The sequence below is a fragment of the Streptomyces sp. LARHCF249 genome, assembly GCF_052871255.1.
The window spans coordinates 34011-91681 of record NZ_JBIXJQ010000008.1 but is presented as its reverse complement, the minus strand read 5'-3'; the positions used below and the strand labels follow the sequence as shown (position 1 = coordinate 91681).

The 57671-nt window shown below is 69.9% G+C and carries 40 protein-coding genes (1 of these 40 only partly in view); 17 read left to right on the top strand and 23 right to left on the bottom strand.

The window, feature by feature from the left end:
* Positions 1-1461, top strand: the 3' portion of a protein-coding gene (gene scpA, locus ACIPUC_RS23785; RefSeq protein ID WP_446591975.1) for a methylmalonyl-CoA mutase. Its footprint begins 744 nt before the window's first position; the window shows 1461 of its 2205 coding nt (coding positions 745-2205); its start codon lies beyond the left edge, outside the window; the stop codon is at positions 1459-1461.
* A 10-nt stretch (positions 1462-1471) separates the two neighbouring features.
* A complete protein-coding gene (gene meaB, locus ACIPUC_RS23780; RefSeq protein WP_446591974.1) occupies positions 1472-2452 on the top strand; it encodes a methylmalonyl Co-A mutase-associated GTPase MeaB in 981 nt (326 codons plus the stop codon).
* A gap of 98 nt (positions 2453-2550) precedes the next feature.
* On the opposite strand, the gene ACIPUC_RS23775 is transcribed toward meaB, so the two are convergent.
* Positions 2551-3552 carry an asparaginase gene (locus ACIPUC_RS23775; protein WP_446592269.1) on the bottom strand — a complete coding sequence of 334 codons (1002 nt, stop codon included), beginning with the start codon at positions 3550-3552 and terminating at the stop codon, positions 2551-2553.
* A gap of 119 nt (positions 3553-3671) precedes the next feature.
* Here ACIPUC_RS23775 and ACIPUC_RS23770 point away from each other — a divergent pair, with 119 nt between their 5' ends.
* Positions 3672-4130 carry an Lrp/AsnC family transcriptional regulator gene (locus tag ACIPUC_RS23770; RefSeq protein WP_446591973.1) on the top strand — a complete coding sequence of 153 codons (459 nt, stop codon included), beginning with the start codon at positions 3672-3674 and terminating at the stop codon, positions 4128-4130.
* A gap of 1579 nt (positions 4131-5709) precedes the next feature.
* Here the strand turns inward: ACIPUC_RS23770 and ACIPUC_RS23765 are convergent.
* Together ACIPUC_RS23765 and ACIPUC_RS23760 are read right to left on the bottom strand one after the other, a co-directional pair.
* Positions 5710-5958 carry a hypothetical protein gene (locus tag ACIPUC_RS23765; protein WP_446591972.1) on the bottom strand — a complete coding sequence of 83 codons (249 nt, stop codon included), beginning with the start codon at positions 5956-5958 and terminating at the stop codon, positions 5710-5712.
* 50 nt (positions 5959-6008) lie between these two features.
* The gene (locus tag ACIPUC_RS23760; protein WP_446591971.1) at positions 6009-8810 is read right to left on the bottom strand and encodes an AAA domain-containing protein; all 2802 of its coding nucleotides are present in this window, start codon (positions 8808-8810) and stop codon (positions 6009-6011) included.
* An 845-nt stretch (positions 8811-9655) separates the two neighbouring features.
* On the opposite strand from ACIPUC_RS23760, the gene ACIPUC_RS23755 reads away from it, so the two are divergent.
* Genes ACIPUC_RS23755 through ACIPUC_RS23745 form a run of 3 tightly spaced genes read left to right on the top strand, consistent with a single transcriptional unit; the run spans position 9656 to position 23020 of the window.
* The gene (locus ACIPUC_RS23755) at positions 9656-15919 is read left to right on the top strand and encodes a protein kinase domain-containing protein (protein ID WP_446592268.1); all 6264 of its coding nucleotides are present in this window, start codon (positions 9656-9658) and stop codon (positions 15917-15919) included.
* Between the two features lie 28 nt (positions 15920-15947).
* Positions 15948-18860 carry a helicase-related protein gene (locus ACIPUC_RS23750; protein ID WP_446591970.1) on the top strand — a complete coding sequence of 971 codons (2913 nt, stop codon included), beginning with the start codon at positions 15948-15950 and terminating at the stop codon, positions 18858-18860.
* A complete protein-coding gene (locus ACIPUC_RS23745) occupies positions 18860-23020 on the top strand; it encodes an Eco57I restriction-modification methylase domain-containing protein (protein ID WP_446591969.1) in 4161 nt (1386 codons plus the stop codon). Before ACIPUC_RS23750 ends, ACIPUC_RS23745 begins: the two co-directional genes overlap by 1 nt.
* Positions 23021-23050: 30 nt before the next feature.
* Here the strand turns inward: ACIPUC_RS23745 and ACIPUC_RS23740 are convergent, their stop codons facing one another.
* Positions 23051-23236: a DUF397 domain-containing protein gene (locus ACIPUC_RS23740; RefSeq protein WP_446591968.1), complete on the bottom strand. Its 186-nt coding sequence runs from the start codon at positions 23234-23236 to the stop codon at positions 23051-23053.
* On the bottom strand, positions 23233-24087 hold the full coding sequence (locus ACIPUC_RS23735; protein WP_446591967.1) for a helix-turn-helix domain-containing protein: 855 nt from the start codon (positions 24085-24087) through the stop codon (positions 23233-23235). The genes ACIPUC_RS23740 and ACIPUC_RS23735 overlap by 4 nt, the downstream gene beginning before the upstream one ends.
* A gap of 161 nt (positions 24088-24248) precedes the next feature.
* Here ACIPUC_RS23735 and ACIPUC_RS23730 point away from each other — a divergent pair, with 161 nt between their 5' ends.
* A complete protein-coding gene (locus ACIPUC_RS23730; RefSeq protein ID WP_446592267.1) occupies positions 24249-24794 on the top strand; it encodes an ATP-binding protein in 546 nt (181 codons plus the stop codon).
* Here the strand turns inward: ACIPUC_RS23730 and ACIPUC_RS23725 are convergent.
* On the bottom strand, positions 24716-27082 hold the full coding sequence (locus ACIPUC_RS23725) for a DUF2786 domain-containing protein (RefSeq protein WP_446591966.1): 2367 nt from the start codon (positions 27080-27082) through the stop codon (positions 24716-24718). The two genes, ACIPUC_RS23730 and ACIPUC_RS23725, sit on opposite strands and share 79 nt — an antisense overlap.
* Positions 27083-27144: 62 nt before the next feature.
* Between ACIPUC_RS23725 and ACIPUC_RS23720 the strand changes: the two genes are divergently transcribed.
* Genes ACIPUC_RS23720 through ACIPUC_RS23710 form a run of 3 tightly spaced genes read left to right on the top strand, consistent with a single transcriptional unit; the run spans position 27145 to position 32367 of the window.
* Positions 27145-28977 carry a DUF4357 domain-containing protein gene (locus ACIPUC_RS23720; RefSeq protein ID WP_446591965.1) on the top strand — a complete coding sequence of 611 codons (1833 nt, stop codon included), beginning with the start codon at positions 27145-27147 and terminating at the stop codon, positions 28975-28977.
* Positions 28974-30185, top strand: a complete 1212-nt coding sequence (locus ACIPUC_RS23715; RefSeq protein WP_446591963.1) for an McrC family protein — start codon at positions 28974-28976, stop codon at positions 30183-30185. Before ACIPUC_RS23720 ends, ACIPUC_RS23715 begins: the two co-directional genes overlap by 4 nt.
* A 40-nt stretch (positions 30186-30225) precedes the next feature.
* The gene (locus ACIPUC_RS23710) at positions 30226-32367 is read left to right on the top strand and encodes a UvrD-helicase domain-containing protein (protein ID WP_446591962.1); all 2142 of its coding nucleotides are present in this window, start codon (positions 30226-30228) and stop codon (positions 32365-32367) included.
* A 22-nt stretch (positions 32368-32389) separates the two neighbouring features.
* Here ACIPUC_RS23710 and ACIPUC_RS23705 read toward each other — a convergent pair whose 3' ends face one another.
* From ACIPUC_RS23705 to ACIPUC_RS23695, 3 genes are all read right to left on the bottom strand, one after another.
* Positions 32390-34054, bottom strand: a complete 1665-nt coding sequence (locus ACIPUC_RS23705) for an N-6 DNA methylase (RefSeq protein WP_446591960.1) — start codon at positions 34052-34054, stop codon at positions 32390-32392.
* A 260-nt stretch (positions 34055-34314) separates the two neighbouring features.
* Entirely contained in the window at positions 34315-35646 is a 1332-nt protein-coding gene (locus ACIPUC_RS23700) for a class I SAM-dependent RNA methyltransferase (protein ID WP_446591959.1), read from the bottom strand.
* 95 nt (positions 35647-35741) lie between these two features.
* Positions 35742-37796 carry an APC family permease gene (locus ACIPUC_RS23695; RefSeq protein ID WP_446591958.1) on the bottom strand — a complete coding sequence of 685 codons (2055 nt, stop codon included), beginning with the start codon at positions 37794-37796 and terminating at the stop codon, positions 35742-35744.
* 231 nt (positions 37797-38027) lie between these two features.
* Here ACIPUC_RS23695 and ACIPUC_RS23690 point away from each other — a divergent pair, with 231 nt between their 5' ends.
* Together ACIPUC_RS23690 and ACIPUC_RS23685 are read left to right on the top strand one after the other, a co-directional pair.
* Positions 38028-38696: a potassium channel family protein gene (locus tag ACIPUC_RS23690; protein ID WP_446591956.1), complete on the top strand. Its 669-nt coding sequence runs from the start codon at positions 38028-38030 to the stop codon at positions 38694-38696.
* The gene (locus ACIPUC_RS23685) at positions 38693-39355 is read left to right on the top strand and encodes a potassium channel family protein (protein ID WP_446591955.1); all 663 of its coding nucleotides are present in this window, start codon (positions 38693-38695) and stop codon (positions 39353-39355) included. The genes ACIPUC_RS23690 and ACIPUC_RS23685 overlap by 4 nt, the downstream gene beginning before the upstream one ends.
* An 81-nt stretch (positions 39356-39436) precedes the next feature.
* Here ACIPUC_RS23685 and ACIPUC_RS23680 read toward each other — a convergent pair whose 3' ends face one another.
* The 7 genes from ACIPUC_RS23680 to ACIPUC_RS23650 all read right to left on the bottom strand — a co-directional run bounded on the left by ACIPUC_RS23680 (position 39437) and on the right by ACIPUC_RS23650 (position 45994).
* Positions 39437-40171 carry a DUF3159 domain-containing protein gene (locus tag ACIPUC_RS23680; RefSeq protein WP_446591954.1) on the bottom strand — a complete coding sequence of 245 codons (735 nt, stop codon included), beginning with the start codon at positions 40169-40171 and terminating at the stop codon, positions 39437-39439.
* Between the two features lie 3 nt (positions 40172-40174).
* On the bottom strand, positions 40175-40594 hold the full coding sequence (locus ACIPUC_RS23675) for an OB-fold nucleic acid binding domain-containing protein (protein WP_404955645.1): 420 nt from the start codon (positions 40592-40594) through the stop codon (positions 40175-40177).
* A gap of 25 nt (positions 40595-40619) precedes the next feature.
* Entirely contained in the window at positions 40620-41306 is a 687-nt protein-coding gene (locus tag ACIPUC_RS23670) for a response regulator (RefSeq protein ID WP_446591952.1), read from the bottom strand.
* Positions 41303-43876 carry a DUF4118 domain-containing protein gene (locus ACIPUC_RS23665; RefSeq protein WP_446591950.1) on the bottom strand — a complete coding sequence of 858 codons (2574 nt, stop codon included), beginning with the start codon at positions 43874-43876 and terminating at the stop codon, positions 41303-41305. Before ACIPUC_RS23665 ends, ACIPUC_RS23670 begins: the two co-directional genes overlap by 4 nt.
* Positions 43877-44071: 195 nt before the next feature.
* On the bottom strand, positions 44072-44863 hold the full coding sequence (locus ACIPUC_RS23660; protein ID WP_446591948.1) for a DUF3710 domain-containing protein: 792 nt from the start codon (positions 44861-44863) through the stop codon (positions 44072-44074).
* 1 nt (position 44864) lies between these two features.
* Positions 44865-45410, bottom strand: a complete 546-nt coding sequence (gene dut / locus ACIPUC_RS23655; protein ID WP_446591947.1) for a dUTP diphosphatase — start codon at positions 45408-45410, stop codon at positions 44865-44867.
* Positions 45410-45994, bottom strand: coding sequence for a PaaI family thioesterase (locus tag ACIPUC_RS23650; RefSeq protein WP_362590380.1), 585 nt, complete (start codon positions 45992-45994; stop codon positions 45410-45412). Before ACIPUC_RS23650 ends, dut begins: the two co-directional genes overlap by 1 nt.
* A 58-nt stretch (positions 45995-46052) precedes the next feature.
* Here ACIPUC_RS23650 and ACIPUC_RS23645 point away from each other — a divergent pair, with 58 nt between their 5' ends.
* Complete coding sequence (locus ACIPUC_RS23645) at positions 46053-46508, top strand: DUF3093 domain-containing protein (protein WP_446591945.1); 456 nt, start codon at positions 46053-46055, stop codon at positions 46506-46508.
* 19 nt (positions 46509-46527) lie between these two features.
* Here the strand turns inward: ACIPUC_RS23645 and ACIPUC_RS23640 are convergent, their stop codons facing one another.
* From ACIPUC_RS23640 to ACIPUC_RS23625, 4 genes are all read right to left on the bottom strand, one after another.
* Positions 46528-47478, bottom strand: coding sequence for a hypothetical protein (locus ACIPUC_RS23640; protein ID WP_446591944.1), 951 nt, complete (start codon positions 47476-47478; stop codon positions 46528-46530).
* Between the two features lie 12 nt (positions 47479-47490).
* Positions 47491-47787, bottom strand: a complete 297-nt coding sequence (locus ACIPUC_RS23635) for a DUF4193 domain-containing protein (protein WP_030008769.1) — start codon at positions 47785-47787, stop codon at positions 47491-47493.
* A 382-nt stretch (positions 47788-48169) separates the two neighbouring features.
* Positions 48170-49411 (bottom strand): sensor histidine kinase, encoded by a 1242-nt coding sequence (locus tag ACIPUC_RS23630; RefSeq protein ID WP_446591942.1) that lies wholly within the window; start codon positions 49409-49411, stop codon positions 48170-48172.
* 5 nt (positions 49412-49416) lie between these two features.
* Positions 49417-50070 carry a response regulator transcription factor gene (locus ACIPUC_RS23625; protein ID WP_030008767.1) on the bottom strand — a complete coding sequence of 218 codons (654 nt, stop codon included), beginning with the start codon at positions 50068-50070 and terminating at the stop codon, positions 49417-49419.
* Positions 50071-50328: 258 nt separating this feature from the next.
* Here ACIPUC_RS23625 and ACIPUC_RS23620 point away from each other — a divergent pair, with 258 nt between their 5' ends.
* A complete protein-coding gene (locus ACIPUC_RS23620) occupies positions 50329-50508 on the top strand; it encodes a hypothetical protein (protein ID WP_215142523.1) in 180 nt (59 codons plus the stop codon).
* 77 nt (positions 50509-50585) lie between these two features.
* On the opposite strand, the gene ACIPUC_RS23615 is transcribed toward ACIPUC_RS23620, so the two are convergent.
* Together ACIPUC_RS23615 and ACIPUC_RS23610 are read right to left on the bottom strand one after the other, a co-directional pair.
* Positions 50586-51389 carry an inositol monophosphatase family protein gene (locus ACIPUC_RS23615; protein WP_446591940.1) on the bottom strand — a complete coding sequence of 268 codons (804 nt, stop codon included), beginning with the start codon at positions 51387-51389 and terminating at the stop codon, positions 50586-50588.
* Between the two features lie 12 nt (positions 51390-51401).
* Positions 51402-52568 (bottom strand): ferrochelatase, encoded by a 1167-nt coding sequence (locus ACIPUC_RS23610; RefSeq protein WP_446591939.1) that lies wholly within the window; start codon positions 52566-52568, stop codon positions 51402-51404.
* Positions 52569-52739: 171 nt separating this feature from the next.
* Here ACIPUC_RS23610 and ACIPUC_RS23605 point away from each other — a divergent pair, with 171 nt between their 5' ends.
* A complete protein-coding gene (locus ACIPUC_RS23605; protein WP_446591938.1) occupies positions 52740-53993 on the top strand; it encodes an MFS transporter in 1254 nt (417 codons plus the stop codon).
* The gene (locus ACIPUC_RS23600) at positions 53947-55281 is read left to right on the top strand and encodes a D-arabinono-1,4-lactone oxidase (RefSeq protein ID WP_446591936.1); all 1335 of its coding nucleotides are present in this window, start codon (positions 53947-53949) and stop codon (positions 55279-55281) included. Before ACIPUC_RS23605 ends, ACIPUC_RS23600 begins: the two co-directional genes overlap by 47 nt.
* 6 nt (positions 55282-55287) lie before the next feature.
* On the opposite strand, the gene ACIPUC_RS23595 is transcribed toward ACIPUC_RS23600, so the two are convergent.
* On the bottom strand, positions 55288-55890 hold the full coding sequence (locus ACIPUC_RS23595) for a hypothetical protein (RefSeq protein ID WP_446591935.1): 603 nt from the start codon (positions 55888-55890) through the stop codon (positions 55288-55290).
* 646 nt (positions 55891-56536) lie between these two features.
* Here ACIPUC_RS23595 and sepH point away from each other — a divergent pair.
* On the top strand, positions 56537-57586 hold the full coding sequence (gene sepH / locus ACIPUC_RS23590; protein ID WP_446591934.1) for a septation protein SepH: 1050 nt from the start codon (positions 56537-56539) through the stop codon (positions 57584-57586).
* The last annotated feature ends 85 nt before the right edge of the window (positions 57587-57671 follow it).

Below are 57671 nucleotides of genomic sequence, written 5' to 3'. Positions count from 1 at the left end.
CAGGAGGCCGGGGCCACGGCCGACCTGGAGCTCGCGTACACCCTCGCCGACGGCGTGGAGTACCTGCGCGCCGGCCAGGCGGTCGGGCTGAACGTGGACGCGTTCGCGCCGCGCCTGTCCTTCTTCTGGGCGATCGGCATGAACTTCTTCATGGAGGTCGCGAAGCTGCGCGCCGCCCGCCTGCTGTGGGCGCGCCTGGTCAAGCAGTTCGACCCGCAGAACGCCAAGTCGCTGTCGCTGCGCACCCATTCCCAGACCTCGGGCTGGTCGCTGACCGCGCAGGACGTCTTCAACAACGTGACGCGTACGTGCATCGAGGCGATGGCCGCGACCCAGGGCCACACCCAGTCGCTGCACACCAACGCCCTCGACGAGGCGCTCGCGCTGCCGACGGACTTCTCGGCGCGCATCGCCCGCAACACCCAGCTCCTGCTGCAGCAGGAGTCGGGCACCTGCCGGTCCATCGACCCGTGGGGCGGCAGCGCGTACGTCGAGAAGCTGACGTACGACCTGGCGCGGCGGGCCTGGCAGCACATCGAGGAGGTCGAGGCGGCCGGCGGCATGGCCCAGGCCATCGACGCGGGCATCCCGAAGCTCCGTGTCGAGGAGGCCGCGGCGCGCACGCAGGCCCGGATCGACTCGGGCAGGCAGCCCGTCATCGGCGTCAACAAGTACCGCGTGGAGAGCGACGAGGCGATCGAGGTCCTCAAGGTCGACAACTCCTCGGTGCGCACCCAGCAGATCGCCAAGCTGCGGCGGCTGCGCGAGGAGCGCGACGAGGCGGTCACCCAGGACGCGCTGCGGGCGCTGACGAACGCGGCGGAGCGGGGCTCGGCGGGCCAGGGTCTGGAGGGCAACCTCCTCGCGCTGGCGGTGGACGCGGCGCGCGCCAAGGCCACCGTGGGCGAGATCTCGGACGCACTGGAGAAGGTGTACGGACGGCACGCGAGCCAGATCCGTACGATCTCGGGTGTGTACCGCACCGAAGCAGGCGAGTCCCCGTCCGTGGAGCGCACCCGTGCGCTCGTCGACCGGTTCGAGGAGGCGGAAGGCCGCCGTCCGCGCATCCTGGTCGCCAAGATGGGCCAGGACGGGCACGACCGCGGCCAGAAGGTGATCGCGACCGCCTTCGCCGACCTGGGCTTCGACGTGGACGTCGGCCCGCTGTTCCAGACCCCGGCGGAGGTGGCCCGCCAGGCCGTGGAGGCCGACGTCCACGTCGTGGGCGTCTCCTCCCTCGCGGCCGGCCACCTGACCCTCGTACCGGCGCTGCGCGAGCAGTTGGCGGAGGAGGGCCGCGAGGACATCATGATCGTCGTGGGCGGCGTCATCCCGCCGGCCGACGTGCCGACGCTCCTGGAGATGGGTGCGACGGCGGTGTTCCCGCCCGGAACGGTGATCCCCGACGCGGCCCACGACCTGGTGACGCGGCTGGCCGCGGACCTGGGCCACGAGCTGTAGGCGGCCGCCGGTGCCGAAGATCGACATCGAGGCGTACGCGAAGGGCGTGCTCGACGGGAAACGCGCGTTCATCGCACGGGCGATCACCCTCGTCGAGTCCACCCTGCCCGCCCACCGGGCGCTGGCGCAGGCGCTGTTGACGGAGCTCCTCCCCCATGCGGGGAAGGCGCGCCGGATCGGGATCAGCGGGGTGCCAGGGGTCGGCAAGTCCACCTTCATCGATGCGTTCGGCACGATGCTGACCGGGCTGGGCCACCAGGTCGCGGTCCTCGCCGTCGATCCGTCGTCGAAGCGCACGGGCGGCTCCATCCTCGGCGACAAGACGCGGATGGAGCGGCTCGCCGTGGACCCCGCGGCGTTCGTCCGCCCCTCGCCTTCGGCCGGGACCCTGGGCGGTGTCGCGAAGGCCACCCGCGAGTCGATGATCGTCATGGAGGCGGCGGGCTACGACGTGGTCCTCGTCGAGACGGTCGGCGTCGGCCAGTCCGAGACCACGGTCGCGGGCATGGTCGACTCCTTCCTCCTGCTCTCCCTGGCCCGTACGGGCGACCAGCTGCAGGGCATCAAGAAGGGCGTCCTGGAACTGGCCGACGTCCTGGCGGTGAACAAGGCGGACGGCCCGCACGAGCGCGACGCGAAGGCCGCCGCCCGCGAACTGTCGGGCGCGCTGCGCCTGATGCACCCGGCGGACGCGGCGTGGACCCCGCCGGTGCTGACGTGCAGCGCACGGGAGTCGGGGGGCCTCGACGAGATCTGGAACCGCCTCGAACAGCACCGCCGGCTGTTGGACGCGAACGGCCGCCTGTCGGCGAAGCGGGCGGCCCAGCAGGTGGAGTGGACCTGGTCGATGGTCCGCGACGAACTCCTGGACCGCCTGCGTTCGGATCCGGCCGTCCGCGAGCTGGCTCCCACCCTGGAGGCCTCGGTCCGCGCGGGCACGGTGACCCCGACATCGGCGGCGGACCGGATCCTGTCGGCATTCGGCGCCTGAGCGACGTGTGAGGGCTGGAGTGCCGTGCAACGGCACTCCAGCCCTCAATGCGTGAGGCGCGGAGTCTGGGGGCGCAGCCCCGATAACGGCGCCGTAGGCTACGCGCCGACCAGCACCGACCCCGGCGCGCCGAGCACCTCGTGCAGAATCCGCACCCGGCCCGCGGTATCGGCAGCGCCCAGCAACGCCGAAAGCACGGCGATCCGCGCCTGCCCCGCCCGCAACGTCCCCGTCGGCACCGCCCCCGCCGCCACCAGATCCACGGCCCCGCCGTGCGTGTAGATCTCGGTGACCGGCCCGGCCATCACCCGCGTGGTCAGCGCGACCAGCACTCCCCGCCCGACGGCGGCCTTCACCGCGTCCACGATCTCGGGGGTCGCGTTGCCCGCGCCCGTCCCGACGAGCACGACACCGCGCGCACCGGCCGCGACCGCGGCGTTCAGCAGCACGGCGTCGCCGTCGGCGTGGTGCATCACCACGTCCACGCGCGGCGGCAGCTCCGGCATGGCCGGCAGCGCGAGCGGTGCCGGCCGCTGGGGCGTGCGCAGGATGGCGACCTTGCCGAAGCCGATCTTCCCGAGCAGTTCCTTCGAGGGGTCGGCGAACGCGTCCAGCTCCACGGCCTGCGTCTTCACCGTGCCCCGCGCGGCATGCACCCGCCCCGCGAAGGCGATCAGCACGCCCAGCCCCCGCGTGGTGGCGGCCGTGAGCAGCGCGTCGTACAGGTTCTCCGGCCCGTCCCCGTCCGCGGTGCCCATGGGCCGCTGCGATCCGGTGAACACCACGGAGCGCGCGTCGTGGTGGTGCAGGTCGACGAGGAACGCCGACTCCTCCAGGGTGTCCGTGCCGTGGGTGACGACGATGCCGTCGACGCCGGGGTCGGCGAGCACCTCGTGCACGGTGCGCAGCAGGGTGAGCTGGTGGGCGGTGGTGAGCCGCGGGCTGTTCACGCTGAACAGGTCCACCACCTCGACGGTGATGCCCTCGGGCAGCGGCGCGGTGGCCATGACCTCGCTGCCGTCGGCGTCCGCCGCGAACCCGGAGCCCTGCCAACGGCTGGCTATCGTCCCGCCGGTGCTGATGACGACGATCCGCCCCATGGCCGCGGCCACCTTTCCTCGCACGTATGTACTGAAATCGCAATGATAGAGCGATCTACGCGCAACGCGATTGCTTCTTTCACCAGCGCTTACATCTAACGAGGGGTGATAATTGCGCAATGGACGCCATCGACCGGGATATCTTGCGCGAGCTCCAGGCGGACGGCCGCCTGAGCAACCAGGAACTCGCCCAGCGGGTCGGACTGACCCCCTCCCCTTGCATGCGCCGGGTGCGCCAGCTGGAGCAGGACGGGGTGATCCAGGGCTACCGCGCCGTGATCTCCCCCGAGGCGGTCGGCCGCGGCTTCGAGGTGCTCGTCTCGGTGGAGGTCCGCCGCGACCGCGAGGCGGTCGAGGCCTTCGAGGCGGCCCTCCAGGACATCCCCGACGTCATCGAGGCCTACCGCCTCTTCGGCAGCCCCGGCTGCCTGCTGCGGATCGCCGTCGCGGACCTGCGCGCGTACGAACGCCTCTGGATCGAAAAACTGACGGCACTCTCCGGGGTCACCGAGGTCAACTCCCAGATCATCATGAAACGCATCAAGGAACCGACGGGCCTCCCCGTCGCCCACGTATGAGCCGCGCCCCCTCCACATAGCCTGCGGACCAAAGCAGCAGGTCAGGCAGTCTTGGCCTGGGGGGCATGACGAACGCACGACGGGCATGCTTCGAAAGAACATGCAGGTCAGACCGAGTTTTCTCACTCCGGGAGCGATCCGCAGCTGTCAGGAGCGTGCGCCGCCCGTGGTGGACTGCGCAGGCCTAGGCAGGTGTTTCGCCACCAGCCGATACGCCATGCTCAGGCAGTCGAGGGCCCGGGGCGGCGGCAGGCGCCTCGGCCGCGACTACGCCGACCGACGCAGAGGGCCTTCCCCGCGCCCGACGTGGGGCTCCTGGAGGGATGCAGGTCAGCCCCCCTTGGACAGGGGCGCGTAAGAGAACGTGCACTGGGCCTGGCCATCCACCGCCGGGACAAGGCGTACCTGTTTGGCAAGCATCTGTAGCGCGTTGCCCCCGACTCGTCCCACAGCGACACCGTTCCTCTGGCCTCCCCGAACGAAACATATGGCCGCTGGGGACTGAGGATGCCGCCCCGGCTGCTGAGTTTCGCCGCGGCGACGGTCGGCTCCACGTACATCCACTCCGGCTCGATCCCGAAGTACGAGGGCAGTTCTGCCCTCTGTACCGCGGCCGCACGAAGGTCTTTCACCGCGCTCCCTGCCGAGTCCAACGCCCAGGCCCCGCACACCACCACCCGCCGGTACGGAGAGGGTGAAGCTCAACGGACTCAAGAGCTTCACGGCAGAAGCGGCCTGCCAGATCGCGGGAACATCGAGATCATCAGGTGTTACGCCGAGGCTGTCCGCGTACAGCGCGTGCAGCACCGATCCGGAGGCCACAACGCACGACACGACAAGCGCGAAGACCAGCGGCGCCGCCCAGGCGAGCCATTCGCCCCACGTCCACTGCCGGACTAGCAGCCAGATTCCCCAGCCGTCGCCGTGATGGCGAAGACCGACAGCATCTGCACCGGTGTCCAGCCTCTGTCATCGCCCATGTCCGCACCGAAGGCAACGGCAAGGAGGAAGGAAGCTGTCGCACCCCACATGAGGAGGCTCCCCACGCGGCCCCCAGCCACGAACATGCCCTGCGCCGATCGAGCGCCCCGGAGAAGGCGCAACACAGCGGCGCCCACCCACACCCAGGTCCGCACACCACTCTGCTGTTGGGCGACCACTGCACAAAAGATCATGGCAAACGTCCAGGCCCCGACGCTAGACGCACGACGGTGATGGTCCTCCTCTCGCCGCATCACGATGTACCTGTGCTCCCGGCCGTAGCGCGGCCGTACGTCGATGATGGCTTCAGAGGCGGAACCACCGGGCAGGTCCATACGGGAGAGCCGGCGGGCCTCCGAGGCGGTGCCCGTCACGAGCATGCTGATGTCGTGCCAGCCGCGCCTCTCCGTGAATCGGGCACGTGCCACGCGACGGCGCGGCGCAGTCGTCCCGTCAACGACAGCGGTCTCGGAGCGGGTTCCCGGCGCGGCCTGTGGGCCCCCGTATGCCCCCGCCAGCCGGTCAGCTGCTCCCTGTCCCGGTCCATCAGGTCAGCGCGCCTGGCATACATCTCCAGCTTGGCCGCCCGCGCCAGCCTCTATACCCGCCAGGCGGCCGCCTGCTCGGTGCGCCGGTTGCGGGCTCCGAGGAACCGCACCTCCACGGAGTACAGCTGTGCCGAGGCATCCGCCCTCAGGACACCCCGCGACGCGCCTTCGCCCCGGGCGAAGGAAGTGACGACCGGCCAGCCCTGCTGCTCGAACGCCCGCTCCGCCTCGTCCCAGTCGCGTTGCTCACCCCGAACCTCCACCAGCACCAGTACGCGCTGGTCGTAACGCTTCCCCATCAACTCCCCCCTCCACCCCCCGTTACAGGGTCCAGCAGACTGTGCGGCGGCTACGGCAGCCAGCGCGCCGCCTGTTCCCGCGTGACCCGGGCAGCGTCGACCCACCAGTGTCCGGCGGCCTTGTCCCACTGAGCCCTGAGCAGACGCTTCGCATCGTCCTTCTGCTCGTACGGGACCTTGAGGTACAGGCGGCCGTCCCGGACCAAGCCCGGGTACACCTTGTCGGTCGGCTCCGTTCGTTGGGCCGGTACCTCGGAGGCCGGAGCGGCCGATTTGCCCGGCTCGGCAGGGCGCCACGGTGCACGCGCCGGGCGTTCCATGCGGGTGCGCTCCATCAGCCGCCGTACTCGGTCGCACGAGGCCGGGTCGGTGTAGCGCATCATCAGGTCCGTCGGCCCGATGTTCGCGAGTAGGTTCTTCGAACCGTGCCACAGGACCGAACCGTCCAGGATGAGTACCTTCTCGTGCATGCGGTCGCGGAACTCGACCTGACAGCCGACGGCCTCCAACTGCTGCACGAACTCCCGGTGCCGCTCCACTCGGGAAGGGTCCTGCTGCTCTTCGGGCGGGCGGGTGAAGACCGTAACCTGGATCCCGGCAGCCGTCCGCAGGCCGAGCATGCCAGCCCACCGGCGAACCGGGTCCCGGTCCATGAACGCCGAGTAGAGCTCGATGCTGCGCCGGGCCCGTTCCACGTCCCACTCGACCGCGGCCGCGACCTCGCTGTGCTCGAAGAAGGCGGGCCGGGCCAGCTCCTCCTCCGACAAATTGGCCAGCTGGCCGGCGTCGAGGATCGGAATCAATTGGTCGGCGGAAACGGTCTGCGCGTGCGCCTCCAGGTGGTCGACCATCGCCAGGGCCTCGCTGTGCGGGGCCAGGTGCTTGCGTAGGAAGGCGACGTCCGCCACCACGACCAAGTGGTCCTGGGCGCGGCTGAGGGCGACGTTGAGGAGGCGGCAGGTCTGCGAGGACAGCCCTGTTCCGCTGTAGAAGAAGCCGGGGTCCTTGCCGGCGCCCGCTACCGTGTCGAGGAGTACGACGGGGCGCTGGCTGCTCTGGAACCGGTGGACAGTGTCGACCAGGCCGTCGTAGTCCTCCCCGAACCGGTGGGCCAGGCTGCTCTTGAGCGCCTTGACCTGCTCACGGTACGGAGAGATGACGGCGAGCCGGTCGGTCGCCCGTTCCCCTTCGGGGACCTCCTGCCACTTGCGGCCGGGCAGGACGCCCTCGTACTGGAGTCCCCGGACGAGCTCGTGGATGACGGCGGCGTGGACGGCGTTCGTCATATGCGGCTTGCGACCGCCACCGGGAATGCGGCGGCCGGAGGTGTCGACCAGGATCACCGGGGAGTCGATGAGCGGGGAGAACGGCAGGCGGCTGGTGTTGCCGCGCCCTGTCTTGAGCGGTGCGTCCGGGTACGCCACCTCGTTCACCACCGCACAGATCGGCTCCCGCATCCGGTACTGGGTATCGAGCGCCACCAGGCGGCGGTCCTGGCGGACTCGCCCGGAAGAGTCGACCAGACCGGCGGCGTGGAAGGCGTCCCGCGCTGTCCATTCCCGGGAGTGGGCACGCTCCTCTTCGCTCGCCTCCCGGTCTCCGTCGCCCTTCGTCACAGCGGGCAACTGTCGGAAGTCCCCCGCCACGATCACCCGTTTGCGGGCGAGGCCGGCGGCGAACCAGGCCGAAGGCAGGTTGACCATGCCGGCTTCGTCGATCACTACGACGTCGATCTCGTCGAGCAGCTTCCTCGACTGGACGGCCTTGGCCACCGTCGCTCCGAGCACCCGGCAGCGGGACCGGACCTCGTCCTGGATGCGTTTGCGTTTCCGGCCGAGTTCGTCGAGTCGCTCCTGAAGCGAGGCGGTGGACTCGGCGACGGCCTGCCTGGGCGGAATCCCTATGACGGCGGCGCGGGCAGCCGGGAGGGCGCGTCGGGCCTCGGCCGCCTGCTGGTCTGCGGCCTTGTCGCGACGGGCCGCGCTCACAACGGCCTCCTTGGCCCGCCTCGAACGGGTCTCTTCGTCCTCCAGAGCAGAGCGGAGTTCACGCAGCTTCGCAGCTTTGCGGTCCGCGAAGAGTCCGGTCGGCAGCCCGACTTTGTCGATTGCCGACCGCAACTGCGCGGCCACGGCATCCGCGGCCAGCACCGTCCGGGATTCTGCGGCATGGTCTCGACCGGCCTCGTTCAGTTCTGCTGTGGCGGAGGCCAGATCCGACTCCAGGTCCCGGACCCTGTCGTGCAGTGCCAGCGCCGCCCTGGCGCCCTTGAGCTGGTCGGTCGCCGTACTGATCTGCCGGTCGATGCTTTCCACGAGCAGGACGGCAATCCGGCCCGGGTCGACCTGATCTCCGTAGCGGCTGCGCAGTGACGGCAGGACGATGCTCCCGGCCCGCTGGACGATCCCCTCGGCGAAGCCCACCTCGTGCTCCAGCAGTGAACACATCCGCTCCAGCGCCTGGTCCACCGCGACGTTCGTCGGAGCCAGGAAGAGGACCCTGAGTCCCTGGCGGAAACTGCCCTCGACGATATGGCCGACGACATCGGTCTTGCCTGTGCCGGGCGGCCCCCACAGGAACAGCACCTCACTGGCGAGTGCGTGCGCGACGGCGTCGCGCTGGCGCGGGTTGAGCTGGAGCCCTGCCCAGTTCGCCACCCACTGCCCCGGGTTCTCGGCACGGCCGGTACGGGGGGTGCCGCGGCCGACCAGCCAGCCCGCGTGCTCGGCGTCGACGGGACTGTCCTGGTGGCCAGCGGCCTCCAGACGCTCTGCCAGGGCGGCCCAGTTGGCCGAGTCGTCCTTGCGGATCTGGATGTGGGCAGGCGCGGCCCCGAGATCGGCTTCCGTCACGAGCCGTACGGTCCCGTCCGGAGCGCGAGAGGCTTCGGCAGGGTTCCAGGCTTTTTTGGAACGTGACGGCCGCGCGAGCACGGGAACACCGTCCAGGCTGTCGTTCCAAGCACGGCAATCGAAGAGATACTCGTGGGTCCCCCCTGAGTGCGAAAGAAGCCGCCCTTTGGAGAGAGCAACCTTCACTGCACCTTCCGCCTCATTCCGGTGCTCAGCGAGAATCTCGGCACGTACCGCCGCCAGGAACTCCTCTACGGGATAAGGGCGCCCCGCACCGGTCATGTGTACCGCTCCCCCAAGATCGACCCACAGGTCCGAAGACTGTAGGTGAGTCTGCTGTTGTCGGACGGGCACCGGACAACCACCGGCCAGGCAGTGGCCGAAAGTCGACAGCCATGACCAGGACGATGTCGGCAGGTCCACATATCGCTGTTTGTTCGCGTACCTGTCGAGACAGCCCTGGCAGCCGGGATCCGGCCAAGCTCAGATTTCCGGTGCAACCTTTTACCGAGGGCCGATGTCCCCTTGGGCATGTTCCACAACCTGTCGGACCGTCAGCCCCCTGCGGGTCAGGTCGGTCCGCAAGCAGGCCCGCCGCCCTGCGCCGCTCACTCGCATCAACGCTGACGGTAAGTAACCTGAAGTCGATCCGTTGACGTTGTCAACATGCACCGACCCCTGCGCTTAGCAAACGATCTGTGTACGATGACAACCTGGGTGAGCACGGCGGCAGAAGCCACAGGAACGCTCTGCCACCATGTGATGGGCGAGAACGAGGAGCGACAGTGGGCGAACGGGTGATCGGGGGACGGTTCCGGCTGACCGGGGTCATCGGGGCGGGCAACATGGGTGAGGTCCACCGCGCCGAGGACACGCAGGCGACTGAGGGCGGACCGAATCGCACCGTCGCCGTGAAGACGATCCTTCGCCGCCGTTCCGGCACGCTGATCGACACGGGCGCGGACCGGAAGGCCGTTGATCGGTTCGCCCGCGAGGTACGCATCATGCGCCGCCTGGATCACGACAACCTCACCCGGCTCATCGACGGCGGCATCGATACGGCTGACACCGGACAGCCCTTCCTCGCCATGGAGCTCCTGGACGGCGAGACGCTGCGCGATCTGATCGAAGAAGAAAACCAGCTTCCGCTGGATTGGGCGGTCGCCATCGCCGCACAGATCGCCGCGGGCCTGGCAGCCGCGCATGCCGCCGGCATCGTCCACCGAGACCTCAAGCCCGCCAACATCATGCTCACCCGGGGCGGCACGGTGAAGGTCCTCGACTTCGGTATGGGCCGCATCGTCGACGACCCGGACGAGGCTCGCCTGACCAGCACTGGCGTCAGCGTCGGCACCGCCCGCTACATGGCCCCGGAACAGTTCGAGGCGAAGCAGGTCTCCCAGGGTGCCGACCTGTACGCCCTGGGCTGCGTGCTCTACGAAATGCTGGCCGGAGTCCCGCCATTCACCAGCGGCTCCGCGTACGAGCTGGGGCGCAAGCACGTCGAGGATGTACCCAGCTCCGTCACGATCTCCCGGCCCTCGGTCCCCGTCGGCCTCGCCCGCCTTGTGGAGCGACTGCTGGCCAAGGACCCCGCGGAACGTCCGGCCGACGCCGTCGCGGTGCGCGAGACCTTGCTGCCGCTGATCAGCGCCGACGCCGCGAGTACGCCTTCTGCACTGCCCCACTGGAGTGCCCTCGACCCCGTCCGTGCTGTGCTGGCCTCGGCACCCTCACCGGTCGGCGCACTCGCGCCGGTGGCACGCGCCACCACAGCCGAGGAGCAGGAGCGGACCGCGGCTGCCGCTGCTGTCGTCAGCGCCGGCATGAACGTCTTCGGGGTGCACGAGAAACTGATCAACGAGTACCGCTCGTTCACCCAGGGCGGCACCATCATCCGTGACGACCTGATCGCCTCGTTCGTCGAGGACGACCTCGAAGCCAAGTCGCAGTGGCCCGACCCCTGGTTGTCCCTCAACCCGTTCTTCGCCAGCGGCGGCACCGTCCTCGAACTGGCGGGCCAGAACGTCCTCGAAGAGGAGTGCGCGCGGATCTTCCAAGCCCGCAAGACCGAGGGCGGCACCGTTCCCGACGGACGCCCGCTCACCCTCCACCGCCATCAACGCGAAGCGATCGACGCCGCACGCTCCGGAGCCTCGTACGTCCTGACCACCGGCACCGGCTCTGGCAAGTCGCTCTCGTACATCGTGCCGATCGTCAACCAGGTCCTGCGGGAAAGGCAGGCCGAGGGCCCTCAGAGCGCAAAGCGGGTCCGGGCGATCATCGTCTACCCCATGAACGCGCTCGCCAACAGCCAGCTCAAGGAACTGAAGAAGTATCTTCAGGACGGCTACGGTGACGGCCGGGAGCCGGTCACGTTCGCCCGCTACACCGGCCAGGAGGACGAGCAGCGCCGCAAGGAGATCCGCGACAACCCGCCGGACATCCTGCTCACCAACTACGTGATGCTGGAGCTGATGCTGACGCGTCCGGCCGACCGCACCAGCCTCATCACCATGGCCCGGGGCCTGGAGTTCCTGGTCTTCGACGAGCTGCACACCTACCGGGGCCGTCAGGGCGCGGACGTCGCTCTGCTGATCCGCCGGGTCCGCGAGGCCTGCCAGGCCGATCGGCTCCAGTGCGTGGGTACCTCGGCCACGATGTCGACCGAAGGCACCGTCGACGATCAGCGCAAAGTGGTCGCGGACGTGGCAACGACCCTGTTCGGGACCGAGGTCAGCCCGGCACATGTCATCGTCGAAACGCTGGTGCGAGCGACCGACGAAGCCCCCGACACCGTGTCGGCCGAGCGGCTCCGGGCCCCCGCCGCCCCCCGTGCCTACGCCGACCTCGTACGCGACCCACTGGCCCGCTGGATCGAGACACGCTTCGGCCTGGAGAAGGACCCCACGGGCCGGCTGGTGCGCAGCAGGCCCGCGAAGATCGAGGAGGCGGCGGCGGAACTGTCCGAGGCCTCCGGTGTCCCCACCAAGGACTGCACGGCGGCGATCCGCGCCACGCTGGAAGCGGGCTCGCAGGCTCTGCACCCGGTGACGGACCGCCCGTTGTTCGCCTTCCGGCTGCACCAGTTCCTTTCCAAGGGTGACACCGTCTACGTCACCTTGGAGGACAAGCTCTCCCGCTACATGACCCGCTCCTATCAGCTGGAGAAGCCTGACAACAGCGGCAAACTCCTGATCCCCCTCGCCTTTTGCCGGGAGTGCGGTCAGGAGTATCTGACGGTCTGGCGCAACGAGAAGGACGGCGAGGTTCGCTACGAGGCACGACGTGACACCTCGGCGACCGGCGGCAGGCAGGGCGACGGCTACCTCTACATCGACCGCGACCGGCCCTGGCCGGCTAGCGTCCAGTACGCGGTGGACGACCGCAGGCTCCCCGAGTCGTGGCTCGAACTCGACGCCGGCGGCCAGGAGATCGTCAAGCCGTCGTACCGGGGCCGGGTCCCCCAGGTAGTCACCGTGGACCCGCTCGGGTACGAGGGCCGCGGCGAGCTCCAGGCCGCCTTCATCCCCTCCCCCTTCCTGTTCTGCCCGCACTGCGGTGTCTCCTACGAGCAGACACGCGGCCGGGACTTCGCGAAGCTTGCCACCCTCGACCAGGAGGGCCGCTCGTCGGCCACCTCTCTGATCTCTGCCTCGGTGGTGCGTTCCCTGAAGTCGGTTCCCGAGGAACACCTGGACCGGGAAGCGCGCAAGCTCCTCACTTTCGTCGACAACCGGCAGGACGCCTCGCTTCAGGCAGGCCACTTCAACGACTTCGTCCAAATCACCCAGCTGCGCGGAGCGCTGTACAGGGCGGCGCTCGACGCTGGCGAGGAAGGCCTCAACCACGAACGGCTGGCGCCGGCCGTCACCGCGGCGCTCGCGCTCGGACCTTCCGACTACACGGGCGGAAGCGAACTCGCGCCCGCTCTGGCGCGCAACGCCGCCAAGACACTGCGGGACGTGATCGCCTTCCGCCTCTACCTGGATCTGGAGCGGGGGTGGCGCATCACCATGCCCAATCTGGAGCAGACGGGTCTGCTGGAGATCGACTACGAAGACCTGGCCTGGGTGTCGGGCCACGAGGACCGCTGGGGACAGACCCTCCCAGCTCTACGCGACGCCGACCCCGCGTTGCGCGCCGAGATCATCCGGGCGCTGCTGAACGAGATGCGCCGCTCCCTGGCCATCGATGTCTCCTACTTCCGGGACGACTTCGACTCCCTCCAGCGCGCCAGCGAGGAACGGCTGATCGACCCGTGGGTGCTGGCCACCGGGGACAAGCCCAAGGTCGGTACCGCATACCCCCATCCGTCCCGGCCGGGCATGGACCGCTCCAGCCTTTTCCTTTCGGCCCGCGGCAAGTTCGGTAAGTACCTGCGCCGAGCAGACCGGTCGTTCCGGAATCTCGACCCCGTTGACCTGCAGCTGGTCATCGAGCAGCTGCTCCAGGTCCTCTCCCGGGCAGGCCTGGTCAAGGAGGTCGCCGAAGCCCCTCAGCGTTCCGGGCGATTCCGCCGGCAGTCCACCCCAGCGGCCATCGGCTACCGGGTGGCGGCGCAGTCCCTGCTGTGGCGGGCCGGCAGGGGTGAGACCGGTACCCACGACCCTCTGACCCGCACGTACCAGAGCGGCGACGGTCCTCGTGTGAACACCTTCTTCCGCGATCTGTACAAGGACACCGCCGGCACCCTTGCCGGCCTGTTCGCCCGTGAGCACACCGCACAGGTCGCGCCCGAGGAGCGGGAGCAGCGCGAGGAGGCGTTCCGAAAGGCAGAGCTGAAGCTGCTGTACTGCTCGCCGACGATGGAGCTCGGCGTCGACATCTCCTCACTCAACGCCGTGATGATGCGCAACGTGCCGCCCACACCCGCGAACTACGCGCAGCGCTCGGGCCGCGCGGGCCGCAGCGGCCAGCCCGCCCTGGTCACCACGTACTGCGCCACCGGCAACAGCCACGACCAGTACTACTTCCGCCGTTCGGAACGGATGGTGGCGGGCGCCGTGGCTCCGCCGCGCCTCGACCTCGCCAACGAGGACCTGGTCCTCTCCCACCTTCAGGGCATCTGGATCGCGGAGGCGGGGCTCCGGCTGGGCCGCGCCATCCCCGAGGTCCTGGATGTGTCGTATCCCGACACCGGAGAGCGGCCCGCTCCCCTCCTCGCACTCCAGCCTGAGATCCTCGCCGCCTCCCTCGACGACGACGCCCGCAGGCGTACGGTCGAGTCGGCCCAGCGGATCTTCGGCCCGCTGTTGCCCGACTTCGCCGAGACCACCTGGTGGTACGACGAGTGGATCGCGGACCGCGTGCGAACGGTGGCGGAGCGCTTCGACGATGCCTTCGACCGCTGGAGGGATCTGTTCCGGGCAGCCCTCGACGACCAGTTCATCCAAAACCAGCGGCGCCTGAACTTCGGCCTGACCGAGGGCGATCGCAGGCGTGCGAGCTACCGTCGCCTCGAGGCCGAGACGCAGCTGCATCTGCTGATGAACGAAAGCGTGGACAGCAAGTCCGTGCTCTCCGACTTCAACCCCTACCGCTACCTCGCCTCCGAGGGCTTCCTCCCCGGCTACAGCTTCCCGCGCCTACCCCTGGCCGCGTACATTCCCAAGGTCGGCCCGCGCCGCAACGAGGGCGACTACCTGCAGCGCCCCCGCTTCCTCGCGATCCGCGAGTTCGGCCCCGGAGCCCTCATCTACCACGAGGGCTCCCGCTACCAGGTGACCCGCATCCAGCTGCCGCCGGACACCTCAGGTGACGTATCGACGTCGGCAGCCCGTCGGTGTTCCCACTGCGGCTACCACCACGATCCCGAGCTGCGTGCCGATGTCTGCGACATGTGCCGTGAGCCCCTGGGATCGGCGACCTACGGCCTGCTCCAGCTGCACACCGTGTACACGACCCGCCGTGAGCGGATCTCCTCCGACGAAGAGGAGCGGCGTCGCGCGGGCTTCAAACTGGAGACCTCGTACCGCTTCCACGACCACGGCGCCCGCGAGGGGCGTCTGAACGCAGCTGTCACCGACGCCTCCGGCGCACCAGTGGCCGACGTGGCGTACGGCGACTCGGCGACCGTAAGGATCACCAACACCGGTCGGGTCCGCTCCCGTACCGATGAACCGGACGGCTACTGGCTGGACCTTGCCGACGGCCGCTGGATGAACGACCGGGACGCCTCGGCGGCTTCCGGGGACTCCAGTGAACTGCCGGTGATCGACGCCGACGGCAACGAGCAGCGGCGCAAGAAGCGGGTCATCCCCTACGTCGAGGACCGCCGCAACATCCTGGTCGTCACCCTCGACGAGGCGCTGCCCGAACCGGTCGCCCTGTCGCTGATGTACGCACTGGAGCGTGGCATCGAGGCGGCGTTCGAGCTGGAGGACTCAGAGCTCTCCAGCGAGCTGCTGCCGCCCGCCGACGGCCCTCGGCGCCGCATGCTGTTCACGGAGGCCGCCGAGGGTGGTGCCGGGGTACTGCGCCGGCTCCAGGCCGAACCGGACGCGCTGGCCAAGGCGGCGCGCCAGGCGCTGGCCATCTGCCACTTCGACACGGACGGGGAGGACCTGGGCGGGCCGCACCCCGATCGGCCGTGCGCGCTCGGCTGCTACGAGTGCCTCCTCACCTACGGCAACCAGCTGAACCACACACTGATCAACCGGCACTCAGCACGGGACCTACTGGTGAGGTTCGCGTCGGCGTCGGCGCGGCGGGAGGAACGTGGCGAGTCCCGGTCGGAGCAGTTCCGGCGGCTGCTCGACCAAAGCTCCACAGAGCCCACTCGGCTGGAGACCGAGGTCGCCGAGACCATCGCACAGGACGATCTGCTCACCTGGCTGAAGGGCCGGGGGCTGCGACTCCCGGACGACGGCGAGACGCTGATCACCGAGGCCAACGTCCTGGCGGATTTCGTGTACCGCCTGCCCGGCGTCAACCTCGCCGTGTTCGTCGACCTGCCCGACACCGAAGCGACTGCGCTGCGCGACGAGGACGCCGAGGAACGCCTCCTCGACGCCCGTTGGGATTTCGTCCGCTTCCCGCACGACGCCGTATGGGACGAGATCGTCGCACCGCACGCCCGGTACTTCGGCACCCCTTCCACCCGCTGAGCCCGCAACCGAGGACTTGACGACTCACATGGCACTCACGTACTCCGCCGGATCTCTGGTGACGGCCCGCGGCCGGGAATGGGTGGTACTCCCGGAGAGCAAGCCCGATCTGCTCGTCCTGCGCCCCCTCGGCGGATCGGACGACGACATCGCCGCAGTGTTCCCCGCCTTCGAGACGGTGGAGGATGCCGAGTTCGCACCGCCAGAGCCGTCCGACCTGGGTGACCAGCGCGCGGCGGGGCTGCTGCGCACGGCGCTGCGGATCGGTTTCCGCTCCGGTGCCGGCCCGTTCCGCTCCCTCGCCGGGATCGCGGTGGAGCCGCGCGCGTACCAGCTGGTGCCGCTGCTCATGTCCCTGCGCCAGCAGACCGTTCGGATGCTCATCTCCGACGACGTCGGCATCGGCAAGACGGTTGAGGCGGGCTTGATCGCGAGCGAACTCCTCGCCCAGGGCGAGGCGTCCGGGCTGGCAGTGCTCTGCTCCCCGGCCCTCGCCGAGCAGTGGCAGGAGGAACTGCGTTCCAAGTTCGGGATCGACGCGGAGCTGGTGCTGTCCTCCACGGTCTCCAGGCTGGAACGCGACCTGGACCTCGGCCAGTCCCTCTTCGACAAGCACCCGCAGGTGATCGTCTCGACGGACTTCATCAAGTCGACCCGTCACCGGGACGACTTCGTCCGCCACTGCCCCGATCTGGTCATCGTGGACGAGGCGCACACCTGCGTGGCAGCCGACGACACGACAGCCGGCGCCCAGAACCAGCTCCGCTACGAGTTGCTGCGCCGCGTCTCGGAGGACGAGCAGCGCCACCTCATCCTGGTGACGGCCACGCCGCACAGCGGCAAGGAGTCGGCTTTCCGCAACCTCCTGGGTCTGGTCAAGCCCGGGCTGGCATCGGTCGACTTGGATTCGGAGGCCGGCCGCAAGCTGCTGGCCCAGCACTTCGTGGCCCGCAAGCGGGCGGACGTCCGTACGTACCTCACCAAGGAGGACGGCCTCGACGACGACAGCCTCGCCCAGCGGACCGCCTTCCCCTCCGATCGCTACTTCAAGGACGAGACGTACAAGCTGTCCCCGGCCTACCGGGCCCTGCTCGACGACGCCATCGCCTACGCGAGCGATCGGGTGGAAGCCGCCGGCGCCCAGGGCGGGCGCGAGGCCCGCATCGCCTGGTGGTCGGCGATCGCCCTCCTGCGCTCGCTGGTGTCCTCGCCACGTGCGGCGGCGAAGACGTTGGTGACCCGCTCGGCGGCGGCGATCGCAGCATCGGCCGAGGAGGCCGACCGGCTGGGCGCTCCCCTCAACAGCGATGCCGCCGACAGCGACACGCTGGAGGGCATGGACGTGGCTCCCGGCGCAGAGACCGAGGAGGCGGGCGCACGCCTCGCCGAACTCGCCCAGCGGGCGGCCGACTTGGAGGGTACGGAGCAGGATCTGAAGCTCAAGGCCCTTATCAAGCACCTGAAGGGCCTGCTCGCCGACGGGTACCACCCGATCGTCTTCTGCCGCTACATCCCGACGGCCGAGTACGTGGCGGAGAAGCTGAAGGCCAAGGGAGGCGTGAAGGCCACGGTGGCCGCGGTCACCGGAACCCTCTCCCCCCAGCAGCGCATCGAGCGGATCGAGGAGCTCGCGGAAGAGGCCGGCACGGATCCGGCCGCCCGCAGGGTCCTGGTGGCGACGGACTGCCTCTCCGAGGGCGTCAACCTCCAGCACTACTTCGACGCGGTTGTCCACTACGACCTGGCCTGGAACCCGACCCGCCACGATCAGCGCGAAGGCCGTGTGGACCGCTACGGCCAGAAGCGCGACGAGGTGCGCGTCATCACCTTGTACGGCGCCGACAACGGCATCGACGGCAAGGTCCTCGAAGTCCTCATCAAGAAGCACCGGCAGATCAAGAAGGATCTCGGTATCTCCGTCTCCGTCCCGGACGAACTGTCCACCGGCGTGACGGACGCGATCGTGGAGTGGTTGCTGATGCGCGGCCGGAACGATCAGGACGCCTTGTTCAGCGCTGATGCCTTCAAGGTGAGCGCGGAGAAGCTGGACAGCGACTGGAATTCGGCGGCCGAGCGGGAGAAGGCATCCCGTTCCCGGTTCGCCCAACGTTCCATTCATCCGCAGGATGTGGCGCGCGAGGTCGCCACGATCCGCCAGGCGCTGGGCAGCGCCGGTGAGATCGACACCTTCGTACGGGAATCGCTCAGCGCGCTCGGTTCGGTGGTCCGCCCGGACGGGGAGGACTTCACTGCCCAGGTCGGCGGTACCCCGGCCGGCCTGCGGGACGCGCTCGCCCCGGTCGTCGGACCGGAGATCATCGAGAAGGACCGGCCGATCCCCTTCCGCTCCGACCCGGCGGTGACCCGCGGCGAAGCGGCCCTCGTGCGCACCGACCCGGTCGTCGGCGCGCTCGCGGCGCACGTCCTGAACGCCGCCCTCGACCGTGAGGCCGAGGGAGCCCGTCCGGCACGCAGGTGTGGCGTCGTCACCACGGACGCCGTCACCACCCGCACGACCTTGCTACTGGTCCGCTACCGCTTCCATCTGACCCTCCCCTCCCGCAGCGGTGAAAAGCAGATGGTCGCGGAGGACGCCCGGCTGCTGGCGTTCCAGGGCGCCCCGAGGAACGCGGTGTGGCTGTCGCAGCAGGAGGCCGTGGCCCTGCTGGACGCCTCGGCCTCCGAGAACACCGACTTCCACTACGGCGAGCGGACCATGACCCGCATCCTCGGTCAGCTCCCCGACGTGTCGGACCACCTCTCCGCGTACGGCGATGAGCTGGCCGCCGAGCTGGACGCCTCGCACCGCCGGGTCCGCGCCGTCACCGGCGAGTTCGTCCGCGGCCTGACCGTCACCGCGCAGAAGCCGGCCGATGTCCTCGGCGCGTACGTCTATCTCCCCGCCACGCCCGCTGTCGCCTCTGCCGGAGTGTCCGCCTGATGTCTGCCACCACCCGCCACCAGGTGTTCACCGCGGTTCAGACGGTCGGCGCCCTGCTGCCCGCCGACATGCTGGTCCGCGTCTCCCAGGGCACGGCCACCAAGGAGCTCCGCGGCCTCGCCCCGGCCGACTACCGCATCCCGGGCACTCGGTCCGTACGCGACGAGGCCGAGCGGCACTGGGACTACCTCAAATCGCTCTGGAGCGAAGTCCGCGACCGGCTGCCTGCCGCACCGGAGGCCGCCGTACGAGCCGACAGCACCGGCTATGCCCGCGCCAACTGGGTGGAGCCCCTCTTCGAGGCACTCGGCTTCGGCCGGCTCACCACGGTCGGGGCCGACGGGATCGCGTCGGCCGACGGCACCAAGAGCTTCCCGGTCAGCCACCGCCGCGACCACACCCTGATTCACCTCACGGCCTGGAACGTCACCCTCGACAAGCGCGGCGGTCCCGGCTCCCCTGCGCCGCAGTCCCTCCTCCAGGAGGCCCTCAACCGCACCGGCCCGGAACACCTGTGGGCCTTGCTCAGCAACGGCCGGCAGATCCGGCTGGTGCGCGACTCCAACGCGCTGACCACCGTCTCGTACGTCGAATTCGACCTGGAAGCGATCTTCGACGGCGAACTGTTCAGCGACTTCGTCCTCCTGTACCGGCTCCTGCACGCCTCCCGCTTCGAAGGCCCCGAGGGCGGCACCCAGGTCGGATGCTGGCTGGAGGTCTGGCGGGACGCGGCGATCCGCTTCGGCGCGCGCTTCCTCGACGACATCGGCGAGGGCGTACGGATGGCCATCAAGGAGCTCGGTACCGGCTTCCTCCAGCACCCCGACAACACCGCGCTGCGCGAGAAGCTTGATGTCACGGCCTACCACGCGGCGCTGCTCCGCCTCGTCTACCGCATGCTGTTCGTCTTCGTCGCCGAGGACCGCCAGGCCCTCCACCCGCCGACGGCAAGCGCGGAATCCCGCGAACGCTACGCGGCCTACTTCTCCACGACCCAGCTCCGCGCCCAGGCCCGCCGCCGCCACGGCACCTCGCACTCGGACCGCTACCAGGCCCTGCGCATCGTCCTCGACGCCCTCGGCGACCTCGAAGGCCGCCCCGAACTGGGCCTGCCGGCGCTCGGCGGCCTCTTCGACAAGCTCCCCGCGGACGCCCCGCTCGACGAGCTCTCCCTCTCCAACAAGCACCTCCTCGCCGCAGTCCGCCATCTATCGGTGGTCCGGGACACCGAGGCGAAGCGCTGGCGCAAGGTCGATTACCGCACTCTGGACGCCGAGGAGCTGGGTGCGATCTACGAGTCCCTCCTCTCGCTCGTCCCGCAGCACAGCGCGAGCGAGCGCAAGTTCGAGCTGGTGGACCGGCTGGGCAACGAGCGCAAGAAGACCGGCTCGTACTACACCCCCAGCTCGCTGGTCGAGGTTCTGCTCGACTCAACCCTCGACCCGGTGATAGGCGCGGCGCAGGAACGCGGCGAGGACCGGGTGGCTGCCGACGGCCGCCTGAACCCGGTGGAGACGGTGGTCGAGGAGCTCCTCTCCCTCACCGTCTGCGACCCGGCCTGCGGCTCCGGCCACTTCCTGGTCGCCGCAGCCCGCCGGATCGCGAAGCGGGTGGCTTCGGTGCGCGAGTCCACGCCGGAGCCGAGCGCTGACGGCGTCCGGCACGCCCTGCACGAGGTCGTCGCCCGGTGTATGTACGGCGTCGACCTCAACCCGATGGCCGTGGAGCTGGCCAAGGTATCGCTGTGGATGGAGGCCCTGGAGCCAGGCAAGGCCCTGGGCTTCCTCGACGGCCACATCAAGCACGGCAACGGCCTGATCGGGGCAACGCCGGCCCTGCTGCGGGGTGGTATCCCGAAGGAAGCGTTCAAGCCGGTCGAGGGTGACGACACGACGGTCGCCTCGCGCTGGCAAAAGGAGAACCAGGAACAGCGCGAGGGCGTCTACATGCTCGACGCCGAGCTCGAAGAGTCGGTAAGCGTCACCAATACGGCGTTCGCCATCGAGCTGCGCGCCGTGGTGGACAAGGCCCCGACCGACGAACTCGCCCAGGTCCGCGCCCTGGCCCGCCGCTACCAGGCATGGGGCGAAAGCAGCGCCTACCGCGACGCCCTGCACACGGCGGACGCGTGGTGCGCGGCCTTCATGTGGGAGAAGACGGACACGGCACCGCCGCCGGTGACCCAGCGAGTATTCCTCGCACTGCGGGACTCGGAGGGCTCGTCCGACGGCACGGGGGCCCGTCGGGAGACCCATAAGGAGATCTACCGTCTGGCGGAGGAATACCGCTTCTTCCACTGGCACCTGGAGTACCCCGAGGTCTTCACGGTCCCGGACGACCCGGCTGCGGCAGCGGACGTGGACCCGGTCACGGGGTGGGCGGGGGGGTTCGACTGCGTCCTGGGGAATCCGCCGTGGGACAAGGTCGATTTCGAGGACAAGAAGTATTTCAGTGTCGTCGAGCCGAGGCTCGCGGCGGTCGCCGGTACGACTCGCCGCGCTGAGATCGCGAAGTGGGCTGCCGAGAACCCTGAGGAAGGCGCCCGCTATCACTCGGCGCGACGCCGGGTGAAGTCGTCCTTCCTGTTCCTCGGGTCGTCAGGGGCGTATCCACAGCTCCGACGGGGACTGTCTGTGAAGGGCGTCAACTCACTCCAGACGGATCAGCTGTTCACCGAGCGGTTCGTATCCGTCACGGCACCCAGGGGCCGCTGCGGAATGGTGGTTCCTACCCAGATCGCCACCGGAGCGGGGGCTCAGTTCCTGTTCCAGGATCTGACGCGGCGGGGCGTGGTAAAGCATCTGTACGACTTCGAGAACGGCAGACGGGAAAGATTGTTCCCGGCTGTACACTCCAGCTATCAGTTCGCACTTATCTCGCTCACCGGCCGCGACCTGACAGAGTCGGCCGCCCGTTTTGCGTTCTTCCTTGGGCACCCGGACGAGCTCTCTGATGGGAGAGCTGTTTTCGCACTTTCACCCGAAGAGATTGCGCTCATTAACCCGAACACCGGGACGCTTCCTGTGTTCCGTACCCGTCGGGACGCCGATCTGACAGCCTCCATTCAACGCCATGTGCCCGTCCTGGTCGAGGAGAACAATCCAGAGGGCAACCCCTGGCGCATCACGTTCAAAAACTTCTTCAACATGACCGATGACTATGACCTGTTCAGTGATCGGAAGACCCTCGAGGCGGCGGAATGGGAGTTGGAAGGGAACGTCTTCACACGGGATGGAAAGCGGATGCTGCCCCTATACGAGGGCAAGATGGCACACCTCTTCGATCATCGCTGGAATCAGTACTACGGACTTGGAAACGATGAATACGAACGTGTCCCACTTGAAGTAAAGGAAGACGTAGCAGGCGTCACACTTCCTCGCCATTGGATCCAGGAATCAGGCCGCATTCCTACCGTCCGCCGAGGCAAGAAGATGACCATCGCAGGCGTCGATCTGCGCCTTGAAGAGTTGACATGGGAGCGGGACTGGCTACTCGGGTGGCGCGATGTTGCACGTACAACGGATGAGCGAACTGCCATTCCCGCGTTCCTGCCAAAGGTGGCAGTTGGTCACACTTTCCCTCTCATGTTCGTCGACGGCCCCGCTTCGCATGTCGCCGCCATGGTCTCCGCTCAGAGCTCCCTCGTGTTCGACTTTGTGGCTCGCCAGAAGGTCGGCGGCATCCACATGGCCTTGATGACGTGGAAGCAGCTCCCGGTACCAACGCCGAAGCATCTGGCCCCTCACACCTCGTTCATCACCAGTCGAGCCTTGGAGTTGATCTACTCCTCATCAGAGCTGGAACCCCTGGCCCGCGACCTCGGCGACGCCGGTCCTCCCTTCATCTGGAATCCGGAGCGCCGCGCACTGATCCGCGCCGAGCTGGACGCCTACTTCTTCCACCTCTACGGCGTCTCCCGCGAGGACACCGAGTACATCCTGGAGTCCTTCCAGACCGAGAACGGCGGCCTCAAGAACAACGAGATCGCCCGCTACGGCGAATACCGCACCAAGCACCTCGTCCTCACCGAGTACGACCGCATGGCAGCGGCAGGCCTGAGCATGGAGAAACCTCTCGTGGACGGCGAGAACTACACGTCCACCCTCACCCCGCCGCCGGGCCACGGCCCGCGCCATCCGGCCCGACCCGAGGCCGGCTGACGTACCGCCGGCACGCGGCTGAGCGCAGGCTCAGCCGCGCGCGGCGTACCTCACGAACTGCGCCCAGCCCTCGCGGCCAACGGCGAAGTGCGGGCGCTCCACGTCCTTGGAGTCCCGCACTCGTACGGCCCGCCCTGTGGCGGCGACCTCGATGCAATCGCCACCCTGGGCGCTGCTGTAACTGGACGTGAACCACATCAGTTCGGTGCCGCTCATAGCGCTCCTCGCATCCGCTCCAGCAGGCCCGTGGAGTCCTTCGGAGAGAGAGCCTGCGCGCGCAGTCTCGCATAGCGCATCTGGATCCTGCTGACCTCCTTCGCGTCGGTGATCAAACGACCACTCTCCTGCCCCTCCGAGTACGCATACCTCCGCCCGTCCGGAGTTTCCAACAACCGCACGGGACCGGCAAGGCAAGCATGTTGCTCACTGTCTGCAGGCATGATCTGAAGCGTCGTGTTACGCAAGGCGCTCAGCTCGACTATGTGATCGAGTAGTTCACGCGTCACCTCAACTCCCCCGAGGCAGAGCATGAGAACCGCCTCCTCGATGACGAAGTCGAACGTGCTGTTGGGCTTCTCGCGCAGCAGCCTCTGTCGCTCCATTCGCGCGCCCACAGTAGCTTCCAGCTGCTCGTTGCTGAGCGGCGGAATGTCGTTCTCACAGAGGGCCCGCGCATACCCCTCGGACTGCAACAGCCCCGGCACCAGCCTGCACTCATACGTGGACAGACTCACCGCCACCCGCTCCAGCCGCGCCCACCGCCGGAACCACGCCGCCAGCCCTGGCTCGCCCCGCGTCAGGTGCCGGGCCGCCTTCCGCAGCGCGCCCGTGTTGCCCAGCGCCGCCTCCGCCCGTTCCACGAACTCCTCGTCCGGCATCCGCCGCCCGAGCTCCACCGACTCCACCGTGTGCTTCGAGAACCGCACCAGGAGCGCGAACTCGGCCCGGCTCAGGCCCGCGTGCTCGCGCAGGGCCTGGACGACCGCCCCGAAGGTCCGGAGACCGTCCGAAGGGTCCGGTTCCCGCTCCCAGTCGCCCGCCGCCGTCTCGACGTCGTCGATCGTCATCCGCCGTACCCTCCGGATCCCACGCCCCGCCTATCCCACGCCCGCCTCACCAAGCGTGACGCCGCAGCCACGTACTGTCCACCCGCTGTGCCCGTACGCTGACGCCGCGTACGGGGTACGCCGCTGGTGAACCAGCCCCCGCACCCGCCAACGTGGCAGCCATGCACCCCTCATGGCCGCAACCCGACTGCACTGAGCGTGGGTTCACCCAGCTCCTGTCCTCCACCCGCCGCGGCGCCCGTCTCGCCCGGCTGCTCGCGACCGCCGAGCTCCAAGGCTGGGACCTTCCACCCCACGTCGCGGAACGCGCCACGCAGATCACCGCTGAGCTCGCCGCCAACGCCGTTCTCCACGGACACGTCCGCGGCCGCTCCTTCCGGCTGACTCTCAGCCTGGACTTCCCCGCCGGCCCGCTCCGCATCGAGGTCACCGACGCACGCGGCGACCGCCCACCCACACCCCGGCACACCCCCGATGAGGCATCCGGCCGGGGCTTGCTCCTGGTCGCCGCGCTCGCCGACCGCTGGGGCTGCGAGCCGTATCCGCCCGGCGGTAAAACCGTGTGGGCCGAGGTCTCCCCCGGCCCACAGCACCCTGGCCCGGTCGTCGACCGGGCCCCCTGCCTGAATTACGCGAACCAGTCTCCCTCGCCGAAGGCCGGACTGCCGATGTCCGCGTACCGCCCGTCGGCGACTCCCTGCCGGTAGCCGGTGCCCTTGAACTTGGTCGGGTTCTGCTTCTTCAGCCTCGGGTACTTGGTGGCGAGGCGCGACTCGACCACGTGCGTCCTGTCCGCGAGGACCAGAGCCACGCTGCGCGCGTCGGCCCCCTGCCCGGCGCCCGGTTCGGCTTCCCGCTCGGCGTCCGTCTTGGCGGCCTGCTGGACGGCGCCAACCCGTGCTGCCACCTCGCGGATGAAGCCGAGCATCCAGGACCTCTTGTAGGCCCGCGCGTCCTCTCCGGCAGGACGGTGCAGGCGATCCGCGCGGTCCGCGCCGTCCAGCATCTGCAGACGCAGGCTGGCGAAGAGCACCTCGGCCGCCTGGATGTCGGCCTCGAAGCCGAACAGGTGCACGCGGTGCTTGTTCGCCTTGCCGCCCGGGTAGACGGACCGGCACCGCATTTCGTGGCTGATCCAGCTGAGCAGGCGCCGCACCTCCTTGACGTAGGGAGGGCACACTTCGATGATCCGGTCCACGGGTCCGGCCTGGTCGGCCGCATCGTCGATCATCGCCTGTTCGATGCCGTACTTGGCCATGAGCTCAGTGGCCTTGGCCATGTAGGCGCGGGCCTCCTCTTCGCCCGCAGCCGGGCTCTCGGCCTTGCGCAGAAGTGCCCTGACCTTTTCCAGCAGGGCCTCGGGAAGTCCCCGGTCCGACATTCGCCGTGCAGAGGCGGGCGGCTCGGGTGCGGGGCCACCGTCCGGTCGCGGACGCGGGACTCCCATGTCCCAGTCATCCCGGTCTTCCCCGTCGCCGCCGCCCTGCTCCTCGGCAAGCGCCTCCGCGAGGTCCTCCGGCTCCGGGACCAATTCGGCCAGACGGCCCAGCGCCCAGCGGCGCCAGGCGACCGCGTCATCCGAGCGGATGTGTGCGCGCAGGGAACGGAGCTGTCGAAAATCCCCATCGGCCTGCGGCATGAGGAACTCGAGCCGCGCCTGCCCCAGTTGGCAGAGCGCAAGCAGTGCGCAAAGGTCCGACGCACTGTCCGGACCGTAGCGGACTTCGATTCCGGGCTCGGGGTACCACTCCTCGTTCTCGGCCCAGGGGTCGTCGAAGAGGTCGAAGGCATCGATCGGGGTCTCCTCACCCGTCACGACCCGGACGACAGAGGGGGTGGGCCTCCCCGAGTAGGCCAGCGCCGCCGCCCTCTCCTCTCGGGAGGTGACGATGTGGTACCAGACCGGGACCGTGCCGGACGTGTCGTGCCACGTCACTTCGCCCTGCCGACTGTGTTCCCGTGCTTGCCGCTGAACGTCCGCACTCAGCCGCCTGTCGTCCCAGTCCTCCTCACCTGGCTGCTCCTGTGAGTCGAGAAACGCTTCCAGGTAGTCGGCGGCCGATCGGCGGGCACCGTGCCTGCTGTCGGCCAGCAGGGACCGCTCACACGCAGAGAGCGCATCGATCACCGGCTGGAGCACGAGCGACATGTAGCGCTTGCCGGCCTCGGACAGCTCGGCGAGGAAAGCCCGGGTGGCCTCGGTCCCTCCTTCCTGCTGCCTGCGGCGCCATGCTTCGAGCTGTTCGACTCGGGCTTGCTGCTCGGCCAGCCACTCCAGGTGTCCTGCGCCCTGGAGGTGCTCCTCGCGCAGCAGCACGGAGTCCTGCACCGCGGCGGTGGTGTCCGACCCGTTGAGAACAGCCTGCGCCAGGAGTCTCAGCGGCTCCGGCTCGCCGGCGAAGAACTCCGCGGGCGTCACGAGCCCCCGGCCGTGCGCGTGCGGCGCGTGCTCGGGACGGTCGATCTCACCGTTCCATGGAATGTCCGCCGACCACCGCGCCCGCCATCCCGCGAAGTCCCTGGCCTGATCCCCCGTACGGGGCTGTTTCCTGCGCCACCACCACAGCAGCATCTCCTCCCAGCCCCTGGCATTCCAGGACCAGAGAGCCGGTTCGCCGCACCACGCAATACGGGACCGGAGTTCCCGTACCCCTCCCTCGAGGTCGTGAAGATGCCCACCGGGAATCAGCCGCTCCAGCCAGCCGGCGCTCTCGGCCACGGGCTGCGCCCGCGCCTCGTCCGCCGCTAACCTCGCGACCGCCACCGCCGCGACCAGCCGCCCATCACCGAGATCGGTGGGAAGCAGCTTGTACAGCCGGGGCCCGGCATCCTCCATCACGGTGGCCAGGTGCCCGACTCTGGCCTCCAGCCACTCCGCTCGCGCCCGCTGAAAGTCCCGCTCCGTCGGCCCGTCCGTGCCTCTGTCTGTCATGTGCCCCCTCCTCGTTCCAGGGCACATCCTAGGAAGCTGGGCGATCTCTGTACGGCCGCCCACCCGTCAGTGACTCCCCGTACGCTTCACGCACGACCAGACCCGCGGGTGGCAGGGGGAGTTTCATGAGCGACGCATACCCGGAGTTTCGGCTACGCCTGCCGAACGGCGGGCCGGAAGCCTTGGGAAGGCTGCTGGCTGAGAAGGGCGCGAGGGGGAGCCGGAAGTTCATCGTGGCGGCGGGATCTCCGGTCCGCGCCGAGGTGGTGCAGTCTTTCGCGGTACGCAAACCGCCCTCGCACCGCACTCGACAGCAACTGATCGCCGAGGGCGCCATCCGGGAGTCCAGCCGACGCCCGGGATGGCTGGAAACAGTGCGGGACATCGAGTTCTCCTCCCCGTCGGCGGCCGCCGAAGTCCTCATGGGCTGCAGTGTCAACGGGTGGGGAGTGTGGAAGTCCGCTGATGGTCAGTCACTCGCCGCCTACCTCGGCCAGGCAGCGGACGGCCCGAATCGTTGCTGGCTGGTGCGCGGCTCGAACGTGACCGGTCTCGATCTCGTTCAGCGTCTCTGGCTGTCGGACGGCTGCGTCACGCTGGCTGCCTCCCGGCTGCGGCAAGGCGTCCAGCAGGGCATCAGCAAGGAAGATCTGCGCACTCTCGTCCAAGAGGACTACGAGTCCACGGCCACGTACAGCCAAAGACAGCAACTCGTCGAGAGCGTGCACGCCTTCCTGTCCCGGATGAAGCCCGGGGACACCGTGTGCACCATCTCAGGCGGCCGGTTGTACGCCGGCCAGATCACCGGAGAGGCAGAGCAGACGGAGTCCGAGGGCGGACGGTCGAATCTACGGAGGCCGGTGGAATGGCAGCCGACGGGATATGCCTACGACGAGCTGCCGGAAGAGCTTCAGCAAAAGCTGTCCATCCAGCACGATGTCGTGGAGCTGACCGCCGTGCAGGCCGTCATCGACGGTCTGGGACTCACGAACGAGGAGCTGGCGGAGGAGGCCGAGGCCATAGAGCGGGATCCCAGCATGGAGATTCCGGCCATCACCGTCCGGCGCGAGCTGGAACTGCCCGCGCCGACGGACGAGCTGGCGGCAGAGCTTCTCGTACACGAGACGGAGTGGTTGCGCGAGGTTCGTGATCTCCTCTGGGACGACCGCCAGTTGGTCTTCTACGGACCTCCTGGAACGGGGAAGACATATCTCGCTCTCCAGCTCGCGGAGTTCTTCGGCGGCGGCCCCGAGCAGGTGAAACTGGTCCAGTTCCACCCCTCCTACGCGTACGAGGACTTCTTCGAGGGGTTCCGACCGCAGGAGGACCCCGAGTCCCGGGAGGTCGCTTTCCGTCTGACGGCCGGCCCGCTGCGCGAACTGGCCGATCTCGCCTCGCGCGAGGGTAACCGGCACATCCCACACTTCCTGATCATCGACGAGATCAACCGGGCCAACCTGGCCAAGGTCTTCGGCGAGCTGTACTTCCTCCTCGAGTACCGCAACAAGTCGGTCCGCTTGACCTACTCCGGCGACGACTTCGCGCTGCCGCCGAACCTGTTCGTGATCGGCACGATGAACACGGCCGACCGGTCCATCGCACTGGTGGATGCGGCGATGCGGCGCAGGTTCGCTTTCGTGGAGCTGTCCCCCCGGACCCAGCCGACCAGTGGGCTGCTGCGACGGTGGCTGACCTCGCAGGGCAGGGACAGCGAGCCCGCGGATCTCCTGGAGGTACTGAACTCCCGGATCGAGGACCCGGACTTCAGGATCGGCCCCTCGTACCTGATGAAGAAGGGTGTCTACCGGGACGGCGGTCTGGAGCGCACCTGGCGGACGAAGATCCTTCCGCTGCTGGAGGAACACCACTACGGCGAGGACGTGGACATCGAGAAGCGGTACGGGATCACGGCACTGCGGGCTTCCCTTCCGGGTCCGCTGCCGGAGCCGTCGGCGTGAGCCAGACCATCGAGCTGGTCGAACACGCCCCCGCGACCAGCCACACCCTGCCGGACGCCATGGGCCGGGCCCTCGCAGCCTCCCGGATCGTGGACGCCGCGCCGGATCCGCACACCCCGGGCCACTGGCTGCTGCGCGCCGGCAGCAAGGTGGGCGCGGTGGCCGTCACGGCGCCCGGAGGCGGTTCGATCGTCCTCCGTGTCACACCCAAGGTGCCCATCCCCCGGCTCTTCTTCCTATTGGGCTACAGCCTCAATCCGGCTGGCACCTGGCGGGACGGGCAGGTCGAGGTGGCGGAACACCGCGATCTGCTGCCGGCGCTCGCGCACGCGGTGGAACGGCAGATCGACCGGGCACTGCGCCGAGGGCTGTTGCAGGGATACCGGACGACCGAGGAGAGTTCCCTCGTCGTACGGGGCCGGATCCGCGAGGCCGAGCAGATACGGCGCCGCTTCGGTGCGGCGCTGCCCGTCGAGGTGGCGTACGACGAGTTCACCACGGACATCGCGGAGAACCGGATCCTGCGCGCGGCCGTGGAGCGGCTGCTGCGGCTGCCCGCCGTGCCTCACGAGGTACGCCGCAGGCTGCATCACCAGCGCCGCCGTCTTGCCGATGTCACCCCCGTGGTACGGGGGCATCTGGTGCCGGCCTGGTTCCCGAACCGGCTGAACGCCCGCTACCACCCGGCACTCCGGCTGGCCCGGGTCGTGCTGGACGGCTCGTCCGCGGAGCACACGGCGGGATCCCTGCACGTGGACGGCTTCCTGTTCGACATGAACAGACTGTTCGAGGACTTCGTGACGGTCGCGATGCGCGAGGCGCTGAGCGGTAGCGGGCTGACCGGACGCCTCCAGGACCCCCACCACCTCGACGAGGCCGCCGAGATCCGCATGCGTCCCGACTTCGTGGCCTACGGACCCGACGGCCTCCCCATGGCGGTGGCCGACGCCAAGTACAAGGCGCAGAAACGGGACGGTTATCCGGATGCGGATCTCTACCAGATGCTGGCCTACTGCACCGCGCTCGGACTGCCCGAGGGTCACCTCGTCTACGCCAAGGGCAATGCCCCGCACACCGCCCACCGTGTCCGTCATGCGGGGACCGTCATCCACCAGCATGCTCTGGACCTCGACCAGGATCCCACCGGTCTGCTCGCAGATGTAGCGGCCGTAACTCGACAGATGCGCAGCACCTCCCCCACCCTATGATCGACTCCGGAGTGTCCGTCCAGGGTGGGGAGTACACATCGTGCCGCAGCTCGCGTTCGCCAGCAGTTTCTGGGAGAGCTTCGAGGTCCTCGAGAAGCCGGTCCGAGCCGGCGTGCGCAAGGCGATGAGCAAGTTCCAGCAGCTGACGGTCGCAGAGCTCTATGCCGACAAGGGCCTCCACCTTGAATCCGTGGACAAGGCCCGTGACCGCCGGATGCGCACCATCCGCATCAACGACTTCTGGCGTGGGGTCGTCCTCGCGCCGGATGACGGCAGTGAGGTGTTCCTGCTCGTCAATGTGGTTCCGCACGACGACGCCTATACCTGGGCCGCGAAGCGGCTCTACACGACGAACACCGCGACCCGGAGCCTCGAGGTACGCAACGTCGTCGCCATCGAGCAGCTGACCCCGGCGCTGGAGAAGGCCGCCGCCGACGCACCGTCCCTGCTGTTCGCGGGGTACTCGGACACCGTACTGCGCGATCTGGGAATCGACGAGCAGGTCCTGCGGGCGGTGCGCACCGTCATCGACAAGCCGCAGCTGGAGGCGTTCGGGACGCTGCTGCCGGAGGACCAGTTCGAGGCACTGCAGTACCTGGCCGAGGGGTTCACCCCGGACGAGGTGTACCGGGACGTCGTCGCCGTGCGCCGCCCCTCGGACGCCGGCCCCGACCCGGACGAGTCCCTCGCCGTCGTGATCGCCAACACCACCAGCCGTATCACTCTGGTCACCGGCCCGGACGAACTGACCGACATCCTGGAGAAGCCGTTCGCGGCCTGGCGGGTGTTCCTGCACCCGTCGCAGCGCCGGGTCGCCTACCGGATGTCGTACAGCGGCCCGGTTCAGGTCACAGGCGGCCCGGGGACCGGCAAGACGGTGGTGGCGCTGCACCGCGTCAAGCACCTGCTGTCCCGCTCGCCCGGCACCCGAATCCTGCTCACCACCTACACCAACGCGTTGGCCGCCTCGCTGCGCGAGAGCCTGTCCCTGTTGCTGGACGGTGACGAGGCTCTGCTCGCCCGCGTCGATGTGACCACGGTCAACGCATTCGCCCACCGCATCGTCGGGGATCTCGCCGGTGCGGCGCCCTCCCTCCTCGGCGACCGGGAGGAGCTGGCCCTGTGGCAGCAGGCCATCAAGAAGTGCGGCGTGCCGTGGACGGAGCAGTTCCTCTCGCAGGAGTACCGACACGTGGTCCTGGCTCAGGACATCCGCGGCCTGGACGACTATCTCGCGGCGTCTCGCAGGGGTCGCGGCAGTGCCCTGTCCACGGCTCAGCGGAAGCGGCTGTGGCCCACACTCGAGCTGTTCGAGTCCTTGCTCCGGGAATCGTCGAAGTCCACCCACCTACAAATCTGCGCGCGTGCCGCCCGGCTCCTGACGGAAGCCGGCCCTGGATACGACCATGTCGTGGTCGACGAGGCACAGGACCTCCACCCGGCCCAGTGGCGGGTGCTGCGCGCCGCGGTCACGGCCGGCAGCGACGACCTGTTCCTCACCGGCGACCCGCACCAGCGGATCTACGACTCGAAGGTCTCCCTCGGTTCGCTGGGAATCTCGGTGACCGGACGCGCCAGCCGACTGCGCATCAACTACCGCAGCACAGAGGAGATTCTGGCCTGGTCGACCGGTATCTTGTCGCAGATCCCGGTCGGCGATCTCGGTGGTGAGGGCACGGACAGCCTGACCGGCTACCACTCCCTGCTGCACGGCCGCAGGCCGAGTGTGCGGAGCCACCAGAGTGAGCAGGCCGAGATTTCGGCTCTCGTCGAGCGGGTGGAGGAGTGGATCGCGCAGGGCGTACGCCCCTCCGAGATCGGGGTCTGCGCCCGCTTCAACATCCTTCTCGACAAGGCGTACGACAGGCTGCTCGCGGCCGGAATCCCGGTGGTACGGGTTCGGGACAACCCGGGTCCGAACACCGCCGGCGTGCGGTTGGCCACCATGCACTCCATGAAGGGCCTGGAGTTCCGGTGTGTGGCCGTCCTCGGGGTGACGGCAAGCGCCCTGCCCTTCAGCCGCGAGGTCACACCGGCCGAGGTGGACGCCCTCCAGCACGACTCCGACCTGCTGCGTGAGCGCTGCCTGCTGTTCGTCGCGTGCACCCGGGCACGTGAGGCCCTGCAAGTGTCCTGGAGTGGGCGGCCGAGTGCGTTCGTTCCCGAGGCCGTCGGCCGCTGAGCACTCGCCCGGCGCAGCGGGATCAGGAGGTCCCCTCCGGCGTCGGTGAGAGAGCCCCGTTGCCCAGGCCGTCGCGGGCGAGGTCGGCCGCCTGCCGGCTCAGTTCCGCCACCGCTCGCAACCGCTCTTCGAACTCCTGGAGCGCCTTGAAGGCCTTTCCGTACCGGCGCTGTTCCTCGATGTCCAGTTGTGGAATGCGGGCTCCCCGGCCGTCCGCTCGGTAAGTCCCGCTGGCGCTGGTCGAACGGCGGACGTTCGCCGCACTGCGCAGAAACCCGCGCAGGTAATTGGTGTCCAGCTGCTCGCTGGCCGATACCGGCTCTGCGTTTGAGTACTCGACGAGACCCGCTCTGGCCAGCTCGGCGACGCTGACCATCGGCCCGTCCAGGGATCCGGCCCCCTGGCCGGGGGTGAGATCGGGCAGGAGCGTGCTCAGCAGGCCCATCTGCACCTCCAGTTGCTCGCGGAGCGCCGCATACTCGGCTGAGTAGTCGCGGTGCGATGCCGCGGCGTACCGCCCCGGGGTGAGGTCGACGGCGTCGTCCAGCAACTCGATCAACGGCACGTCGACGACCTGAGCCGGTTCGGGTTCCAGCGACCCGTCCATACCGTTGCCGGAGAGGTCGACCATCCGTACCGCGGAGAACGCCTCCTGCGGCGTGCGCGGGCGAGTGAGCTGCCACAGTTGGACGGGCAGGGCGTGCGAGGAGGCGACTCCGGCCGGCAGGGCAACGATCTGAGTGAGGAGTCCGCGCCGGATCAGCTCCGCGCGGATACGGCGGCCCGCTTTCCGGTAGGCGACTGAGGCCGGCATAACCATGAGGACACGCCCGCCAGGCTTGGTGTGCGCATACGCGTGCTGCAGCCAGGCCAGTTCGCCTTCGGCCCGAGGCGGCGTGCCCAGCTCCCAGCGAGCGTCGAGGAGCAGCCTCTCGCGCCCCCAGTCGGTGACGCCCACAGGGGGATCGCACACGACGAGGTCGGCCTTGAGCTTCGGCCATCGGTCGGCGCGCAATGAGTCACCGTCTACAGCAGTGACGTCTGTGCGGCCGCCCAGTTCGGCACGGAGCTGCGCCAGGGTAGCGCTGTGGGGATCGATGTCCTGACCGATTCGTGTCAGCCCCTGGGCGGGTCCGACAGCAAGCAGCAGAGTGCCGATGCCGCAAGCAGGATCGAACACCGTGGAACCTGTCTCGAGAGGCCCGGCAAAATGGCATACGGCCCGAACGATCCGCTCAGAGGTGACCTGATCCGAACCGGATCGGCGTCTGGAGTCGACGAACCGACCCACAAGCCCGGCCATCACCTCGCTTGCGGAGTCCGCAGCGACAAGGGCATCCACCAGCTGCACGACGTCCCGAGCGAGCACCCTTGTGGGCTGGGCGCCCGCCACATGGCGCGCGATGTCCGCAAGGCCGCTGATCATCTCTTCCCCGTAGGCGACCCGAAGTGCCTGCCAGAGCCTGACCTCACCTGTGACGTCCTGCCCCTTGTGCTGCTTCTCCAGCCACGACTGCACTTCCACGAGTGCGTACAAAGGGCTGCCGGCCCCACCGCCCGCCGGCCGAGGGAAGTCCTCGTAGCGACGTCGCCAGTTGGACACAGCAGCGCGTGTGACCCCCGCCAGGCGGGCGATTTCAGAACCTGATACCAAAGATGTCGATGGTGCGGTGCCACTGTCTGCCATACGAACACCGTATACCGTCGATACACAGCCGCGTGAGTGACGGTTGTGTTGACGTCGTACACACTCTGTCACCCGACGCGGAGCGGGCCGGTTCACTCACTCTCCACAGCCCCGAGATAGCGCCAACCACAGGCATTGAGCGAGTACCCGAAAGCGGGCCCCTCCGGCGAGTACGGGAATGCCGGCCCAGTCGTACGCGCTGACGCGGCCGGCCGATGTGAAGGTCAGCGGGCGCCCCAGGTCCTCCGCACGGGCGCAGGTCAGGCGGTCTTGGCGATGGGCTCCAGGATGGCCACGCACTCCATGTGGTGGGTCATCGGGAAGAGGTCGAAGACGCGGAGGGTGCGGACCTTGTAGCCGTTTTCCTTGAAGTAGCCCAGGTCGCGGGCCAGGGCGGCCGGGTCGCAGGCCACGTAGGCGATGCGGCGGGCGGAGAGGCCCGCGATGTGGCGGACCGTCTGCTTGCCGGCGCCGGCGCGCGGGGGGTCGAGGACGACCAGGTCGCACTCGGTGATGCCGGTCTTCGGGAGGATCTGCTCGACCTTGCCCTGCTCGATCCGGACGCGGGGGAAGTCCGCCAGGTTGTGGCGGGCGTCCTCGACGGCGCGCTTCGTCGACTCGATGCCGAGTACCGCGCCCGTCTCACCGAGGCGTTCCGCGAGGGCGCCCGCGAAGATGCCGACGCCGCAGTAGAGGTCGAGGGCCATCTCGCCCTTGCGCGGCATCAGGCCCTGCATGACGGCCTTGATCAGGGTGTCGGCGGCCTGCGGGTGGACCTGCCAGAAGCCGCCCATGCCGACCCGGTAGGTGCGGCCGTCGGCGCGCTCGCGGACGAAGGGGCGGCCGTGGACGCGGTGGACCCCGCCGTCCTTCTCCTCGACCCGGAGGACCGAGACCGGCTTGTCCAGCTCGACCAGGGGGAGGCGGCCGCCGGGGCGCGGGGTGAGGACCACCTGGCGGTCGTGGGAGCCCGAGGCGGCGATGGCCTCGACGGAGGCCATCTGGGGCCAGTCCTGCTTCTCGATGCCGAGCTCGGTGACGCCCGGCGCCGCGATCATGCAGTGGTCGATCAGTTCGATGTCGTGCGAACGGTGCTTGCGCAGGCCCGCGTTGCCGTCCTCGTCGATGGCGAACTGGACCCGGGTGCGCCACTGGGGGACCTGGCCCGCCGGCAGCTTGTCGCCTTCCGCGGGCATGACCGTGCCGTCCCAGCCGGCCTCCTCCGGGGTGAGCCCGGCGAGCCGCTTCAGCTGCTCGGCGACGACCTCGCCCTTGAGCCGGCGCTGGGCGCCCGGCTTGGCGTGCTGCCAGTCGCAGCCGCCGCACTTGCCGGGGCCGGCGTACGGGCAGGGGGCCGGCACGCGGTCCTTGGAGGCCTCCAGGACCGTGATCGCGTCCGCGCGCAGGAAGCGGGAGTCGGCCTCGCCCTCCGTGACCTTCGCGACGACCTTCTCGCCGGGCAGCGTGTGGCGCACGAACAGGACGCGGCCGTCCTCGGTCCGGGCGATGCAGTGCCCGCCGTGTGCGACGGGGCCGACCTCGACCTCGTACTCCTCCCCGACCAGTGACTGCTTCTCGTTCTGCTCGGTCATGGTGGGGAGACTCCAAGGAAGTGGATCAAAAAGGAACGGCCGGACGACCGACCCACCAGTTTACGTGGATCTCGTCCGGCCGTTCACCAACCTGCTCAGCCCTTCGCGGACGGCTCCCTGGGAGGGCGCGGGGTGTCCACCGGACCGCGGCGCACCGCGCCCGGGGCGTTCCACTCCTGGCGCTTCTTGGCCCGCTTCTTGGCGAGCTCCGAGGACTCCAGCTGGTAGGGCACCGAGGTGACCATCACACCGGGCGTGAACAGCAGCCGGCCCTTGAGCCGCAGCGCGCTCTGGTTGTGCAGCAGGTGCTCGTACCAGCGCCCGACGACGTACTCCGGGATGTACACGCTGACCGCGTCGCGCGGGTTCTCGCTGCGCAGGCCCTTCACGTACTCCACCACCGGGCGGGTGATCTCCCGGTACGGCGAGTCGAGGATCTTGAGCGGGACGTTGATCCCGCGCCGGTCCCACTCCTCGCGCAGCGCCTTGGTCTCGGCCTGGTCCACGCTGATGCTGAGCGCCTCCAGGGTGTCCGAGCGGGTCAGCTTGGCGAAGGCCAGGGCGCGCAGCGTGGGCTTGTGGACCTTGGAGACCAGGACGATCGAGTGGACCCGGGAGGGCCGCACGCTGTCGTCGCTCGGCCCCTCGGCGGCGGCGATCTCGGCGGAGACCCGGTCGTAGTGCTTCCGGATCGCGCTCATCGTGGCGTAGAAGATCACCATGCCGAGCAGGGCGACCCAGGCGCCGTGGGTGAACTTGGTGGCGAGGACGACGACCAGCACCATGCCGGTGAAGAAGGCGCCGAAGGTGTTGATGGCCCGGGAGCGGTGCATCCGGCGCCGGGCGGCCGGGTCGCGCTCGGACTTCAGGTGGCGGTTCCAGTGCCGGACCATGCCGATCTGGCTCAGCGTGAACGAGACGAAGACGCCGACGATGTAGAGCTGGATCAGCTTGGTCGAGTCGGCGTCGTAGAGCCACACGAGCAGCATGGCGGCGCCCGCCAGCAGCACGATGCCGTTGGAGAAGGCGAGCCGGTCGCCGCGGGTGTGCAGCTGGCGCGGCAGGTAGCGGTCCTGGGCGAGGATCGAGCCGAGCAGCGGGAAGCCGTTGTACGCGGTGTTGGCGGCCAGGAACAGGACCAGCGCGGTGGCCGCGGCGAGCACGATGAACAGGAGGCTGCCCTTGCCGAAGACGGCCTCGGCCACCTGGGAGATCACCGGGTTCTGGATGTATCCGTCACCGACGGGGACGCCGTTGCTGAGCAGGTCCTGGGCGGGCTTCTCGGCCATCCGCACGTTCGTGGCCATGGCCAGGCCGATGATCCCGCAGAACATGGTGACGGCCAGGCCGCCCATCAGCAGCAGGGTGGTGGCCGCGTTCTTGCTCTTGGGCTTGCGGAAGGCGGGGACGCCGTTGCTGATGGCCTCGACGCCCGTGAGGGCGGCGCAGCCGGAGGAGAACGCCCGCAGCAGGAGGAAGACCAGCGCGAAGCCGGCCAGGCCCTGGTGCTCGGCCTTGATCTCGAGGTCCGCGGTGGGGGCCTTCATGGTGTCGCCGACGACGATGCCCCGCCAGGCGCCCCAGGCGATCATGACGAAAACGGCCCCGACGAACACGTAGGTCGGGATGGCGAAGAGACTTCCGGACTCCTTCACGCCCCGCAGATTCATCAGCGTGAGCAGAAGAATCATGACGATCGCCGAGAGCACCTTGTGCTCGATGACGAAATCGACGGCGGAGCCGAGATTCTCGACTCCGGAGGAGATGGAAACGGCGACGGTCAGGACGTAGTCGACGAGCAGGGCGCTCGCCACTGTGAGACCTGCCCGGGGCCCGAGATTGGTGTTGGCGACCTCGTAGTCACCGCCGCCGCTCGGGTAGGCGTGCACGTTCTGCCGGTAGGACGCGACCACCGTGAACATCAGCACCACGACCGCGGCGGCGATCCACGGGCTGAACTGGTACGCCGACACGCCCGCGATCGACAGGACCAGCAGGACCTCGCCCGGGGCATATGCCACGGAGGAGAGCGGGTCGGAGGCGAAGACGGGTAGGGCGATCCGCTTGGGAAGGAGTGTTTCTCCGAGGCGGTCGCTGCGTAGCGCCCGGCCGATCAGGATCCGTTTGGGCACGTCGGTCAGTTTGGACACGCAGAGGATCGTAAGCGTTGGAAATCGGACTGACGAACCCCCCACCCCTTCTCCCTGCAATCCCGTCGCAATTCCTCCTCGTGTACACCCGCAGTGCACACCGACTGCACGGCAAGAGGTCACACTCGTGACCGCCCGTGTGTAGCTTGGGCCATGGTCTGAGACCCTGTTAAACCAGAGCATGCAATGAGGCTGGAAACCAGCGAGCCGCTGACAGCCGGAAGGACGGCCGTGCACATCGTCATCATGGGTTGCGGAAGAGTGGGTTCCGCCCTCGCGCAGACCCTGGAACAGCAGGGGCATACGGTCGCCGTCGTCGACCAGGACCCCACCGCATTCCGCCGGCTGGGGGCCGGATTCGGCGGCCGCCGCGTCACCGGGGTCGGCTTCGACCAGGACACCCTGCGGGAGGCCGGAATCGAGGAGGCGGGCGCTTTCGCCGCCGTCAGCAGTGGTGACAATTCCAACATCATCGCCGCCCGCGTGGCCCGCGAGATGTTCGGCGTGGAGAACGTCGCCGCCCGCATCTACGACCCCAAGCGCGCCGAGGTCTACCAGCGCCTCGGCATCCCCACCGTGGCCACCGTACGGTGGACCGCCGACCAGATGCTGCGCCGGCTGCTGCCCTCGGGCGCCGAGCCGCTGTGGCGCGACCCGAGCGGCGGTGTGCAGCTCGCCGAGGTGCACGCCTCGCCCGCCTGGATCGGGCACAAGGTCAGCAAGCTCCAGGAGGAGACGGGCGTCCGCGTCGCCTTCCTCACCCGCCTGGGTGAAGCGATGCTGCCCACGTCGGCGACCGTCCTCCAGGAGGGCGACCTCGTCCACGTGATGATGCGCACGGACGAGATCGAAAAGGTCGAGGCGGCCTTCGCCGAGGGGCCCGAGGAGGCACACGCATGAGAGTCGCGATCGCCGGGGCAGGCGCGGTGGGCCGTTCCATCGCGGGCGAGCTGCTGGAGAACGGCCACGAGGTGCTCCTGGTCGACAAGGCCCCGACCGCCATCTCGGTGGAACGGGTGCCGCAGGCCGAGTGGCTGCTGGCCGACGCCTGCGAGATCACCTCGCTGGACGAGGCGGCGCTGCAGCGCTGCAACGTGGTCATCGCGGCGACCGGCGACGACAAGGTCAACCTCGTCGTCTCGCTGCTCGCCAAGACCGAGTACGGGGTGCCGCGTGTCGTGGCCCGCGTCAACAACCCGAAGAACGAGTGGCTCTTCAACGAGTCCTGGGGCGTCGACGTCGCGGTGTCCACGCCGCGCCTGATGTCGGCCCTGGTCGAGGAGGCCGTCAGCGTCGGCGACCTGGTGCGGCTGCTGCGCTTCAGCCACGGCGACGCGAACCTCGTCGAGCTGACCCTGCCGCCGGATTCCTCGGTCGCGGGGACCCAGATCAGCGAGATCTCCTGGCCCGAGGACACCTCGCTGGTCACCATCATCCGGGGCAACCGGGTGCTCACCCCGCACGGGGAGGAGACCCTGGAGCCGGGTGACGAGCTCCTCTTCGTGGCCGCGCAGGCCCGGGAGGAGCAGCTGGAGGAGCTCCTCCAGGCCCGCCGGTAGCCCAGCGGGCAGGCTCTGGACGACGAAGGGGGCGGGGCGACCGGACCGGTCGCCCCGCCCCCTTCGTGCGGCCGGGCCGGCTCAGGCCCGGTTCTCGCGGGCGGCGGCTTCGGCGGCCTCCTTGGCTTCCCACTCCGCGATCACGTCGATGGGCGGCGGGGCCTTCGCGAGGAAGACCCAGGTGAAGTACACCGCGAGCACCATCGGCGGAAGCTTCAGCGCGATCAGGACCCAGCCCAGCTGCGTCGCGTCGCCCCACCAGTACAGCGGGAAGAGGATCGCGTACTTGGCGAGGAAGATGATCCCCCAGGCCAGGCTGGCCTTGGTGTAGGCCTTCTTGCGGCCGGGGTTGCGGGTGCGCCAGGACAGGTTCTCCTTGAACACCGGCCCGAGGATCACGCCCAGCAGCGGGAAGCCCGCCAGGGCCGAGACCGTGAAGGCCACGCCCAGCCCGGCGCCGTAGATCATGCCCGGCAGGTAGAAGCCCTTCGCGCTGCCCGTGAACAGGGCGAAGGCCACGCCCACGCCCACGCCGAAGACCCCGCTGAAGGCATGCTTCACCGTGTCCTTGCGCAGCAGCCGCACGATCACCAGCAGGACCGCGACCGCGCCCGCCGCGATCGCGGAGAGCTTCACGTCCCGGTTGATCGTGTAGATCATGACGAAGAGCAGCCCGGGGAGCATCGTCTCCACGGTGCCCCGGATGCCTCCGAAGGCGTCGAACAGCGCCGCCTGCGTCACCGCGCCCTGGTCATCGGCGGGTGGGCCGGAGACCGCGGCGGGTTCCGGGGTGGTCGGTTTGTCGAATGACGTCACCGGTCAGTGCTCCTGTCCGAGCGGTCGGAGTTCGTACTTCGGGTTGAAGAGCACCCGGCGGCCGTGGCTCATGGAGATCCGTCCGGAGGCGATCATGCGCCGGCCGGGCTCGATTCCCACGATCGAGCGACGCCCGAGCCACACCACGTCCAGCGCGGCCGAACCGTCGAACAGCTCCGCCTCCAGGGCGGGGACGCCGGCGCGGGGCCGCAGAGTGACCGTACGCAGGGTTCCGGTCACCTTGACTATCTGCCGGTCGTGGCAGTCGCAGATCCGCGTGCACCCCGCGGCTTCTGCGTCCTCTTGCAGCTCCGCCGAATGCAGCTCCTCCTGGGAGGTGGACAGCCGCTCAATCATCCGGCGGAACCGGCCCGCCGGCCTGGCCGGCTTCACGGGCTTCTCGGGACGCGGTTCAGCACTCATAACAGGAAGCGTACCGGCGTGCCCACTACCTCTCGAAGCGGTATCCCATGCCCGGTTCGGTGATGAAGTGCCGCGGATGCGAGGGGTCGGCCTCCAGTTTGCGGCGCAGTTGCGCCATGTAGACCCGCAGGTAGTTCGTCTCCGTGCCGTACGAGGGGCCCCAGACCTCCTGCAGCAGCTGCTTCTGGCTCACCAGCTTCCCGCTGTTGCGGACCAGGACCTCCAGCAGGTGCCACTCGGTGGGCGTGAGCCGTATGTCGCGCCCCTCCCGTACGGCCTTCTTCGCGGCCAGGTCCACCGTGAAGCCGTCGGTCTCCACGACGACCTCGTCCTCGCCGGAGCCGGCGGCCGGCTCGGCCCGGCGGACGGCGGCGCGCAGCCGGGCCAGCAGCTCGTCCATGCCGAAGGGCTTGGTGACGTAGTCGTCGGCGCCCGCGTCCAGTGCCTCGACCTTCTCGTCGGAGGTGTGGCGGGCGGAGAGCACCAGGATCGGCACCCGGGTCCAGCCGCGCAGCCCCTTGATCACCTCGATGCCGTCCATGTCGGGCAGGCCGAGGTCGAGGAGGACCACGTCGGGGTGGCGGGCCGCCGCGAGCTCCAGGGCGCTCGCCCCGTCGGCGGCCGCGTCGACCTCGTACTTGCGCGCCTTCAGATTGATCACGAGGGCTCGGACGATCTGCGGCTCGTCTTCCACCACGAGCACCCGGGTCATTGCGGTCCTGCCTTCTGTCGCATCATCCGATCACGGTCGTGATCACGTTCCACTATGTCCGTTCCGTCCCGCGCAGCCGCCCGCAGGGTCAGCACCATGGTCAGCCCGCCTCCGGGGGTGTCCTCGGCCGTGAGGGCGCCGTCCATCGCCTCGGCGAAGCCCCGGGCGACGGCGAGCCCGAGGCCCACCCCGGCTCCGCGCGGCGCGTCCCCGTGCCGCTGGAACGGGGCGAAGATCTTGTCCTTGGCCTCGTCGGGCACGCCGGGCCCCCGGTCGACGACCCGTACCTCGACCCGGTCGCCGAGGGCGCTGGCCGCCACCAGCACCCGCTCCCCCGGCGGGCTGTACTTGACGGCGTTCTCGACCACGTTGGCCACGGTCCGCTCCAGCAGCCCCGGGTCCACCGCCACCATCGGCAGCGTCTCGGGCACGTCGAGCAGCACGCTGCCCTCCGGTACGCCGCCCAGCGCCATCGGGACCACCTCGTCGAGGTCGATCTCCCTGATCAGCGGGGTGACGGTGCCGGTCTGCAGCCGGGACATGTCCAGCAGGTTGCCCACGAGGTGGTCGAGCCGGTCGGCGCCGTCCTCGATGCCCGCGAGGAGCTCGGCCCGGTCCTCCTCGGACCAGTCGACGTCGTCGGAGCGCAGGGAGGTCACGGACGCCTTGATGGAGGCCAGCGGCGTACGGAGGTCATGGCTGACGGCGGCCAGCAGCGCGGTCCGGATCCGGTTGCCCTCGGCCATCCGGCGGGCCTCCTCGGCCTCCCCGACGAGGCGCTGCCGGTCCAGGACCACGGCGGCCTGGGCGGCGAAGGCGCCGAGCACCCGGCGGTCCTCGGCGGGCAGCACCCGCCCCGACAGGGCCAGCGCCATGTGGTCGCCGATCGGCATGTCGACGTCGGCGTCCTCGGGCCGGTCCACCGGGCCGGGGCCGACGCTGCCGGCCCGCTTCCACGGCTCGACGCCGCCGGCGCGCTCCAGCAGGGCCACGGATTCCATGCCGAAGGTCTCGCGCACCCGCACCAGCAGGGCGTCCAGGCCGGCCTCCCCGCGTAGCACGCTGCCGGCGAGGAAGGAGAGGATCTCGGACTCGGCGCGCAGCCGCGCCGCCTGGTGCGTGCGCCGGGCGGCCAGGTCGACCACGGAGGCCACGGAGACGGCGACCCCGAAGAAGACGGTGATGGCGACGATGTTCCTGGGGTCGGAGACCGTGAACCGGTGCAGGGGCGGGGCGAAGAAGTAGTTCAGCAGCAGCGATCCGACGGCGGCGGAGGCCAGGGCCGGCCAGAGGCCGCCCAGCAGCGCGGCCGCCACCGTCAGCGACAGGAAGAGCAGCATGTCGTTGGCGAGCCCGAGGTCCGCCTCGATGTGCGTGAGCAGCAGGCAGAGCAGCACGGGGAGGGCCGCGCCCACCACCCAGCCGGCCGCGATCCGGGGCCGCCCCAGGCGGGCCGCCGAGCGGACCACCGGCAGTCCGCGCCCCCGGGCCACCGCCTCGTGCGTGACGATGTGGACGTCGAGGTCGGGCCCCGAGTCGCGGGCCACGGTGGCGCCGACGCCCGGGCCGAGGACGTACTGCCAGGACTTGCGGCGGCTGGAGCCGAGCACGATCTGGGTGGCGTTGACTCCGCGGGCGAAGGCGAGGAGCGCCTCGGGGACGTTGTCGCCGATCACATGGTGAAACGTTCCGCCGAGGTCTTCCACCAGCGTCCGCTGGACGGCGAGCTCCTTCGGCGAGGCCGCGGTCAGCCCGTCGCTGCGGGCGATGTAGACGGCGAGGATCTCGCTGCCCGAGCCCTTGGCGGCGATCCGGGAGGCGCGCCGGATGAGCGTGCGCCCCTCCGGCCCGCCGGTGAGCCCCACGACGATCCGCTCCCGCGCCTGCCAGGTGGAGCGGATGCCGTGCTCGCCGCGGTACTGCTGGAGGTACTCGTCGGCCCGGTCGGCGACCCACAGCAGCGCGAGCTCGCGCAGCGCGGTCAGGTTGCCGGGGCGGAAGTAGTTGGACAGGGCCGCGTCGACCTTGTCCGGCTGGTAGATGTTCCCGTGCGCCATCCGCCGGCGCAGCGCCTGGGGGGACATGTCGACGAGCTCGATCTGGTCGGCCCGCCGCACCACGTCGTCCGGCACGGTCTCCCGCTGCCGGACCCCGGTGATCGACTCGACCACGTCCCCGAGGGACTCCAGGTGCTGGATGTTGACGGTCGACACCACGTCGATGCCGGCCCGCAGCAGCTCCTCCACGTCCTGCCAGCGCTTGGCGTTGCGCGATCCGGGCACGTTGGTGTGCGCGAGCTCGTCCACCAGCGCCACGGCGGGCCGCCGGGCGAGGACGGCGTCCACGTCCATCTCGGTGAAGGCCGCCCCGCGGTAGGCCAGCTCCGTGCGCGCCACCTGCTCCAGGCCGTGCAGCATGACCTCCGTACGCGGCCGCCCGTGGTGCTCGACGAACCCGACGACGCAGTCGGCCCCCCGCTCCACCCTGCGGTGGGCCTCGGAGAGCATCGCGTAGGTCTTGCCCACACCGGGTGCCGCGCCGAGATAGATCCTGAGCTTGCCGCGTCCCATGCGCTCATTCTCGGGGACGCCCGCACCGTCCACGCACCGGTGGGAGGCCGGACGCGCATCTCTGACGCATCCCTGACGCGGACGGATCCCCGGCGCGGCCGAAGGCGGTCGCGCCACAAGCCGGTGGGCCCCACCCGTCGGGGTGGGGCCCACCGGCCCGGGACATGCTGGTGCCCCCAGGGGGCGGCACCGGGGTCAGCGGACCTCGGTGATCTCCGGGCCGCGCTCGAGCTGGCCCATGCCGCCGCCGAAGCGGGAGCCTTCCTGCTCCTCCGTCTGCACGCCGTCCGGCACCATCTGGGCGTCGTTCGGCAGCTTCAGGACGATCGGGTCACGCGGAGCCATCGGGCCGTCACCGCGGACCACGACGGTGTCGCGGAAGATCTGCTCGAGGACACCCGCCGACTCGGGACGCACCGCGCCCTGGCCGGAGATGACACCGCGCAGGAACCAGCGCGGACCGTCGACGCCGACGAAGCGGACCAGCTGCGCGCCGGTCTGCCCGTCCGGCAGCGGTACGGGGACCTGCGCGCGCAGCTCCCAGCCCAGCGGACCCTCGACCTCGTCGATGATGCCGCCCTGCTGGGTGATGCCCGCGGCGATCTCCTCGCGGACCTCGCCCCAGATGCCTTCCTTGCGCGGTGCGGCGAAGGCCTGCAGCTGTACGGCGCTGTCGCCCAGGACGACGGTCGCGGCGACGATCGCGTCACCGGCGACCTCGACCCGCAGCTCCATGCCCTCGACCCCGGGGACGAAGACGCCGCCCAGGTCCACCCGGCCGTCGGCCGGGTCGCCGAGCACCTCGGACACGTCCCAGGGGCCGTCGGGCCGCGGGGCCGGAGGCAGGTTCACACGGCGCGGCTGGGCCGCGTCGAGCTCGTCGGCGCCGTCCTGCTCGCCGGCGTCCAGGCCGGACACACGGCCATCGACCTGCTCGGCCGCGCCGCCGTCCTTGGCGGAGTCGTTCTTCTTGCGACGTCCGAACACGTCACTGTCCTTCCCGGTCGGTTACGACCGAAGCGTAGCCATTCCCACCCTGCTGACCAGTGCCGGATCCGGCCACGGCCGGATGACCGCCGGTGGAGCCGAAACCCCCCTCGGCCCGGGCCGAGCCGGGAAGTTCCGCCACCTCGTGGAAGCGCACCTTCTCGACCCGCTGGACAACCAGCTGGGCAATGCGGTCGAAACGCTCGAACCGGACGCTCTCGCGAGGGTCGAGATTGACCACGATCACCTTGATCTCCCCACGGTACCCGGCATCCACCGTCCCCGGGGCATTCACGAGCGCGAGCCCGCAGCGGGCGGCCAGGCCGGACCGCGGGTGCACGAAGGCGGCATACCCGTCGGGCAGGGCGATGGACACCCCGGTGGGGAGGACGGCCCGCTCGCCCGGCTCCAGCTCGGCGGCCCGGGTGGTCACCAGGTCGCAGCCGGCGTCACCGGGGTGGCTGTAGGCGGGGAGGGGTACCTCCGGGTCGACGCGGCGGATCAGCACGTCCACGTCGTGACGGGGTCCATGGTCGTTCAGGGACATCAGGGGTTCACCTCGAAGGCGCGGGCGCGCCTGACCTGGTCCGGGTCGGCCATCGCCGCCTGGATCTCCTCGGGCCGACCGTTGTCGATGAAGTGGTCGACCTTCACCTCGATGAACAGCGCGTCGGCACGGACGGCGACGGGGCCCTCGGGCCCGCCTATCCGGCCCACCGCGCTGCAGTAGATCTTGCGCCCGGCCACGGCGGTGACCTCGGCCTCCAGGTACAGCACGGTGTCCACCGGCACGGGCCGTACGAAGTCGGTCTCCAGCCGCCCGGTCACGGCGATGACGCGCAGCAGCCAGTTCAGCGAGCCCAGCGTCTCGTCGAGGGCGGTGGCCAGCACGCCGCCGTGGGCGAGACCGGGGGCACCCTGGTGCGCGGGCTTGACGGTGAACTCGGCGGTGATGCGCACGCCCTCACCCGCGCGGGCCTCCAGGTGGAGTCCGTGCGGCTGGCCCCCGCCGCAGCCGAAGCAGTGCTCGTAGTGCGCGCCGAGGAGCTCGCCGGGTGCGGGCGCATCGGGGTGCCTGACGGGCGCGGCGGCATCGGCCGGAGGCGTCAGGGCTGTGTTTCGTCCACTCACAGCCGCAGACCTTACCCGCGCGGCTACCCGCCGGTCGCCTCGTGGCAGGCTTGACGGCATGCAGCTCTCCTCCGCGCACCACGACGAACGTCTGACCGCCCCCCGCTCCTGGTGGGGCATCGCCGTACTGACCGGCCTCGCGTGCGCGCTGATGCTGCTGCCGCTGGGCACGCTGCCGCTGCTGGCCGGACTGGTCGGGGGCACCGGGCTGGCCGGGCTGCTGGTGAGTTCGTACGGTTCGGCGCGCGTGCGCGTGGTGAACGGCGCGCTGGCTGCGGGGGACTCCCGGATCCCGGTGACGGCCCTGGGTGATCCCGAGATCCTGGACGCCGAGGAGTCGCGCGCCTGGCGCACGTACAAGGCCGACACCCGCGCCTTCATGCTGCTGCGCAGCTACGTGCCGACCGCGGTGCGCGTCGAGGTGACCGATCCGGCGGATCCGACCCCGTACGTGTACGTCTCGACCCGCGAGCCGGAGGCCCTGCGGGCGGCCATCCTCGCGGCGAAGGGCTGATCCGGGGCCGTCCGGCCCCTCAGGCCCCGCCGTCCTGCCGTCCGGGGGCTTCGAGTGCGTCCCTGACGGCCTCGGGAAGGGGCTGGGAGGGCTGTTCCAGGGGCGGGAGCTGCGGCAGGGCGTCCCAGGCCACGGCGCGGCTCCGCAGGTCACCACGGACCTTCTCGGCGAGTTTTCGGGTGTCCCGGCGGTTCATGACCGCGCCCACGGCCGCACCGACCATGAACGGCATGAGGTTGGGCAGGTTGCGGAACATCCGCTTCGTGATCTGCTGGCGCAGTTCGCGCTTCATCTGGCCGCCGAGCGCCGCGTTCAGCGTCGTCGGCTTGGTCAGGTCCACGCCGCGCTCCTCGGTCCACGCGGTGAGGTAGGCGAGGCTGCGCTCCTTGAGCGCGCCGGGCGGTCGCAGGCCGTAGACCTCGTGGAGCTCGGCGATGAGCTTGAGTTCGATCGCGGCGACGCCGGTGATCTCCGCGGCCAGCTCCGCCGGCATGGCGGGCGGCACGGGCAGCATGGCCGCCGCTCCGATGCCGGCGCCGACGGTGGAGGTGGCGTTGGCGGCGCCGGAGATCAGCTTGTCGGCAAGCTGATCAGGGCCGAGGCCCGGGAATTGCCCGCGCAGGGTCGCGAGGTCCCGAACCGGAACGCGCGGTGCGTTCTCGATGATCCTGTCGGCGATGTACAGGGCGGCGCCCCTGACGCTTTCGCCGCCCTTGCGTACACCGTTCTTGACGGCTTGCAGCCGACGAGCCCCGGACCGGTGCCGGGCCTCCTCGTCGACGCCTGTGGCCGACGGCACCGCCGGGGCGGTGTCGGACGGCACGATGGCGGTCCCCATGGCGGAGCCGCCGGAGGTTCCAGGACTCGTTGCCGGGTCCGTGGTTCCCGCCTGCGTCTCCGCCGGATCACCAGATTTCCGGAAGCGGCGCTTCCGACCGTGCTTCCGAAAAAAGGGTGTCGAGCCAGCCACGGCCGACGCCTCTCAGTCGCAGTCGCGGCAGATCGGCTGACCGTTCTTCTCACGTGCCAGCTGGCTGCGGTGGTGCACCAGGAAGCAGCTCATGCAGGTGAACTCGTCGGCCTGCTTCGGCAGGACCCGGACGGCCAGCTCCTCGTTGGAGAGGTCCGCGCCGGGAAGCTCCATGCTCTCGACCGAGTCGAATTCGTCCATGTCCGCGGACGAGGTCGACTTCTCGTTACGCCGGGCCTTCAGCTCTTCAATGCTGTCGTTGTCGACGTCGTCGTCGGTCTTGCGTGGGGTGTCGTAGTCCGTTGCCATTGTTCGCTCTCCCCCTCTGGGTGTTAGCGGTGTCTCAGCGCACGTAACGCGCGAGAGGCCGGACTTGTGCCCGACCTGAGGCGGAGATTTTGCCTCACATCAAGGTCTGTTACTCAATCGACACCCAGCCGCCTGCCTGAAGGAGCAATCAGCTGGGATGACGACCGGGACCGTACACGGTCCGGGGGTCGTCTTGCACAAACGCCACCCCGTGTATTTCCCGCCATTCGGGGGGCCGGAAACCCGGACTTCCCGGGCGTTCCGGCCGCTACGGGGTCACAGAACGCACATGGTCCGACACTCGGGCATGTGATCGATCACACAAACCCGACTGTCTTCACACGGCAGGTATTCAGCCAAAAGCGAACACGGGGTGGTGGGCTCACAAGGGAAGAGTGACACGCATCACGAGGCCACCGCCTTCCCGGGGGACCGCCTGGATCCGTCCGCCGTGTGCGCGGGCCACGGAGCGCGCGATCGAGAGGCCGAGCCCGACACCCTTGTCGCTGCCCGTTCGCTCCGTACGCAGCCGCCTGAAGGGCTCGAAGAGGTTGTCCACCTCGTAGGCGGGAACCACGGGACCCGTGTTCGACACCACGAGGACCGCCAAGCCGTGCTGGACCTCGGTGGTGACCTCGACCCAGCCGCCCTCCGGCACGTTGTACCGGACGGCGTTCTGCACCAGGTTGAGGGCGATCCGCTCCAGGAGCACGCCGTTGCCCTGGACGACGGCCGGCGCGCACTCGCCGCGGACCTCCACGCCCTTCGCCTCGGCCTCCCCGCGCGTCTGGTCGAGGGCGCGGGAGGCGACCTCCGCCAGGTCCACGGGCTTGCGCTCGACGATCTGGTTCTCGCTGCGGGCCAGCAGCAGCAGGCCCTCGACCAGCTGCTCGCTGCGCTCGTTGGTGGCGAGCAGGGTCTTGCCGAGCTGCTGGAGCTCGAGCGGCGCCCCCGGGTCGGAGAGGTGCACCTCCAGCAGGGTCCGGTTGATCGCGAGCGGGGTCCGCAGCTCGTGCGAGGCGTTCGCGACGAACCGCTGCTGGGCCGTGAAGGCCCGCTCCAGCCGGTCGAGCATGTCGTCGAAGGTGTCGGCGAGCTCCTTGAGCTCGTCGTCCGGTCCGTCCAGCTCGATCCGCCGGGTCAGGTCGGAGCCCACGACCCGGCGGGCGGTCCGGGTGATCTTGCCGAGCGGGGAGAGCACCCGGCCGGCCATCGCGTAGCCGAAGGCGAAGGCGATGATGCTCAGCCCCAGCAGGGCCATCAGCGACCGGCTCAGCAGGTCGTCCAGGGCGTGCCGGCGCTGTTCGAGGATGCACTGGCCGATCGCGTCGTTGAACTGCTCGCGCGTCAGCTCGCCCACCACGCCCGGGCAGGTGCTGCTGGTGAGCTTCACCTGGCCGCCGACGATCTGGAACGGGAGGGCGTTGCCCTCGCGCAGGGCCTGGGCCGCCAGCAGGTAGATGATCGACAGCAGCAGGATCCCCGCGATCAGGAACATCCCGCCGTACAGCAGCGTGAGGCGTATGCGGATGGTCGGCCGCAGCCAAGGGAAAGGACCCTCGGGCGGGCCGGGGTCCCAGGTCGGTTTGGGTGGCGCGGCCGGTGGCGCCGGATGGGCTGGCACGCGCGTCAGATCCGGTATCCGGAGCCCGGCACGGTCACGATGACCGGCGGCTCGCCCAGCTTGCGCCGCAGGGTCATCACGGTCACCCGGACGACGTTCGTGAACGGGTCGGTGTTCTCGTCCCACGCCTTCTCCAGCAGCTGCTCGGCGGAGACGACGGTCCCCTCGCTGCGCATGAGGACCTCCAGCACCGCGAACTCCTTGGGCGCCAGCTGCACCTCCTTGCCCTCGCGGAACACCTCGCGCCGGTTCGGGTCCAGCTTGATCCCGGCCCGCTCCAGCACGGGCGGCAGCGCGACGGTGGTGCGCCGTCCGAGGGCCCGCACGCGGGCGGTCAGCTCGGTGAAGGCGAAGGGCTTGGGCAGGTAGTCGTCCGCCCCGAGCTCCAGCCCCTCCACGCGGTCGCTGACATCGCCGGAGGCGGTCAGCATCAGGACGCGCGTGGGCATGCCGAGCTCGACGATCTTCCGGCAGACGTCGTCACCGTGCACGAGCGGGAGGTCCCGGTCGAGCACGACCACGTCGTAGTCGTTCACGCCGACACGCTCCAGGGCGGCGGCGCCGTCGTACACGACGTCCACGGCCATGGCCTCCCGGCGCAGTCCGGTGGCCACCGCATCGGCGAGCAGCTGCTCGTCCTCGACGACGAGTACGCGCACGTCGATTTCCTTCCTCCGAGCCCAGCAGGGCACACGTGTGTTGCGTCGTCCATCCTGCCCGTTTCGGCCGTAAACCGGCTGTAAGACGCCGCTCGCAGGCTGCAGCGGGGGTGCGGCCGGGGCGGAGGTGAGGATTCCCTCGTCCTACGAGGTTTCTGGGCCCAGGGTGCCGGGGAGGACGTCAGCACACCCCATCCACTCCCTGACGGCGGACTGCCACGTGCCGCCGCCGACCCACGAAGAGGGGGCGAACCCACCATGGACGCATTCACCGCGGGTCTCCTGCAGCGCATCAGGGCCACGCAGTCGGACCTCAGGCAGGCCCGCGAGGCGGGCGACGACTTCCTCGCGGAAGTGGAACAGGCGGAGCTGGAGGATCTCCAGCGCCTCGCCGCCGAGCACGGTGTTCCGGTCTCGGTCTCCGTGCCTGCCTCCTGACCTTCCTGCTCCGCAAGACCTGAACCCCGGCCGCCCTCTCGGGCGGCCGGGGTTCACTCGTGCGCCGCCGGCACCCGTCAGTCGTGCCAGGCCCCCGCCTCGTCCAGCAGGGGCTGCAGGGAGGCGAACACCGCGGGGGTGGCCGCCAGCACCAGCTCCCCCGAAGCCGGCTCCCCCGGCCGACCGCCCGTGAGGGCCCCGGCCTCCCGGGCGATCAGGTCGCCCGCCGCCAGGTCCCAGGGGTTCAGCCCGCGCTCGTAGTACCCGTCGAGCCGCCCGGCGGCCACGTCGCACAGGTCCAGCGCCGCCGAGCCGCCCCGCCGGATGTCCCGCACCACCGGAATGATCCCTGCCACGACCTCGGCCTGGTGGGCCCGCCGTGCCTGCACGTACGCGAAGCCGGTCCCCAGCAGCGCCTGGTCCAGCGGCGCCGCCGGACGGCAGGCGAGGCGCACCTCGCCCAGCCAGGCGCCGCCGCCGAGCACCGCGTGGTACGTCTCCCCGCGCATCGGCGCCGCGACGACGCCGACCACGGTCTCGCCCCCGTACTCGGCCGCGATGGACACGCCCCAGCTCGGCAGCCCGTAGAGGTAGTTCACGGTCCCGTCCAGCGGGTCGACGACCCACCGCACCCCGCTCGTCCCCGGGGTGTCCGCGCCTTCCTCGCCCAGCAGTCCGTCCTCGGGCCGCCGTTCGGCGAGGATGTCGGTGATCAGCTTCTCGGCCGCGATGTCCATCTCGGTCACCACGTCGATCGGGCTGCTCTTCGTCGCGGCCACCGCCAGATCGGCCGGCCTGCCGTCGCGCAGCAGGGCTCCGGCCTGCCGGGCGGCCTCCAGGCCCACGTCCAGCAGTTCGGCCTTCAGGTCTTCGGAGATCAAGGTCCCTCTTCCCTACGCGTACGGACTGTCGGCGCCCGCGGCCGCGGGCCGGGGCGTCCGCCCCGGGCAGCAGCCCACGGCGCACAGGTCATGGCTCTGGCCCAGCATGCCGACCCAGCACTCGTCGGGGGATTCGCCGCGTTCCCTGGCGGCCCGCTCCAGCACGAGTTCCCGTACGGCCCCGGCGAACCGCGGGTCCGCGCCGACGGTCGCGGAGCGGGCGGCCGGCAGGCCCAGTTCGGCGGCCTTGGCGGTGGCCTCGGTGTCGAGGTCGTAGAGGACCTCCATGTGGTCGGAGACGAAGCCGATGGGCACCATGACCGCGGCCGGTGCGCCCGCCTCGTGCAGGGCCTCCAGGTGGTCGCAGATGTCCGGCTCCAGCCACGGGACGTGCGGGGCGCCGCTGCGGGACTGGTAGACGAGCTGCCAGGGGTGGGCGTCGCCGGTCCGCACGGCCACCTCGTCCGCGATCACCGCGGCGACGTCGAGGTGCTGCTTGACGTACGCGCCGCCCTCGCCGCCCCCGGTGTGGTCCTCGACGGGTCCGGAGGTGTCGGCGGCGGACGTCGGGATGGAGTGGGTGGTGAAGGCCAGATGGGCGCCCGCCCGGGTCTCCGCGGGCAGCGCGTCCAGGGCGGCGATCACCCCTTCGATCATGGGCTCGAGGAAGCCGGGGTGGTTGAAGTAGTGCCGCAGCTTGTCCACGCGCGGCAGTTCCAGCCCCTCGGCCTCCAGCGCGGCCAGCGCGTCGGCGAGGTTCTCGCGGTACTGGCGGCAGCCCGAGTACGAGGCGTACGCGCTGGTCGCGAGCACGGCGATCCGGCGGCGGCCGTCGGCGACCATCTCGCGCATCACGTCGGTCAGGTACGGGGCCCAGTTCCGGTTGCCCCAGTAGACCGGGAGGTCCAGTCCGTGCTCGGCGAAGTCCTTGCGCAGCGCGTCCAGCAGCGCGCGGTTCTGCGCGTTGATCGGGCTGACCCCGCCGAAGCCGAAGTAGTGCCGGCCGACCTCCTTGAGCCGCTCGCGCGGGATCCCGCGCCCGCGCGTGACGTTCTCCAGGAACGGCACGACGTCGTCGGGTCCCTCGGGCCCCCCGAAGGAGAGCAGCAGGAGGGCGTCGTACGGGGCGGCGATGCCTTCGGCCCGGGGCTGGGCGGCGGCGCGGAGCTGGTCTGACATGCCTCGAATCCTGCCACCCGGCTTCCGCGCGCGGGAATCGGCCCGGCCGGGGACCCGCCCCCATCAAAGGTAAGGTAACCCTAAGTTCCCACGTCGGGAGCGTTCCCCGTGCGGGCGCCACAGCGGCGGTCATAACCTGTATGGGCCGATGACGTCCCTTACGGAGGGCCCTTGCCCAGTCCCTATCGCGCCATCTTCGCGGTCCCCGGCACCAAGGGGTTCAGCGCTGCCGGCCTCATAGGCAGGCTGCCGATATCCATGGTCGGGGTCGGCATCCTCACGATGATCTCCGAGATCACCGGCCGCTACGCGATGGCGAGCGCGCTCACCGGCACCCTCGCCCTGGCCGCCGCCGTGATCGGCCCGCAGGTCTCGCGGCTGGTCGACCAGTACGGCCAGCGGCGGGTGCTGCGCCCGGCCACCCTGGTCTCCGTGGCCTCGGTCGCCGGGCTGCTGATCGCCGCCGCGAACGGGTGGCCCGACTGGACCCTCTTCGTGTTCGCGGCGATCGCCGGCTGCGTGCCGAGCGTCGGCTCGATGGTCCGCGCGCGGTGGACCGTGATCTACCAGGACTCGCCGCGCGAGCTGCACACGGCGTACTCCTTCGAGTCCGTGGTCGACGAGGTCTGCTTCATCTTCGGCCCGATCCTCGCCATCGGCCTGTCCACCACCTGGTTCCCCGAGGCCGGTCCGCTGATCGCCGCCCTCTGCCTGATGGCAGGCGTCTGGCTGCTCACCGCGCAGCGCGCCACCGAGCCCCCGCCCCACCCGCGCAGCGAGCACGGGGACCGCACCTCGGCCCTGCGCTCCCCCGGCCTGCAGGTCCTGACGCTCACCTTCGTGGCGACCGGCGCGATCTTCGGGTCCATCGACGTGTCCACGCTGGCCTTCGCCGAGGAGCAGGGGCACAAGTCCTGGGCCAGTTTCATCCTGGCCGTCTGGGCGGCGGGGTCCTGTATCGCCGGAATCGTCTTCGGCCTGCTCCATCTCAAGGGCCGGACCGAACTCCGCTGGGTACTGGGCATTTGTGCGATGGCCGTGAGTATGATCCCCCTCCTACTGGCCGGGAACCTTCCGTTTCTGGCCGTGGCGCTCTTCGTCTCGGGCCTCGCCATCGCTCCCACGATGATCACCACGATGGCCCTGATCGAGGCGCACGTACCACGCGCGAAGCTGACCGAGGGCATGACCTGGATCAGCACCGGCCTCGCGGTCGGCATCGCGATCGGCTCGTCGGCGACCGGTCTGGTCATCGACGCGGCCGGCGCACAGCGCGGGTTCGTCGTCTCCGTCGCGTCGGGGGTGGCCGCGGCGGCGGTGGCGTTCGCGGGATACCGCCGGCTGACGAAGCCGGCGCAAGGGGAGGAGCCAGCCACCGATGGGCACGGCGACAGCAGGGCAGAAAAGCCAGACCGCGTGGCGTAACTGGGCGGGCAACGTCTCCGCCACGCCCGCGCGGACGGTGACCCCGGCCTCGGTCGGGGAGCTCCAGGAGGCGGTCCGCCGGGCCGCCGAACAGGGCCTGCGGGTGAAGGCGGTCGGCACCGGCCACTCCTTCACCGCGGCCGCGGCGACCGACGGGGTGCTCGTACGCCCCCAGGCGCTGGCCGGGATCCGTTCGATCGACCGCGCCGCCGGCACCGTCACGGTGGCGGCGGGCACGGTCCTCAAGGACCTGAACACGGCCCTGGCCCGGGAAGGCCTGTCGCTCACGAACATGGGCGACATCATGGAGCAGACGGTCTCCGGCGCCACCAGCACGGGCACCCACGGCACCGGCCGCGAATCGGCCTCCCTCGCCACCCAGATCCGCGGCCTGGAGCTGGTCACCGCCGACGGGCGGCTGCTGACCTGCTCGGCGGAGGGAGACGACGAGGAACGCGCGGTCTTCGCGGCGGCCCGGCTCGGCATCGGGGCCCTCGGCATCGTCACCTCGCTCACCTTCGCCGTGGAGCCGCTGTTCTTCCTGACCGCCCGTGAGGAGCCCATGGGCTTCGACCGGGTGACGGCCGAGTTCGACCAGCACGTCGCGGAGAACGAGCACTTCGAGTTCTACTGGTTCCCGCACACCGGCAACTGCAACACCAAGCGGAACAACCGCAGCCAGGGCCCCGCGGCCCCGCCCGGGCCGGTGAGCGCGTGGATCGAGGACGAGCTGCTGTCCAACGGCGTCTTCCAGGCGGTCAACTCGCTGGGCCGCGCGGTCCCGGCCACCATCCCCGCCATCGCCCGCGTGGCCAGCCGCGCCCTGTCGGCGCGCACCTACACGGACATCCCGTACAAGGTGTTCACCAGTCCGCGCCGGGTCCGGTTCGTGGAGATGGAGTACGCACTCCCGCGCGAGCAGGTGGTCGAGGCGCTGCGGGAGCTCCGGGCGATGATCGACCGCTCGGGGCTGCGCGTCAGCTTCCCGGTGGAGGTGCGCACGGCTCCGGCGGACGACATCACGCTGTCCACCGCCTCGGGCCGCGAGACGGCGTACATCGCGGTGCACATGTACCGGGGCACGCCGTACCAGGCCTACTTCACGGCGGCCGAGCGCATCTTCACCGCGCACGGCGGCCGGCCGCACTGGGGCAAGGTGCACACGCGGGACGCGGAGTACTTGGCCGGGGTCTACCCGCGCTTCGCCGAGTTCACGGCCCTGCGCGACCGGCTGGACCCGGACCGTGTGTTCGGCAACGACTACCTGCGGCGGGTCCTGGGCGACTGATCCCGGTCACGGCACCGCGGAACGCTCTGCCGGCTGCCCGGACGGCGTCGAGGCATCCGGGCTCGGCGTCGGGGTCGGAGTCGGTGTGGGGGTGGGGGTCGGCGTCGGGGTGGGCTTCGGAGGGGTCGGGCTGGACGTCGGGTCCCCGGAGTCCGAGGGGCTCGGACCGGGGCTCGGGCTGCGGCTCCCGCCCCCGTGCGAGCCCGAGGGGTCCGGGGTGGTCCCGGACCCCGGGGTCCTGCCGTCCTTCTCCCCGGTGCCCGGCCCCTCCTGGGGCCGGGAGGGGCGGTGGTCGGGCGCCTTGCGGGTGCCTCCGGAGAGGATGGTGCCGCCGTCCGCGCTGACCGAGGTGCCGGCGATCGCCTCGTAGCCCCCGAGGGCGCCCAGGGCGATGGCGAAGGCCGCACCGGCGGCCACCGCCGTGCGCTTCCAGCCCCGTACCCGGGTGCCGTGCACGGTGGCCTCGCCGAACTCCTCGCAGGGCGCGGTGTCGCCGGGCAGCGGTTCCCGGCGGGCCCCGGGGCGGGCGGTCCCGCGCAGCTGGTCGCCGGTGCGCCGGAAGAAGTGCTGGATGACGGGGCCGCCGGCGGTGGCGACGACGCTGACCACACCGGCGCCCAGGATGGTCCCGTAGACCCCCCATCTTCGAGGCGAGCAGGGCCGCCGCGACGGTGGCGAGCGAGCTGCCGGCCACCTGAGCGGCGCTCAGGTCGAGCTTCTTCTTCTCCGGTTCGACGTCATGCGCCGTCTTCTGACCCATCGCCATCCCCTGTGTGTCCTGCCTCTCCCGCGCCGGAAGCCTTCAGGAGTTACGGACACCCGGGCGAAACGATTAGTTCCGTTTCTGTGGATTGTGTGAAGCAAGACACCCGGAAACGGACACGGGTGCAGGTGGAGCCCTCCGGAGGGCGCGCCAACTCCCGCCGTCCGGGAGAAGTTCGGCGGCGCGGCGGTCCACCCAGGTGGCCCGAATGGAGTACTGTGACGAGCCCTGGGGTCGTCCTTCCTTACGGATGTCCGGACTCGGGAGAGGGGGCCGATTGATGGAGAACGGCACTCAAAGACCGGTGATGCCGCGGTATCGCACGGGTTCCTGCTGCGCACAGTAATCGTTCGGTCACTGTGCGTGCCCAACAGGTAACCGTGCCATAACGGCGATCAAGGGCGCATGCCCGACACGCCGGTTTAACTCGGCAAGGTTGTGGCAGGCTGCACCCGGGCAGGCCACACTCGACTAGCGGAAGCAGCGACGCACGTGACGTCGGCAGGCACCACCCGGGAGGTCCCCATGCCCGAACTGCGTGTCGTGGCCGTCTCAAATGACGGCACACGACTGGTGCTCAAGGCTGGGGACAGCACGGAGTACACGCTTCCGATCGACGAACGGCTGCGGGCTGCCGTGCGCAACGACCGCGCGCGCCTGAACCAGATCGAGATCGAGGTGGAGAGCCACCTCCGCCCCCGCGACATCCAGGCCCGCATACGGGCCGGTGCCTCCGCGGAGGAGGTCGCTCAACTCGCCGGCATCCCCGTCGACCGCGTACGCCGCTTCGAGGGTCCGGTGCTCGCCGAGCGCGCGTTCATGGCCGAGCGTGCCCGCAAGACCCCCGTGCGCCGCCCCGGCGAGAACACCGGACCCCAGCTCGGCGAGGCCGTGCAGGAGCGGCTCACCCTGCGCGGGGCCGAGAAGGAATCCGTGCAGTGGGACTCCTGGCGCCGCGACGACGGCACGTGGGAGGTCCTCCTCGTCTACCGGGTCGCGGGTGAGCCGCACTCGGCGAGCTGGACGTACGACCCGCCGCGCCGGCTGGTCGTGGCCGTGGACGACGAGGCGCGCTCGCTGATCGGCGAGGCCGACGACCTGCCCGCCACGCCGGAACCCAGCTTCCCCTTCGTGCCGAGGATCGCGCGGCTGCCGCGCGACCGGCCGCTGGACCGCGCCCTCGACCGCCAGCTGGAGCGGCCGGCCGCTCCCCAGCCGGATCCGGAGGAGGAGCGGGACACCCTGACCAGCCTGCTGGAGGCGGTTCCGAGCTTCCGCGGCGACATGGTGGTCCCGGACCGGACCGAACCCCCGGCGGAGGAGACCGAGGCGGAGGAACCGCCGGCTCCGGCCGCCTCGGCGGGCGCGGGCTCCGCGTACGCCGACGTCCTGATGCCCCGTACCGTGGCCGGCCACCGCGACCGGCTGACGGGCACCACCGACCGGCAGGCCGAGGCGGACGGGGTCCGTCCGGGTCGCCGTGCGGCGGTGCCCAGCTGGGACGAGATCGTCTTCGGCACCCGCCGCAAGAAGCAGGAGTAGCGCGCCGCCGGTGGCCGTGCGGAGCACGGCCACCGGCGACAGCGCGGGGACTGGGAGCCCCGGCCGGGGGCACCCCGCGCCACCC

Bases quoted from the DNA above. Each gene is read 5' to 3' on its own strand.
- ACIPUC_RS23775 (WP_446592269.1), bottom strand. From the start codon at position 3,552: ATGGGGCGGATCGTCGTCATCAGCACCGGCGGGACGATAGCCAGCCGT.
- ACIPUC_RS23770 (WP_446591973.1), top strand. From the start codon at position 3,672: ATGGACGCCATCGACCGGGATATCTTGCGCGAGCTCCAGGCGGACGGC.
- ACIPUC_RS23765 (WP_446591972.1), bottom strand. From the start codon at position 5,958: ATGGGGAAGCGTTACGACCAGCGCGTACTGGTGCTGGTGGAGGTTCGG.
- ACIPUC_RS23755 (WP_446592268.1), top strand. From the start codon at position 9,656: ATGGGTGAGGTCCACCGCGCCGAGGACACGCAGGCGACTGAGGGCGGA.
- ACIPUC_RS23750 (WP_446591970.1), top strand. From the start codon at position 15,948: ATGGCACTCACGTACTCCGCCGGATCTCTGGTGACGGCCCGCGGCCGG.
- ACIPUC_RS23745 (WP_446591969.1), top strand. From the start codon at position 18,860: ATGTCTGCCACCACCCGCCACCAGGTGTTCACCGCGGTTCAGACGGTC.
- ACIPUC_RS23740 (WP_446591968.1), bottom strand. From the start codon at position 23,236: ATGAGCGGCACCGAACTGATGTGGTTCACGTCCAGTTACAGCAGCGCC.
- ACIPUC_RS23735 (WP_446591967.1), bottom strand. From the start codon at position 24,087: ATGACGATCGACGACGTCGAGACGGCGGCGGGCGACTGGGAGCGGGAA.
- ACIPUC_RS23730 (WP_446592267.1), top strand. From the start codon at position 24,249: ATGCACCCCTCATGGCCGCAACCCGACTGCACTGAGCGTGGGTTCACC.
- ACIPUC_RS23720 (WP_446591965.1), top strand. From the start codon at position 27,145: ATGAGCGACGCATACCCGGAGTTTCGGCTACGCCTGCCGAACGGCGGG.
- ACIPUC_RS23705 (WP_446591960.1), bottom strand. From the start codon at position 34,054: ATGGCAGACAGTGGCACCGCACCATCGACATCTTTGGTATCAGGTTCT.
- ACIPUC_RS23700 (WP_446591959.1), bottom strand. From the start codon at position 35,646: ATGACCGAGCAGAACGAGAAGCAGTCACTGGTCGGGGAGGAGTACGAG.
- ACIPUC_RS23685 (WP_446591955.1), top strand. From the start codon at position 38,693: ATGAGAGTCGCGATCGCCGGGGCAGGCGCGGTGGGCCGTTCCATCGCG.
- ACIPUC_RS23675 (WP_404955645.1), bottom strand. From the start codon at position 40,594: ATGAGTGCTGAACCGCGTCCCGAGAAGCCCGTGAAGCCGGCCAGGCCG.
- ACIPUC_RS23670 (WP_446591952.1), bottom strand. From the start codon at position 41,306: ATGACCCGGGTGCTCGTGGTGGAAGACGAGCCGCAGATCGTCCGAGCC.
- ACIPUC_RS23665 (WP_446591950.1), bottom strand. From the start codon at position 43,876: ATGGGACGCGGCAAGCTCAGGATCTATCTCGGCGCGGCACCCGGTGTG.
- dut (WP_446591947.1), bottom strand. From the start codon at position 45,410: ATGTCCCTGAACGACCATGGACCCCGTCACGACGTGGACGTGCTGATC.
- ACIPUC_RS23645 (WP_446591945.1), top strand. From the start codon at position 46,053: ATGCAGCTCTCCTCCGCGCACCACGACGAACGTCTGACCGCCCCCCGC.
- ACIPUC_RS23635 (WP_030008769.1), bottom strand. From the start codon at position 47,787: ATGGCAACGGACTACGACACCCCACGCAAGACCGACGACGACGTCGAC.
- ACIPUC_RS23620 (WP_215142523.1), top strand. From the start codon at position 50,329: ATGGACGCATTCACCGCGGGTCTCCTGCAGCGCATCAGGGCCACGCAG.
- ACIPUC_RS23610 (WP_446591939.1), bottom strand. From the start codon at position 52,568: ATGTCAGACCAGCTCCGCGCCGCCGCCCAGCCCCGGGCCGAAGGCATC.
- ACIPUC_RS23600 (WP_446591936.1), top strand. From the start codon at position 53,947: ATGGGCACGGCGACAGCAGGGCAGAAAAGCCAGACCGCGTGGCGTAAC.